Origin of the sequence: Streptomyces sp. NPDC053542, assembly GCF_044544685.1 — a bacterium.
In the GTDB taxonomy this organism is placed as follows: Bacteria; Actinomycetota; Actinomycetes; order Streptomycetales; family Streptomycetaceae; genus Streptomyces.
The window spans coordinates 231,322-288,992 of the sequence record NZ_JBITXL010000010.1 but is presented as its reverse complement, the minus strand read 5'-3'; the positions used below and the strand labels follow the sequence as shown (position 1 = coordinate 288,992).

Annotated in this window: 37 protein-coding genes (2 of these 37 only partly in view); 17 read left to right on the top strand and 20 right to left on the bottom strand. The window is 72.6% G+C overall.

From position 1 onward, the window contains the following. Together ACIGXO_RS27355 and ACIGXO_RS27350 are read right to left on the bottom strand one after the other, a co-directional pair. A protein-coding gene (locus tag ACIGXO_RS27355) for an RHS repeat-associated core domain-containing protein (protein WP_399792021.1) crosses the window boundary here: on the bottom strand, positions 1-2,542 show its 5' portion. 2,135 nt of this gene lie to the left of the window's left edge; only the first 2,542 of its 4,677 coding nucleotides appear in the window; its start codon is at positions 2,540-2,542; its stop codon lies off the left edge, out of view. A 148-nt stretch (positions 2,543-2,690) separates the two neighbouring features. Further along, entirely contained in the window at positions 2,691-3,329 is a 639-nt protein-coding gene (locus ACIGXO_RS27350) for a hypothetical protein (protein WP_399792019.1), read from the bottom strand. 161 nt (positions 3,330-3,490) lie between these two features. Between ACIGXO_RS27350 and ACIGXO_RS27345 the strand changes: the two genes are divergently transcribed. After that, entirely contained in the window at positions 3,491-3,808 is a 318-nt protein-coding gene (locus ACIGXO_RS27345; protein ID WP_399792017.1) for a hypothetical protein, read from the top strand. A gap of 81 nt (positions 3,809-3,889) precedes the next feature. Here ACIGXO_RS27345 and ACIGXO_RS27340 read toward each other — a convergent pair whose 3' ends face one another. Continuing rightward, entirely contained in the window at positions 3,890-4,735 is an 846-nt protein-coding gene (locus ACIGXO_RS27340; RefSeq protein WP_399792015.1) for a nitrilase-related carbon-nitrogen hydrolase, read from the bottom strand. A gap of 296 nt (positions 4,736-5,031) precedes the next feature. On the opposite strand from ACIGXO_RS27340, the gene ACIGXO_RS27335 reads away from it, so the two are divergent. Continuing rightward, a complete protein-coding gene (locus ACIGXO_RS27335) occupies positions 5,032-6,513 on the top strand; it encodes an NCS1 family nucleobase:cation symporter-1 (RefSeq protein WP_399792013.1) in 1,482 nt (493 codons plus the stop codon). A gap of 39 nt (positions 6,514-6,552) precedes the next feature. Beyond that, positions 6,553-7,743 carry an amidohydrolase gene (locus ACIGXO_RS27330; RefSeq protein ID WP_399792011.1) on the top strand — a complete coding sequence of 397 codons (1,191 nt, stop codon included), beginning with the start codon at positions 6,553-6,555 and terminating at the stop codon, positions 7,741-7,743. Positions 7,744-7,795: 52 nt separating this feature from the next. Here ACIGXO_RS27330 and ACIGXO_RS27325 read toward each other — a convergent pair whose 3' ends face one another. Beyond that, a complete protein-coding gene (locus ACIGXO_RS27325) occupies positions 7,796-8,524 on the bottom strand; it encodes a GntR family transcriptional regulator (RefSeq protein ID WP_399792009.1) in 729 nt (242 codons plus the stop codon). Between the two features lie 248 nt (positions 8,525-8,772). Next, positions 8,773-9,669 (bottom strand): zinc-binding dehydrogenase, encoded by an 897-nt coding sequence (locus ACIGXO_RS27320; RefSeq protein ID WP_399792007.1) that lies wholly within the window; start codon positions 9,667-9,669, stop codon positions 8,773-8,775. A gap of 115 nt (positions 9,670-9,784) precedes the next feature. Here ACIGXO_RS27320 and ACIGXO_RS27315 point away from each other — a divergent pair, with 115 nt between their 5' ends. From ACIGXO_RS27315 to ACIGXO_RS27290, 6 genes are all read left to right on the top strand, one after another. Next, a complete protein-coding gene (locus ACIGXO_RS27315) occupies positions 9,785-10,201 on the top strand; it encodes a winged helix-turn-helix transcriptional regulator (protein ID WP_399792171.1) in 417 nt (138 codons plus the stop codon). Between the two features lie 206 nt (positions 10,202-10,407). Then, entirely contained in the window at positions 10,408-11,961 is a 1,554-nt protein-coding gene (locus tag ACIGXO_RS27310; RefSeq protein WP_399792005.1) for an ABC transporter substrate-binding protein, read from the top strand. Positions 11,962-11,974: 13 nt separating this feature from the next. After that, positions 11,975-13,024: an ABC transporter permease gene (locus ACIGXO_RS27305; RefSeq protein ID WP_399792003.1), complete on the top strand. Its 1,050-nt coding sequence runs from the start codon at positions 11,975-11,977 to the stop codon at positions 13,022-13,024. A 6-nt stretch (positions 13,025-13,030) separates the two neighbouring features. Beyond that, positions 13,031-13,921 (top strand): ABC transporter permease, encoded by an 891-nt coding sequence (locus tag ACIGXO_RS27300; protein WP_399792001.1) that lies wholly within the window; start codon positions 13,031-13,033, stop codon positions 13,919-13,921. Positions 13,922-13,924: 3 nt separating this feature from the next. Further along, positions 13,925-14,770: an ABC transporter ATP-binding protein gene (locus tag ACIGXO_RS27295; protein WP_399791999.1), complete on the top strand. Its 846-nt coding sequence runs from the start codon at positions 13,925-13,927 to the stop codon at positions 14,768-14,770. 54 nt (positions 14,771-14,824) lie between these two features. After that, positions 14,825-15,571, top strand: a complete 747-nt coding sequence (locus ACIGXO_RS27290; protein ID WP_399791997.1) for an ABC transporter ATP-binding protein — start codon at positions 14,825-14,827, stop codon at positions 15,569-15,571. Between the two features lie 48 nt (positions 15,572-15,619). On the opposite strand, the gene ACIGXO_RS27285 is transcribed toward ACIGXO_RS27290, so the two are convergent. Continuing rightward, positions 15,620-18,040, bottom strand: a complete 2,421-nt coding sequence (locus ACIGXO_RS27285) for an SCO7613 C-terminal domain-containing membrane protein (protein WP_399791995.1) — start codon at positions 18,038-18,040, stop codon at positions 15,620-15,622. Positions 18,041-18,353: 313 nt separating this feature from the next. Between ACIGXO_RS27285 and ACIGXO_RS27280 the strand changes: the two genes are divergently transcribed. Beyond that, complete coding sequence (locus ACIGXO_RS27280) at positions 18,354-18,830, top strand: DUF6314 family protein (protein WP_399791993.1); 477 nt, start codon at positions 18,354-18,356, stop codon at positions 18,828-18,830. Between the two features lie 36 nt (positions 18,831-18,866). On the opposite strand, the gene ACIGXO_RS27275 is transcribed toward ACIGXO_RS27280, so the two are convergent. From ACIGXO_RS27275 to ACIGXO_RS27235, 9 genes are all read right to left on the bottom strand, one after another. Then, the gene (locus tag ACIGXO_RS27275) at positions 18,867-19,487 is read right to left on the bottom strand and encodes a hypothetical protein (RefSeq protein WP_399791991.1); all 621 of its coding nucleotides are present in this window, start codon (positions 19,485-19,487) and stop codon (positions 18,867-18,869) included. A 461-nt stretch (positions 19,488-19,948) separates the two neighbouring features. Then, the gene (locus ACIGXO_RS27270) at positions 19,949-20,974 is read right to left on the bottom strand and encodes a GlxA family transcriptional regulator (protein ID WP_399791989.1); all 1,026 of its coding nucleotides are present in this window, start codon (positions 20,972-20,974) and stop codon (positions 19,949-19,951) included. Then, a complete protein-coding gene (locus ACIGXO_RS27265) occupies positions 20,962-21,600 on the bottom strand; it encodes an HD domain-containing protein (RefSeq protein WP_399791987.1) in 639 nt (212 codons plus the stop codon). Before ACIGXO_RS27265 ends, ACIGXO_RS27270 begins: the two co-directional genes overlap by 13 nt. Before the next feature lie 176 nt (positions 21,601-21,776). After that, positions 21,777-22,238, bottom strand: coding sequence for a nuclear transport factor 2 family protein (locus tag ACIGXO_RS27260; protein ID WP_399791985.1), 462 nt, complete (start codon positions 22,236-22,238; stop codon positions 21,777-21,779). Positions 22,239-22,444: 206 nt separating this feature from the next. Next, a complete protein-coding gene (locus ACIGXO_RS27255; RefSeq protein WP_399791983.1) occupies positions 22,445-24,127 on the bottom strand; it encodes a hypothetical protein in 1,683 nt (560 codons plus the stop codon). A 5-nt stretch (positions 24,128-24,132) separates the two neighbouring features. Further along, a complete protein-coding gene (locus tag ACIGXO_RS27250) occupies positions 24,133-28,980 on the bottom strand; it encodes a hypothetical protein (RefSeq protein ID WP_399791981.1) in 4,848 nt (1,615 codons plus the stop codon). 82 nt (positions 28,981-29,062) lie between these two features. Continuing rightward, entirely contained in the window at positions 29,063-34,282 is a 5,220-nt protein-coding gene (locus ACIGXO_RS27245) for a hypothetical protein (protein ID WP_399791979.1), read from the bottom strand. Continuing rightward, on the bottom strand, positions 34,279-37,881 hold the full coding sequence (locus ACIGXO_RS27240) for a DUF6603 domain-containing protein (protein ID WP_399791977.1): 3,603 nt from the start codon (positions 37,879-37,881) through the stop codon (positions 34,279-34,281). The genes ACIGXO_RS27245 and ACIGXO_RS27240 overlap by 4 nt, the downstream gene beginning before the upstream one ends. Then, positions 37,878-42,446: a peptidoglycan-binding protein gene (locus ACIGXO_RS27235; protein WP_399791975.1), complete on the bottom strand. Its 4,569-nt coding sequence runs from the start codon at positions 42,444-42,446 to the stop codon at positions 37,878-37,880. The genes ACIGXO_RS27240 and ACIGXO_RS27235 overlap by 4 nt, the downstream gene beginning before the upstream one ends. Positions 42,447-42,749: 303 nt before the next feature. Here ACIGXO_RS27235 and ACIGXO_RS27230 point away from each other — a divergent pair, with 303 nt between their 5' ends. Continuing rightward, the gene (locus ACIGXO_RS27230; RefSeq protein WP_399791973.1) at positions 42,750-43,139 is read left to right on the top strand and encodes a RidA family protein; all 390 of its coding nucleotides are present in this window, start codon (positions 42,750-42,752) and stop codon (positions 43,137-43,139) included. Here ACIGXO_RS27230 and ACIGXO_RS27225 read toward each other — a convergent pair. Next, positions 43,136-44,536: an NAD-binding protein gene (locus ACIGXO_RS27225; RefSeq protein WP_399791971.1), complete on the bottom strand. Its 1,401-nt coding sequence runs from the start codon at positions 44,534-44,536 to the stop codon at positions 43,136-43,138. The genes ACIGXO_RS27230 and ACIGXO_RS27225 overlap by 4 nt on opposite strands. 720 nt (positions 44,537-45,256) lie before the next feature. Between ACIGXO_RS27225 and ACIGXO_RS27220 the strand changes: the two genes are divergently transcribed. From ACIGXO_RS27220 to ACIGXO_RS27200, 5 genes are all read left to right on the top strand, one after another. Next, the gene (locus ACIGXO_RS27220) at positions 45,257-46,855 is read left to right on the top strand and encodes a DUF1254 domain-containing protein (protein ID WP_399791969.1); all 1,599 of its coding nucleotides are present in this window, start codon (positions 45,257-45,259) and stop codon (positions 46,853-46,855) included. Positions 46,856-47,023: 168 nt separating this feature from the next. Then, positions 47,024-47,608 carry a hypothetical protein gene (locus ACIGXO_RS27215; RefSeq protein ID WP_399791967.1) on the top strand — a complete coding sequence of 195 codons (585 nt, stop codon included), beginning with the start codon at positions 47,024-47,026 and terminating at the stop codon, positions 47,606-47,608. A 49-nt stretch (positions 47,609-47,657) separates the two neighbouring features. Then, positions 47,658-52,358, top strand: coding sequence for an HAD-IC family P-type ATPase (locus tag ACIGXO_RS27210; protein ID WP_399791965.1), 4,701 nt, complete (start codon positions 47,658-47,660; stop codon positions 52,356-52,358). A gap of 143 nt (positions 52,359-52,501) precedes the next feature. Further along, positions 52,502-53,443, top strand: a complete 942-nt coding sequence (locus tag ACIGXO_RS27205) for a squalene/phytoene synthase family protein (RefSeq protein ID WP_399791963.1) — start codon at positions 52,502-52,504, stop codon at positions 53,441-53,443. After that, positions 53,440-54,348: an inositol monophosphatase family protein gene (locus ACIGXO_RS27200; RefSeq protein ID WP_399791961.1), complete on the top strand. Its 909-nt coding sequence runs from the start codon at positions 53,440-53,442 to the stop codon at positions 54,346-54,348. Before ACIGXO_RS27205 ends, ACIGXO_RS27200 begins: the two co-directional genes overlap by 4 nt. Here ACIGXO_RS27200 and ACIGXO_RS27195 read toward each other — a convergent pair. Beyond that, a complete protein-coding gene (locus ACIGXO_RS27195; protein ID WP_399791959.1) occupies positions 54,298-55,236 on the bottom strand; it encodes a LysR substrate-binding domain-containing protein in 939 nt (312 codons plus the stop codon). The genes ACIGXO_RS27200 and ACIGXO_RS27195 overlap by 51 nt on opposite strands. A 71-nt stretch (positions 55,237-55,307) precedes the next feature. Here ACIGXO_RS27195 and ACIGXO_RS27190 point away from each other — a divergent pair, with 71 nt between their 5' ends. Beyond that, positions 55,308-56,399, top strand: a complete 1,092-nt coding sequence (locus ACIGXO_RS27190) for a dihydrodipicolinate synthase family protein (RefSeq protein WP_399791957.1) — start codon at positions 55,308-55,310, stop codon at positions 56,397-56,399. On the opposite strand, the gene ACIGXO_RS27185 is transcribed toward ACIGXO_RS27190, so the two are convergent. The 3 genes from ACIGXO_RS27185 to ACIGXO_RS27175 all read right to left on the bottom strand — a co-directional run. Further along, the gene (locus tag ACIGXO_RS27185) at positions 56,308-56,964 is read right to left on the bottom strand and encodes a class I SAM-dependent methyltransferase (RefSeq protein ID WP_399791954.1); all 657 of its coding nucleotides are present in this window, start codon (positions 56,962-56,964) and stop codon (positions 56,308-56,310) included. The two genes, ACIGXO_RS27190 and ACIGXO_RS27185, sit on opposite strands and share 92 nt — an antisense overlap. 60 nt (positions 56,965-57,024) lie before the next feature. After that, positions 57,025-57,501, bottom strand: a complete 477-nt coding sequence (locus ACIGXO_RS27180) for a carboxymuconolactone decarboxylase family protein (protein ID WP_399791952.1) — start codon at positions 57,499-57,501, stop codon at positions 57,025-57,027. Between the two features lie 107 nt (positions 57,502-57,608). After that, on the bottom strand, positions 57,609-57,671 hold the final stretch of the coding sequence (locus ACIGXO_RS27175; RefSeq protein WP_399791950.1) for a polysaccharide deacetylase. It continues 843 nt past the right edge of the window; the window shows 63 of its 906 coding nt (coding positions 844-906); its start codon lies off the right edge, out of view; the stop codon is at positions 57,609-57,611.

Genomic DNA, 57,671 nt, shown 5'->3' with positions numbered 1-57,671 from the left:
ACCGGGACACATTGCCGGCCGGGTCCGTCTCCGCCGTCAGGTTGCCTTCGGCATCCCATTCCAAGGACTCCACGCGGCCGTCCGGGTACCGACGCCACGACATCCTGCCCTCGACGGTCCAGGCCGTCTCCGTCGTCCGGCCCTGCGCGTCGGTGAACTCGGTCACGCGGCCGAAGGCGTCGCGGACCAGTCGGCTGCCGGCCCCGTGCACGTCGATGAACTCCACCGGAAGCCCGGCGGCGTTGCACCGGGCGCGGCTGGTGTTGCCGGCCGCGTCGGTCACCGCGACGAGGGCGCCGTTGGCGTCGTACTCGTACTGGACCGCTGCGCCCGAGGGGTCGACGGTGGCGGTGTGGTTGCCGCGCTCGTCGTAGGCGTGCTCCCAGACCTGGCCGCCGGGGGTGACGGCGTGCACGAGCTGGTGCAGTTCGTTGTAACTGGCCTCGGCGGTGCTGCCGTCGGCGCGGGTGATGCGCGTGATGTTGCCCGCGGCGTCGTAGGTGTAGCTGGTCGTGTTGCCGAGGGCGTCGGTCTGGGACAGCAGCCGGTCGTTCTCGTCCCACTCGTTGGTCAGCGACGCACCGAGTGCGTTGGTGCTGGAGACGAGCTGCAGCCGGTCGTTGTAGCGGTAGGTGATCGTGTGGCCGAGGGAGTTCCGGTACCGGGTGACCCTGTTGTCGGTGTCGAAGGTGAGCGCGCAGCTCAGGATCCCGTTGATGCCCTCACCGCGGATGCAGCGGTCCTCGTTGTCGTAGGTGAAGCGGTACCAGGAGCCGTTGCGGTCGGTCCAGGAGGTGATGCGGGTGTCTTCGTCGTAGGTGAGGTGGAACGGCCGGCCGGAGGAGTTGTAGATCTCGGCGAGGTTGCCGTCGCGGTCGTAGGCGTACCGCAGGATCTGGGTGCCGTCGGTGCTGTCGGTGCCGCCGGTGCCGTCAGGTCCTTCGTCCGCGCTGAGCAGGCGGAGGCCGGTTATTCGGCCGTCGGCGGTGTCGACGGCGATGTGGTAGCCGCCGGTGTGCCGGATCGCGGTCGGCAGGCCGGCGTCGTCGTACTCGAAGGTGACCTCGTTGCCGTTCCGGTCGGTGACCGAATGCAGGGGCAGCACCAGGTGCTCGGGGGAGCGCCGCGCACTCGCCGTGGGCGGGGCGAAGCGGCGGGTGAGGCCGGAGCGGGGGTCGGAGATTGTGATCAGGCTGTTGGCGGTCCCGTCCCACTCCAGCGGCCAGCGCGGGCCTGCCGCGGGCATGACGGGTTGGCCCGGCCGGGGCACGGGATAGGCCAGGAGCATTCCGTCCTCGGTGGCGAAGACGGCGCCCTCTCCGTCGAGTTCCAGGCGCTGGTCGAGCGTGGAGGCCCAGGATGCGCCGAAGCCGCGGCCCCAGCGGTAGGTCGAGAGGTGGGTGCGCCGCAGGACGAGCGGCAGTACGCCCGGCAGTGCGACATCGGTCTGCTCCATGAGCATTTCGCCGGAGACCATGTCGATCGGGTCGCCGTTCTTGCACCGGCCCGCGGCCGGCTTGGCCTTGCCGACAAGGTTCTTGCCACCCACGCGCACGGCATTGCGCAGCTCACCGGAGCGCAGCGTCTTGGCCGTGGCCTTGATGCCCTTGGCGGCTCCGGCGACGGTGGTCAGACCCTTCATGCCGGGGATGCAATCGAGGGCGGCCAGGCCGACGTCGAGGAGACTGGCTTTCCCGTTCGCGAATTTCGAGATGGTGTCGGCGAGTACGACCACCGCCGCGACGACCACGATGGCGGCGAGGATCGGACCACCGACGATCATCGCGATGATGCCCACGACGGCGACGATGACCTTGCAGACGGAGACGATCGCGTCCCAGCTGTCGGTGACGAACTTGACGATCTCCTCCCACCAGCTGCGGTTCTGGATGCCGGCGTCGGAGGCTTCGTCGAGTTTGTTCTGGCATTCCCGGGCGGCGTCTTCGCGCAGCTCCTTGGCCTCGGCGGCCATGGCCTTGGCGGCGTCCAGGGCGGACTGGGCGGTGTCGACGGCGCCTTGGGCGTCGCTGCGGGCGGAGTTGGCCTGCTGGGCGTTGCGGGTGGCGGCGCGGACCTTGGACTCGTCCGGCGCCTCGGGGCCCTTGGCGTGGCCGTATGCCTTGGTCTGGGAGGTGGCGGTCTTGACCCAGTCGGTGGCCGAGTCCAGCCGCCCCTGGGCGGCGTTGAGGTCGGCGCGGGCTTCGCGGCCCTTTTTCAGGGCCCGGTCGGCCAGGGACTGGGCCCGTTCGAGCTTGGGCCAGTACGCGGCGATGGCATCGCCCGCCAGGTCGTAGGAGGTCCGCAGCTTGCGCAGGTTGCCGGGGACGCCGTCGAACTCCTCCTTGAACTTCTTCGCGGAGCGGCCGGACCACTTCAGGACCGCGTCCTCGGAGGCCATGCTGGTGACCTGCCGCAGCGCGGTACCGACATCCTCGGCGAACTCATGCAGTTCGCGGGCGAGTTGGCGTACCCGGTCCGGATCACCGGGGGTCGGGTCCTCGTCCAGGTCCAGCACATGCCAGTCCGTCGGCCGGTGGCCCACGTCAACTCCCCCGTAACACAATCAACTGCAGTCCGTGCGATCTCGCGGAACCACCCTAACTCGCATCACTCACACGCATGAAGGGCGGCTCGACGTCACGGAAGGATCCCCGTTACAAAGGGAGTTGCCGTCCCAAAGTGAGTCAGCGTCACACAAAACGGAACGTCGAGGTGATGGCGTCGAACATGTCGAAGAAGGAGTCCGCCAGGTCCAGTACCTGGCTGCTGCCGGACACCAGCGCCACCGTGCCCTGCTGCTCGGGGACGGGAATGAAGGTCTGCATCAGCACCGCCCGCATGGTGCGCTCGTCGCCCGGGACGGTGATGTCCTCGATCCCGCGCGTCCGCGCCACGGGTCCCACCTGCGGGATCTCCACGGTGGTGACCTCGCGCCACGCGTCGCCGTCGCGCTTCGCCTTCCGGGGGCTGATCTGCTGGGCGATGAGCTGAGGGTCGGTGGGCAGGATCTCGCCGTCGTCGGTCTGCGCGCCGATCACCGACACGGTCACCGAGGCGGTGACGGGCGCCGAGCCGCCGTAGGACTCCGCCATGCAGCCGCAGTACAGCGCGCCGGACTGCCAGGCGTCGCGGGCGGACTTCCGGAGGAACGAGGTGAAGGTGTCCCGGTACTCGGCCAACTCCGGGCGCTGCCGCACGCGTTCGTTGACCAGCTGCCGGATGGTGTCGTCCCGCGACGCGGGTCGGATGTCGAACTCCCACCAGGACTTCGGCACCTTGATGTGGAATCCACTGCGCTCGATGGTCTGTGCTTCGCTGCTACGGCTCATTGCCCGCTCCCTCCCGTGACCCGATCTTGTACCGGGGGCCGCCGCCCACCTTACGGCTGGTCAGAACCGCGGTGGCGCGGTGGTGGGGGCATGCGCATAGGCTGGCTGTTCGCGTGACAGCGTGAGGGCAATGATGGCACTGCTGGTAGGGGAGGCTCTGGATGAGCAACGATGAGGGCCGGCTGGCGATCCCGCTGAGCGAACTCGAAGGCTTCGGTGGCCGGCTGCGGTCCATCAAGGGCCGGATGAACGGCACCAAGAAGATGTTCGACTCCTACGCGGACGACATCGGCGACGACGGCGTCGTGGAGAAGATGGAGAGCTTCGAGTCGAACTGGGAGGACGGCCGCGGCGACATCGACAAGCAGCTGTCCGGACTGGCGGACATGGCCGACAACGTGTACCGCGAAGCGACGAAGGCCGACTTGGACCTCGCGAAGCAACTGGAGAAGGGGACGAAGGGAGCCAAGAACTCCTGACGCACCGTCGCGCGGTACGGCGCTGCCGAACACCACAAGCGGCCGGTGGGCGGCCCTGGCGGCGTCCGGCAGCCGGCGTTGTCAGCTGTCGCCCCCCTCGTCGATGAGGCGCTGGACCTCGCGGGCGATGAGGCCGAGGCGGGCTTCGGCGACGAGGGGTACGGCACGGCGCTGGCGGCGGGCCTCGGAGAGGTCGATGTCGACCGTGACCAGGGACGGTTCCCACTTCGGGGCCTGCGCCACGACCGTGCCGCGCGGGTCCACCACGCGTGAGCCGCCCCAGAACGAAGCACCGTTCTCGTTGCCGACGCGGTTGACGAAGACCACCCAGCACTGGAGCATCCGCGCTGTATAGGAGAGCAGGGTGTCCCAGTAGAGCGTGGTGTCCATGGCCTCGGGGTCCAGGCTCGCCGCGCTGTTCGTCGGTACGAAGAGGACCTCGGCGCCGTCCTGGACGGCGAGCCAGGGCAGCGCGGGCTGCCAGGCGTCATTGCAGACCAGCGTCGCGCCGCGGCCTCCGGTGGGGGATTTGGTGAGGTCGTACGCGCGCAGTGACTGGCCGGGGCTGACGTGCTTGCGCTCCTCCCAGGCAAGGTAGTTGGGGAGATACAGCTTGCGGTGCGTGTGCGTGAGCGCGCCGTCGGCGAAGTGCGCGGAGGTGTTGTACGCGCGCAGGCTGGTGTGCTCGTGGAAGCCGACGAGGACGTCCGGCCCGAACGTGCTCAGCTCCAGCAGCCGTGGATCGCGCACCTCCATGGAGGTGTCCCGTCTCAGCGCGCCCAAGTGGTAGCCGTTCAGGCTCAGTTCAGGAAACACAACGAGGTTCGCGCCCTGTTCCGCGGCCAGTTGGGTCTGCTCGCGTGCCACGGCGAGGTTCGCGTCCACGTCACCCAGTACGCAGTCCGTCTGGGCCAGCGCCACCCTCATGTGGTCCGCTCCTCACTTCGCCCGGCAGATCTCTCCAGTCTGGCGTGTGGTGCGGGGGCGGGCGAGCCGAACGGGGCAGGTGATCCGGGGGAGTGACTACGGAGCGTAGTGGTCGCGGGTGGCGGGGCGGTGAACGGCGTCATGACTGTTCTTTGCGAGCAACCTGACAGACCTTGACTCCCGTCCTGGTCAACCCTTGACTCCGTCTATCGGTGGAATCTACGTTCTGCGGAACGAAAATCAGCTTTCGCTTTGTGGAATCTGTTGCTTCCCATCCCCTGATCCCAGGAGCCCCGATGACTGCCCTGGATGACCGGTCGTCCGTGGAGACCGGCACCGCCGTCAGCCCCGGTCTCTACACGTACGACCTCGCCCCGACGAAGCGGGAAGGGCGCCGCTGGGGCGCCTACAACGTCTTCACGCTCTGGGCCAATGACGTGCACAGCCTCGGCAACTACGCCTTCGCCCTCGGACTCTTCGCGCTCGGGCTGAGCGTATGGGGCATCCTCGCGGCCTTCGCCATCGCCTCTGTCCTGCTGTTTCTCCTGCTGACCCTGTCCGGGTTCATGGGGCACAAGACGGGCGTCCCCTTCCCGGTCATGAGCCGCATCGCGTTCGGCATCAACGGGGCCAAGATCCCGGCCGCGGTACGTGGCGCGGTCGCCATCGCCTGGTTCGGTATCCAGACCTACCTCGCCGCCGTGGTCCTCAGCGCCCTTCTGATCGCGATGTTCCCCGGCCTGCGCGCTCTTGATCACAACTCCGTGCTCGGTCAGTCGACGCTCGGCTGGATCACCTTCCTCGTGCTGTGGGCCCTGCAGGTGGTGATCGCGAGTTACGGGATGCAGATGATCCGCCGGTACATGGCGTTCGCTGCGCCCACGACGCTGATCACGATGTGTGCCCTCGCGCTGTGGATGTTCCTCCGCGCGGACGGCTCGATCTCCCTGTCGATCGACGCGCCGCTCACCGGTGGCTCGATGTGGCTGCAGGTGCTGCAGGCCGCCGCCCTGTGGGTGGTGATCTACGGGACGTTCGTCCTGAACTTCTGCGACTTCACCAGGTCCGCCAGGAGCCGCACCTCCATCGTGCGCGGAAACGTGATCGGCATCCCGGTGAACATGCTCTTCTTCGCCGTGATCGTGGCCGTCCTCAGCGGGGCCCAGTTCAAGCTCGACGGGCACGTCATCACCAGCCCCACCGACATCGTCCGGACCATTCCGAACATGTTCCTGCTGGCCACGGCGTCCCTCGCGCTCATCGCCCTGACGGTGGCGGTGAACCTGCTGGCCAACTTCGTCGCGCCCATCTACGCGCTGGTGAACCTCTTCCCGCGCCGGCTGAACTTCCGCCGCGCCGCGGTCGTGAGCGCCGTCCTGGGCCTGGTGATCACGCCCTGGAACCTCTACAACAACCCGATCGTGGTCAACTACTTCCTCGGCGGGCTCGGCGCCCTGCTCGGACCGCTCTTCGGCGTGATCATGGCGGACTACTGGCTGCTGCGTAAGGCCCGGGTGAACGTACCCGACCTGTACACCGAGGACGCCCAGGGCGAATACCACTACCGTCGCGGCTACAACCCGCGTGCCGTCGCCGCCTTCGTCCCCAGCGCCGCGATCGCCGTGGTCGTCGCCCTGGTGCCGGTGTTCCACGCGGCCGCCGGGTTCTCCTGGTTCCTCGGAGCCGTCCTCGCCGCCGGGCTGTACGCGGTCATCGCGGACCGCTCCGCCGTGGTCCGTGATGTCGACGGCGAGGCCATCGCGGTCGACGCCGAGTAGTCACCGCCGGGCCGGGCAAAATGGTATACCGTTTGTCTCATGGCTGTGACGACGGTGACGAACGTGCGCCCCTGGGGAGGCGCCGCCGCGGACGTGATCATTGACGGGGCGCACATCAAGGAGGTGCGCCCGTCGTCCGCCGTCGATGTGCCCGAGGGCGGGCACATCGCCGGCGGCGGTCTGCTGGCCCTGCCCGGCTTCGTCAACGCGCACGCGCACGTGGACAAGAGCTGGTGGGGGCAGCCCTGGGTGTCGTACGGCGGTGAGTCCACGACGCAGGGGCGCATCGCGCACGAACGGGCCGAGCGGGACCGGTACGGGCTGCCCAGTGTCGACGGCGCCACCGCGGTGCTGCGGGAGTTCGTCCGGCACGGCACCACGGCGACCCGCACGCACGTGGATGTCGACCTCGGCGTCGGCCTGCGTGGCATCGAGGTGGTGCGCGAGGCCACGGACCGCCTCGACGGTGCCATTGAGGTGGAGATCGTCGCCTTCCCCCAGGACGGTGTGATGCGCCGCCCGGGCGTGCTCGCACTGCTCGACAAGGCAGCGGCAGCCGGGGCGACCAGCATCGGCGGTCTCGACCCGGCCGGCATCGACCGCGATCCCGTCGCACAGCTCGACGCGCTCTTCGGCATCGCCGAGCGGCGTGGTGTCGGGCTGGACATCCACCTGCACGACGGCGGCGAGCTCGGCGCCTTCCAGTACGAGCTCATCATCGACCGCACCGTGCGGACGGGGCTGCAGGGCCGGGTCACGATCTCGCACGGCTTCGCGCTCGGCGAGCTGCCCGCCGAGCGCCAACTCGGCCTGCTGGAAGGTCTCGAGGAGGCCGGGATCTCCTGGGCGACGGTCGCTCCCGTGGGGACCGCACCGCTGCCGTGGCGACAGATGACCGAGCGCGGTATCGGCATCGGACTCGGCACCGATGGCATCCGCGACCTGTGGTCGCCGTTCGGCGACGGCGACATGCTCGCGATCGCGCTCGGCTTCGCCCGCCTGCACGGCCTGCGCACCGATGAGGACCTGGCGGCCGCGGTCCGGCTGGCAACGTCGGAGGGCAGGCGCTTCGTCCACCGGGACCGCCACGACCTGGTCGCGGGCGCCCCGGCCGACCTGGTGCTCGTCGACGCGGAGAACGTCCAGGACGCGCTGGTCCGCGTGGCCGGGCGCAAGCTCGTGATGGCCGGCGGCCGGGTCGTCGCGCGCGACGGTGACCTCCTGCTGTGAGCCGGATGCCCCCGCGCGAGCGCGGCCTGCGCGCCGCACTGGCGTCACTGCTTCAGCGGACGTTCTCCCGCGTAACAGCGCTCTCCCGGGTACTGGACCGGGGCTCGGACGCGGCATCCTCGCCCCGGTGCGCGTCCTGGAGGCGCCGGCCGGTTTCCAGGTGTCGCAGGACGAGTTCCTCGACCCCGGCGACATCGCGCCGCGCGAGCGCGTCGTACAGCCGCTGATGCTCCTCGGCGACCCGCAGCAGGTCGTCGTGCTGGCCCAGCAGCCAGCGCATACGGCTGCGCAGGGTGAGCTGCAACTCGTCGAGCAGGTGATTGCCCGCCAGCTCGATGACGCACTCGTGGAAGTCGGCGGCGGCCCGGCGCGCGGCCACGGCGTCCCCGGCACGCGCCGCGTCGAACTCGGCGTTCAGCGTGGCGCGCAGCCGCGCCAGCCCCGCACGGTGGTACCGCTGCGCCGCCAGCTTGAAGGTGAGGACCTCCAGCGCCGAGCGCACCTCGTTGAGGTCGGCGATGTCGCTCGGCGTGAACTCCCGCACCACGGCCCAGGTGCGGGGGCGCGGGGTGACCAGCCCCTCGGCGACGAGTGTCTTGAGCGCGTCGCGCACCGGCACCCTGCTGACCCCGAGCTCGTTCGCGAGGTCCCGCTCGACGAGCTTGCTCCCCGGGAGGCGGACACCGTCGAGGATGTCGTCCCGGATTTGCCGTGCGACCCGCACCGACTCGGACTCGCCGCCATCTGCTCCTGCCAACGGAGATTCTCCCCTCACGACCATGACACACGTTTGGTATGCCAACGGTGCTTCGACAGGCCATTCTACGGGCGTCAACCGGGGTGTCCTGGTGGACCCGGTTGCCCCGGTGGGCCTGGCCGGAGCGGCGCTACTCGGCGGGCAGGACGCCGCTGAGCCTCCGCAGGGTGGATCCCCGGCGGATGTCGATGTGGGCGTAGGCGAGGGCTTCGGCGAGTTGTGGTCGACCGGCGGGAGCCCGTACGGAGGCTGACCCCCGGTGTTGGGGAGCCTCAGGGCACGAGGACGATGCGTCCGCGCAGGCCGCCTTCGGCCAGCCGCGCGTGGGCCGTGGCCGCGGCGTCGAGCGGGTAGGTCTGTGCGACGCGGGGCAACAGCGCACCCGTGTCGGCGAGGCGGGCCAGTACCGCCAGCTGTGCACTGTCGGCCCGTACGTCCAGGGCGTCGATCCGGATGCCGCGCTCGGGCGCGGGCTCCTGGCCGGGCCACACGCCGAGGTAGCCACCGCCGTCGCGGACCGGGGCGAGCGCGTCGCGCCCCAGCACCGCGGCATCGAGCACACCGTCGAAGCCGGCAGGAGTGGGCGTCTGTCCACGGGCCACGAAGTGGTCGGCGCCCCGGGAGTGGACGAACTCCTCGTCGCGTGCGGAGGAGAGTGCCGTGACCTTCAGCCCTCGGTGGTGCGCGAGTTCCACCGCGTGTGCCCCGACCCCGCCGGCGGCCCCCGTGACCAGCAGGTTCTGCCCCGGGCGCAGTGCCAGCAGCTCCAGTGCCTGGAGCGCGGAGAGTGTGTTGAGGGGGAGGGCCGCGGCGTGGCTGTCGTCCAGAGTGGCGGGTGCGGCCGCGATGGCGTCCGCATCGAGCACGGCGTACTCGGCGTGGGTGCCCAGCGGAGTGCGGTGGCCGGTGGCCAGGCCGAAGACACGGTCACCGACCGACCAGTCAGCCCCCTCGCCGACGGCATCGACGGTGCCGGCGACGTCCCAGCCCAGCCCGATGCGCTCACCGTCGCCACCGAAGACACCGGAACGCATCGCGGCATCCACCGGGTTCACAGCGGCCGCCGCGACCTTGACCCGTACCTGTCCCGGGCCCGCCACGGGCACCGGGAGCTCGGTGATCTCGACGGCCTCTGGGCCGCCGAAGCGGGAGACTGTCGCGGCGCGCATGAGCATGATCTTCCTCCGACGTCGTTTCTTACGTTCCGTGCGTAACCGCATGGTGGGTGAGAATGGAAGGCGATACAAAAGGCACACCCGTGTGCGCAACGGAACGGAGGCCGGGATGGAAGCCGAGCCGCGGACCGACCGGCCGGTGGTTCCCCCCGGGCCCTGCTCACGCTGGCCGGCGGAGCAGGGGGAGACCATCCGGCAGATCGTCGAGCGGGCCGGCGACAAGTGGGCCGTGCTCGTGATCGGCACGCTGGAGAACGGCCCCCTTCGCTACACCGACCTGCAGCGCTCCATCCCCGGCATCTCCCAGCGCATGCTCACCCACACCCTGCGCCAGCTGCGGCGCGACGGTCTGGTGACCCGGACCGCCTACCCCGAGGTCCCGCCGCGGGTGGAGTACGCACTGACCGAGCTGGGTGCCACCCTGCTCGTCGCCGTCACCGCGCTGATCGACTGGGCCGGCACCCACCACGACGAGATCTCCCGGAACCGCTCCCACTTCGACGAGCAGGCCGCCAGGAAGTCCTGAAGCCGCCCGCACCCCGCTCCCGGAACGGCTTGGAGCACGCCTGCCGGTCAAGTGCGCCGCGTGCCATGCTGGCGCCACGGCAGGACCGGCGCTGAGTACCTGACAGTACTGTTCCGGGAGGCTCGATCATGGCGTTGCGGCCCCTCCTCGCTCTCCGCCCCGCGCACCGCCGCCCACGGGTGCGATTACAGCCCTACGCCACGGGAGTGGCCGTCGCCGTGGCACTGTCGCTCGCGGCGGCCGGCTGCTCCGGCGGGGGCGACAGGGCCGAGGACGACGACACCTTCGTGTACCTCTCCAGCAGGGGCCTCGTCACTGAATGGGACCCGGCCCGCTCGTACTCGGACGAAGTAGTGGTCCTGTCGAACGTGTACGAGACCCTCACCCGCTACAACGCCAAAACCGGCCGAACGGAGGGGGTGCTCGCGACCGGGTGGAAGTCGTCCAAGGACCGCAAGACCTGGACGTTCACCCTGCGGGACGACGTCCGGTTCCACTCCGGGCGCCCGCTCACCGCCGATTCGGTGAAGGCGGCCATCGAACGCACCATGAAACTGAAGGCCAGCGCCTCCTACGTGTGGGACCCGGTCAAGAAGATCGTCCCGCTCGGGACCCGGAAGGTCCGCTTCGAGCTGTCCCGCCCGGCGCCGCTGGACGTCATCGCCTCCGCCACGTACACGGCCTACATCTACGAAGTCAGGAAGGACGCCGCGGACTACCGGGCCACGGGCCGGGGCACCGGCCCGTACACCATCAGCGCGTGGCGGCCCGGCGGTGAGTACGAGGTGGAGCTGACTGCTTTCAAGGACTACTGGGGCGGCTGGCGCGGCAACCGCTACACGAAGGTGCTCTTCCAGGCGGTGCCGCAGTCGTCCACGGCGGCGCAGCTCATGCGCTCGGGGGAGGGCGACTACGCCGGCGGGCTGCCGCCGCAGCTGATCGACACGCTGCGCGGCCGGCCGGGCGTCACCGTACGGGAACGGCCCTCGTGGCAGACCCTCATCGGCCTGCTGAACACCGAGAAGAAACCGCTCGACGACATACGGGTGCGCCGGGCCGTCGTGAACGCGCTCGACTACGAGAAGCTGATCACCGCGAGCAGGGGGGCGCTCGTGCCCTCCGACGGCATCATCCCGCCGGGCCTGCTCGGCCACACCACCGACCCCGACCTGCCCGGTGACCGCCCCGGTGACCGCAGCCGTGCGCGGAAGCTGCTGGCAGCGGCCGGATACGGCCCGGGCAGCGGCCGGACCGTCGAACTGGAGATGACCTATCCGGCGGGCGACGACACCATCCGCACCCTCGGCGACCTGATGGCGGCTCAGCTGCGCCCGCTGGGCATAGATCTGCGGGTCAAGGGCCTGGAGTGGTCATCGGCCCAGTGGCCGCTCGCCAAGCGGAAGGACCCCGACGAGCGCCAGGACATCTTCGTCATGTACTGGTGGCCGGACGACCCCGAGTCGCTGTCGTTCTACCGCAACGTCTTCCGCACCGAGAAGGAGATCTCCTACAACCTCGCCTACTACTCCAACCCCCGGCTCGACCGGCTCATCGACAGTGTCAGCGCACTCACCGCCACCGACCCGGACCGGGCCGTGCGGACCTACCGCACCATGCAGGACATCGTCATCGACGACGCGCTCGTCCTCTTCCTCGGCACCACGGTCTATCAGCGGGTACTGAACAGCGACGTCAAGGGATTCACCGACAATCCGGCCTACGCCAACGTCGTGTTCGTCCACGACCTCACCCACCGTTAGGCCGGAGGCGGACATGGTGCGCACCGGGAACGGCCGGGCAATGCCGGTGCTGCGCTACACCGCCCGCCGTACGGGGCTGGCGGTCCTGGTCGCCCTCGGTGTGGTGGTGCTGACGTACTTGATGGCACGCGTGGTGCCCAGCGACCCGGCCGGTGTGTGGGCGGGTCCCCACGCCTCGGCCGCCGAGCGGGCCCGCGTCCGCGCCGAACTGGGCCTCGACCGCCCGGTCCACGAGCAGATCATCACCTACGTGGCAGGTGTGTGGCGCGGCGACTGGGGGATTTCGGTGCACACCCACCGCCCCGTCCGGAGCGACCTGTTCGGGCTGCTGCCGGGCACCTTGCAACTGGTGCTCGCCGGGCTGCTCATCGGGCTCGTCGTGGGGGTGCCCGCGGGGCTGGCCGCAGCACGGTGGTACGGGCGGTTCCCCGACGCGCTGGTGCGGACCGGCGCACTGCTGAGCGCTTCGATGCCGGTGTTCTGGCTGGCGCTGCTGCTGCAGATGTTCTTCGCCGGCCGGCTCGGGCTGCTGCCCATCGCGGGCAGCTACGACCGCACGGTGCTCGCCGCACACCCGGTGACCGCCGTCACCGGGCTGCCGTTGCTCGACGCCGTACTCACCGGCAACGGGGCGGCGGCCGCCAGTCTGCTCAGCCATCTGATCCTGCCCGCCCTCGTGGTGGCCAGCTATCCGGCCGCCGTCGCCGCCCGCCTGGTGCGGGCCGGTGTCCTGGACGCCCTCGGCGAGCCGCACATCCAGATGGTGCGCTCCCTCGGCTTTCCCGAGCGCGCCGTACTCGGCCGCTTCGCGCTGCGGCTCGCCTGGAACCCCGTACTGCAGCTCAGTGCGCTGGTCTTCGGGTACTCGCTGGTCAACACCTTCCTGGTGGAAGCGGTGTTCGACTGTCCGGGGCTCGGGCTGTACGCGGTCGACGCGGTGAAGTCGCTCGACGCACCGGCCGTCGTCGGCGTGACCCTCCTGGTGGCGTTGCTCTACCTCGCCGCCAACCTGGCCGTCGACCTGGCACAGGCCGCCCTAGACCCGCGAATCCGGCTGTGGTGACCGCGTATGACGGCATTGCCTTCCCTCTCGCGCTTCTTCCGTACCCACTGGACCCACTGGGCGCCCGGTGCGCTGCGCGGCCGGTGGACTCTGATACTGACCCTCGGCGGCCTGGTGCTCATCGCGGCGCTGGCGCTGTTCGCCCCCCTGCTGGTCCCGTACCCGCAGCACGCGACCGGCGCCACCGACACCGCGCAGGCACTGCGTCCGCCCTCGTCCGCCCATTGGTTCGGCACCGACGAGCTGGGCCGCGACGTGTTCTCCCGCGTGGTGTACGGCGCGCGGATCGGCCCGGTGGTCGCGGTGGCGGTCGTGGGGGTCTCCTTGCTGGTCGGGACCGCGATCGGGCTGGTCGCCGGGGTCTCCGGCGGATGGCTCGACGAGCTGCTGATGCGCCTCACCGATGTCTTCCTGGCGGTGCCGGCGCTGTTACTGGCGCTCGCCCTGACCACGATGCTGACTCCCGGTCCGACCGGGCTGACGGTGGCGCTGGCGGTGACCTGGTGGCCGTGGTACGCCCGGCTGGTGCGCGGCGAGGCCGCCTCGGTGACCGGACGCGCGTACATCGAAGCGTGCCGCGCCCTCGGGCTCGGCCACCGGCGCATCCTGCTCCGCCACGTCCTGCCCAACGCCTCGACCCCATTGCTGGTCCAGGCGTCGACCGATGTCGGCGGGGTCCTCCTCGTCGCCTCCGGGCTGTCCTTCCTCGGCCTGGGCCCGCAGGCGCCGACGCCCGACTGGGGGCTGATGGTGGAACAGTCGCAGAACTACTTCACCACCCACTGGTGGCTCGGCACCTTCCCCGGCCTGGCCATCATGGTGGTCGCGGCGTTGTGCTTCCTGCTCGGCGACGCCCTGCGCGACCGCCTCGACCCCCGGCACACCACCCGGATCTGACCGATGACCACCGCTGACGACGCCCCGTTCCTCCAACTGCGCGACCTGCGCGTGCGGTACGGCACAGCCGACAGCGCGCCGGTGGTCCACATTGACCAACTGACCGTCAAGTGCGGTGAGTTCATCGGCATCGCCGGGGAGAGTGGGGCGGGCAAGACGACGGCCGGGCTGACGGTGCTGGGCCTGACCCGGCATGCGGGCGCCCGGGTGACCGGCAGCATCCGGCTGGCCGGCGAGGAGCTGGTGTCGGCACCGGAACGGCGGCTGCGGAGGCTGCGCGGCTCGACCATGGCGCTGATTCCGCAGAACCCGGCCGCCGCGTTCAGTCCGGTACTGCCGGTCGGGGCGACCGTACTGCGTGCGCTGCGGCTGCACGGGTGCACCCGCGCCGAAGCCCGGCGCCGCGCCACCACCGCACTGGAACGCGTGGGACTGCCCGCCGAACACCTCACCCGCTACCCGCACCAGCTCTCCGGCGGTCAGCTCCAGCGGGTCGCGATCGCCCTGGCGTCGGCCCTGCGGACGCGGCTGCTCATCGCCGACGAACCGACCAGCGCACTGGACGTGACGGTCCAGGCGGAGATCTGCGCACTGCTGGCGGAGCTGCGCGCCGCGCATGCCACCGCCGTCCTCTTCATCAGCCACGACCTCGCGTTGCTGGCCGGATTGTGCGACCGGATCGCGGTGCTGCACCAGGGGCGGGTGATCGAGGACCGCCCCGCCGCGAACCTGATCGCGGCGCCGCGGACCGACTGCACCAGGCGCCTGCTGGCGGCGGCACCCCGGCTGGGTGCCCCGGCGGCACCCGGGCCCGGCGAGGGGAGCGGCGAGGAGGCGGCCGGTGCTTGAGGCGCGTGACGAGGAGGCGGCCGGTGCTTGAGACGCGCGGCGAGGAGGCGGCTGGTGCTTGAGGCGCGCGACGTGACAGTGGTGTACGAGGGCACGGCCGTGGTGGACCGGGTGAACCTGACACTGCCCGAAGGCCCGTACGGCCTCGGGCTGATAGGCGAGAGCGGTTCGGGCAAAACAACGGTGGCCCGATGCCTCCTCGGACTGGTGACCCCGACACACGGCACGGTCCTCTTCCGCGGTGCCGACATCGGTGCGATGCGGCAGCCGGGCCCCTACCGCCGCGCCGTCCAGATCGTCGTGCAGGACACCGAGGGCGCCCTCGACCCGCGGATGCGGATAGGCACGGCGATCACCGAAGTGCTGCGGGCGCACCGGATGGTGCCACGCGGCACCGAACGCGGCCGCGTCGCCGAGCTGTTGTCCGACGTGGGCCTGAGCGCCGAGCACGCCGCGCGCTACCCGCACCAGCTCTCCGGCGGCCAGCGCCAGCGCGCGGCGATCGCCCGCGCCCTCGCGGTACGGCCGCGCTTCCTGGTCCTCGACGAACCGACCAGCGCCCTGGACACGGTCGTCCAGGCCCGCATCCTCGACCTCCTCCACACCCTCCGCACCGAACACCGCCTCTCCCTACTGCTGATCTCGCACGACCTCGCAGTAGTGGAACAACTCTGCCGCCACGTAGCCGTACTCCACCACGGCCGCATAGTGGACCAGGGCCCCCTCCCCGACGTACTACGAGAACCCCACCACCCGGCCACCCGGAGCCTGCGGGACGCGGTACCGCGCCTTCCTCCGTGAATCCGGGCTTCCCGATGCGTCTCGTGATTCTGTAGAAACGCGGGCGGGTCAGCCCATGTTGCGGACTGTGTCGCGCAGGCGGCGGGCTTCGGTGAGTCGCTTTTCGTAGGTGGCTCCGAGGAGTAGGAGGAGCAGGCCGGCTGCGGCCAGTGGTACCCAGCGGGGGAGGAGGCCGAGTACCTGGACCACGGTCGGGGCGAGTTCGTGCGCGCCGACCAGCAGGAGTACGCCGCTGCCGACGACCAGCGGTGCTTGCAGGCGGGTGCGTACGCCGACAACGGTGGCGAGCAGGGCCGCTGTGCCCAGGAGCAGCGGGCGCACCCAGTTCTCGTCGCTCCATGTGGCGGCGAGGCTGGGGAGCATGGTTGCGCTGAGCCCCGCACCGTAGGCGGCCCAGGAGCTCGTACCAGGGGTGCTCTTGCGGCGTCGGTGGCCGATGGCCAGGGCTACCGCCGTGACCGGGAGTGTGTACGCCTCGGGCGAGGTGACGTCCGCCAGGGCGAGACGTACCCAGGAGGAGGCGATGAGCAGGGCGGTTCCTACGAGTGCGGCGCGGCGGCGGTCCGGGCGCAGTGCGATGGCCAGGCCCGCGACCCCGGTCACGGCGAGCGCGAGGCTCAGTGCATCGGGGTGGAGGGCGGTCAGGGCGAGGGCGATGACGGCAAGGAGGTACCCGGTGCCCTCGACGGCCGTGGAGACCTGCCCGCGCCCCGGGATCCGGTGCCATGCCGCTGCCGCGCCGGCGGCGACGACGGCTGCCGCGAGGACCGCGAACGCGGTGACGTGCGCGGGCAATTGAGCGGTAATTCCGGCCGCGACCGCCTCGACGCCCAGGGCGAGGACGGCCGAGGCACCCGCGATGCGCGCCGTCGCGCGTTCGGCGGGCCGGGCGGCAGGAGCGGTCGGTGCGTTCGGTGTGTTCGATGCGTTCGGCGTCGCAAGGACGTGGGCGAGTACGGCGGCCGACGCGGCGAAGATGGCCCATACCGTGAGCACGGCGACCCGGTCGGCCGATGACCAGAGGAGGGCGAGTGCGTCGGTGGCGGACAGTACTGCAAGCCTCGGTACGAGTGTGGACTCCGGCGACCGGCGCATGACGACCGTCGTCCGTACGATCGTCAGCGTCAGGGCGACGGATGCCGCAGCGGCGATCGCCAGCACCCAGCCGTACGGCAGGCCCAGTGCCACCGGCAGCAGGAGCAGCGCGGGGACGGCCGCCAGTGCTGCGGCGTTGCGCAGTGCGTGTGCCAGTTGGTCCGTGGGCGTCAGTTGGTCCGTGTGACCGTCGCCGATGGTGCGGGCGCGCAGTACGGCCATGGTGGTCAGGACGGAGACGGCCAGCCAGAGGACGACCAGTGGCGCGGTCGCGAGCTGCCAGTTCCACTGCGTGGCGCGACCGTCGAGCCAGAGCGCCATTCCGGGGAGGGCGGGCCGGGCGAGGGCGTGGGCGAGTTCCGGCAGTGCCACAACACCGGTCAGCAGCAGCATGGCTGAGCCGGCGATCAGCTCTCCCACCGCGGCCGCGGCCTCGCGCGGCGGTGTGGACGGGCCGCTCTCCGCAGGCTTCGCCCACCGGCCGCGCCGCGCACAGCGCACCGCAGCCCACACCGCGACGAGCGCGGCCGGTGCCGCGTATCCGGCCACGGCCCACCCCGCGGGCGCGATGCATCGCAAGCCGGCTCCGACGGCCACGACCAACGCCACGACGGCCACGCCCTCGCTGCCGGAACGCCACGCGAACGGCAGCGCGCGGAAGCCGCGGCACAGTGCCGTACCCAGCAACGCCAGCAGAACCAACGGCACCCAGGCACGTACCACCTCGGCCGGCGACGGGACGCTCACCGCGTGCGCCACCGCGAGCGCCCCGCCCAGCAGCGCCCATCCACCGCCGACTGCCCGCAGCATCCCTGTGCCCAGAGTGGTGGAGACCGCGAAGTCCACCGCGGCCGTGGCAATCATCGCGGTCGCGTAGTCCTCGGGCCCGCCGCCCAGGGCCGCGACGCCCAGGAGGCCCGGCAGCCGGGCCAGCAGGACGGCGATGGGCAGCGGGAGCCGGAGCCGCTGCCACCAGCCGTAGACCGCCGCTCCCACCGCCGTCAGCGCGGTGACCACCGCCCAGTAGCCCGCCGTCCCCATGCGGTCCAGACCGCCGAGTCCGGCCTCCCGGGCGGCGTAGGCGTCCAGAAGTACCAGGGCGAGTCCCACCGCGGCCGAAGCCTCGGCGGTGGCCGTGAGCTTCCGCCGCCGCAGCGGACGGGGCAGGGCGAGCGCGCACGCGGTCACCGCGAGCAGTACGGCGGCCCGCCCGCCGATGCCCAGCCGGCCCCAGCTCACCACGGTGAACACCAACGCGGCCACGACCACCAGCACGCCACCGACGACCAGCAGCGCGGTCCGCGCGGAGGGCGCGGAGACCTCCCGCGCCGGACCACCCGCCGCGCCGCCTGCCGTGCCACTGCCTGCGGGCACGCCCCCAGACACCCCCGCAGGCGCGTCCCGGCGTCCCCGCAACGCGGCCAGCAGCTCGCCGTGCCGCTGCACCAGCCAGCGCCTGCGTGCGTCCAGCGTGTGCAACTCCTGTGTGACCTGCCACAACGCCTCGGCGTCCGGCCCGCTCAGGGGTAGCCGGCAACGGCCGCACCAAGCGGGCGGCGGTGACCCCAGCGGCATTCCGCAGTCCGGACAACCCGGCGATTCCCTGTGCATGGCGGCGAGTATCCGTGGGTCCAGCGGCCGCGGCATGAGTACCCGTACTCAAGGTCGGCAGTGCGAAACTGTGGTCATGTCGTCGTCCAGCACCACCGTGTACCCCGTATCCGACGCGCTCGCCTACCTCGCGGGCGGCTGGAGCGTGGAGCGTGAGCTGTGCGGCGGCGGGTATACCGGCCGTTTCACCGGGCGGGCGGAGTTCCGTGCCGGGGACGCGGACGAAGGGTGGCTGCATGTGGAGGAAGGCGTCGTGGAGTGGGGCGGTGTGACGCGCGACGCGGGCCGGACGCTGCGGATGCTGCCGCTCCCGGACGGCACCGCGGAGGTGTCCTTCGCGGACGGCCGCCCCTTCCACCTGCTGGATCTGCGCAGCGGCCGCTGGACGGCCGTGCATCAGTGTGCCGCCGACCGGTACGAAGGCACGTTCACCGTGCTGTCGCCGGACGAGTGGCACCTGCGCTGGGCGGTCAGCGGCCCCGCCAAGAACCAGCTTCTTACCTCGGTCTATCGCCGTGCCCGGCGGGGCGGAGGGCCCACCGGACCCGCGTGACGCGGGTGTCGTGGGTGTCGTGGGTGCGGTCGGGGCTTACGGGTGGTACTTCTCCTCGACCGTCTCGGCACCGCCGGACTTGGTGCTCATGGTGACGCGGACGGTCACACTGCTCGTCTTCGCGGCCTTCTCCAGCTGCTCGACGGTGCACTTCGCGGTGCCGTAGCCGTCGTCGCCGAGGGAGACGCCGTCGTCGGGGTCGGCGGAGCAGATCGCGGCCGCGCCGAGGATCCGCGTGGCGTTGGAGACCAGGAATGCCTGGTCCATGCCGCCGTCCTCGGGCTTGACGATCAGCTTGCCGGGCGCGAGGTACTCCAGCTTGCCGACGATGGTGCGGTGGTTGCCCGCGTTGGCGACACCGCCCCCGGCGGGGGCGGACTCGCTGCCGGTGCCGGCGGCGGACGGCGCCGTGGCGGACTTGCCGCCGTTCTCGCCCTGCGAGGCGGACTTGCCCGAGTTGGAGCTGTCCGAGGCGGAGTCGCTCGTGGGCTGGGTCGTGGCCGAGGCCGAGGAGCCGGCGGCGCCCGCCGCGCCTGAGCCCTCCCCGCAGGCCGTGACGCCCAGGCCCAGCGCCGCGGCGACGACGACGGCGGCGGTGATGCGACGGCCGGCGCGGCCGCGGAAGCGGCGGGTGGCGGTGGTGGTGGCGGTGTTCATCGGGTCTCCCGTTGCTCTGTTCTCTCGTCTCTCTCCGGACGAAGATCAGCTTCGGGGACCGTGTTGGTGTTCCACTAACGGACCGCTAATGCGAGGGTTCCGTTTCTTGCGTGGCCGCCCAGGAGACGGCTGCCCTGCCTCTTGCACGAGTCATGGTTCACTCCAGCTGACGGGGTGGGCCTGGACGCCGGCGGTGGCCAGTATCCGCCCGGGCGGACGGGCGCGTCCGGGCGCGTCCGGGCGGGGACTGCACGCCGGTGGCCGTCTGCACCACGGCAAAGACGGCACGGGACCGGTCGGGCGCGACGACGCGGTGCAGCCACAGGGCCGGATCGGGGTGGTCGGCATGTACGACGGTGCCCGTGTGCAGCAGGGAACGCAGTTCCTTGTACGCCGAAACCCACTCGGCCAGCCGCGCGCGTTCCTCGCCGGAGGCGAGAGTGTACGCCGCCGCCCGAACCTCAGCGGGGGAGTGAGGCAACGGGGGAGGCGGACGGAGGAGCCGTGGTGCGGAAGCGGGCGCGGTAGACGGTGGGGGACACGCCGAAGGCGTGCTGGAACGCGCGCCGCATCGTCTCCGATGACCCGAATCCGGCCTGCTGCGCGACCTCCTCCACCGAGGCGGTGTCGGAGGACAGCAGGGCCTGGGCTGCCTCCACCCGGACGGCGTCGATGTACTGTCCGGGCGTCATGCCCGTCTCCTGGCGGAAGAGGCGGGCCAGATGCCGGGCGCTGATGCCGAGCCCCGCGGAGAGCGCGTCGGTGCCGCGCGGCAGCGACGGGTCCGCGGTGATTTCGTCCATCGCCCGGCGGACCAGTGGATGCCGGGACTGCTGCGCGGTCATCCGCACGCTGAACTGCGACTGTCCGCCGGGGCGGGCCATGAAGACGACCAGCTGGCGAGCCACCTCCCGCGCGAGATCCGCTCCGTGGTCCTCCTCGACCAGCGCGAGGGCCAGGTCGATTCCCGCGGTGACACCGGCGGAGGTGGCCACACGGCCGTCGCGTACGAAGACCGGGTCCGGCTCCACTCGCACGCGCGGGTAGGCGGTCGCGAGTTGCGGCGCCAGCTCCCAGTGGGTGGTGGCCCGCCGGCCGTCCAGGATGCCGGCCTCGGCCAGGAGGAACGCGCCCGCGCAGACCGAGGTCACCCGCCGCGCCCGGCCGGCGAGACCGCTGACGAGTGACATCAGTTCGCGGTCGGCGGTGGCCCGCTGCCAGTCCCTGCGGCCGGGCACCAGCAGTGTGTGCACGTGTTGGGGCAGCTGCGCGAGGCGGGAGGTGGTCCCGATCCGCAATCCGCTGGAGGTGTGCACGTCGAGTCCCGTGGGGGACACGACGCGCACGTCATAGCTGGCGCCATAACGATTGGCCGTGGTGAAGACCTCCAACGGCCCGCTCACGTCCAGGAGTTGTACCTGATCGAAGGCCACGATCACCATGGACCGGCCGTCCGTACCCGGTGCGGCGCCTGCTACTCCGCCCACGGAGAATCCAGGATCGTGCGCACGAAGTCGCCGCGCTGGAATCCAGGCACGTAGTGCTGGAGCACATCGGCCTTGACGTTGCCGAAGGTCGTCTCCGGCTTGTGGCGGATGCCGTCGGTGAACGCACCGAGGATGCGCTTCTTGAAGTCCGGGCGCGGATGCAGGGCCACGATCTCCTCGCGCTGCGCGGCGGAGATGTCCGCATAGCCGAGGCCCAGGACGTCGTACTCCACCCCGGCGGTCACCAGCGCGACCTCCGGCTCCATGAACTCGGGGATGCCGGGGGTGGTGTGCAGGGCGATGGCCGTCCACACCCGCCGCACACTGTCCTCCGGCACCCCGCGCGCCTGAAGGAAGCGGCGCGCCTCATCGGCACCGTCCACCTCGAAACGGCGCCCACTGGTGTGGAACTCCTCGTTCAGCCCCAGGTCGTGGAACATCGCGCCGATGTACAGCAGCTCGGGGTCGAAGCTGAGATCACGGTTGCGGCCCTGGAGGCTGCCGAAGAAGTACACCCGCCGTGAGTGGTGGTAGATCAGCTCGCTGGTGCTCTCGCGGACCAGCTCGGTCGCCTCACGCGCCAGCTTGGTGTCCGGCACCCGCACCCCGGCTTCATCCTTAGCCATGGCCACTCACCTGTCCTTATGTCTCGGTCCTGCCCGATTCCCGGCAGGACCGAGTCTCGCCGCCCCGGCGCACCGGCCACCAGGTCTGCAGCGCCACCTGTCCCACAGATACGGACATCGTCCTGCCGGCCGATGGTGGGGAGCGGATGCAGCGGATGCAGCGGGTGCGGCGGGCGCTACCGGAGCGGGATGTCGACCCCGTACTCGTCCGGGTGCCGAGGGCCGTGGATACGCCTGTCGGCTTCGGCGATGGCAACGTCGTTGATGCTCGCCTCGCGGCGTCGCATGAGCCCGGCCGTGTCGAACTCCCACAGCTCGTTGCCGTAACTGCGCCACCACTGGCCTTGCGCGTCGTGCCACTCGTACTGGAACCGCACGGCGATCCGGTCCTCGTGGAACGCCCAGAGGCTTTTGCGCAGTGCGTAGTCCAGTTCGCGCTGCCACTTCCGCGTCAGGAAGGCGACGATCTCCTCGCGGCCGCTGAGGAACGTGTCCCGGTTCCGCCACTGCGAGTCCGGCGTGTAGGCCAGCGCCACGCGTTGGGGGTCGCGAGTGTTCCACGCGTCCTCAGCCGCCTGGACCTTCCGCAGGGCGGTCTCCTGCGTGAACGGAGGATAGGGCGGGCGGTCTTCCGGCACTGCGATCTCCTCAGATGGGCAACGGCCGTTCTCTCTCGACTCGGCTACGGTACTTCGCGCAAACGAACATGATTGCCGCGCCCCGTCACGGCGTCCGGCAAGGAGGGCTCATGCGACAACGGCTCTACCGGAGCCGTCCTTCTCGCCGTCTACGACATCGGCTTCGAACCGGGCCAGGTCCTCCTCCCCCGCAGCAAGTCCGGGCGCTACTCCTCCAGGTGGTCGAAGCGGAGGGCGGAGGAGGTTTCGCCGCGGCCCGGGCGGGCGCGGCGGGTGGTCCACAGGACGCTGCCGCCGTCGCGGGTGCGGGCGTACTGGTGGGACCGGGTGAGGGTGACGCCCTCGCGCGGTACCTCCTCGGAGAACAGGTCGTAGGCGTTGGGGAGGCCCGGTGCGAGCAGCCGGCCCAGGGGGAGGAGTGGTTCGCCGTCCGGGCCGTTCAGTTGGCCCAGGCGCAGGACGTACGCGCCGGGGCGCGGCTCGCGTGGCAGCAGGGGGAACCAGTGTGCGGGTACGTCGGTCGCGAGTCGGTAGACGGCGGTTCCGCCGGGTGCGGCGGGCGCGGGGTGCGATGCCGGTTCCGTACGCGTGCGGTCCAGGGAGCCGCCCGCCGGGGTGGGGACCCGGCGCTCCACGGCCCAGGCTTGGTTGGCGCCCTCGTCCCGGGCGAGCAGTACCTCCTCGACCGGTTCCCCCTCCAGGGCGCCGGTGGTCACGGGCGGTACGAACAGGCCGGTGCGGCGGCCACCGTCCTCGGTGCTGAGCCGGTGCACCGACCAGTGCGCGTCACCCGCGGCCGCGCCGGGCGCGGGCAGCAGCGTCGGGCCTCCGAGCGCCGAGCTGAAGGTGTCCCCGACCACGACCGAGGTGAGGGTGGTGAGGCTGCCGACCGGCACGTCCAGCGGTACCAGGTACCAGTCGTTGCCGTACACCGTGGCGAACTCGGCGACCAGCATCCGCGCCAGGTCCGAGGGCGCGGCCTCGACACCGCCCAGGTCCACCCGTGCGTCCTCGAACTCCCAGTAGCGGCGGGCCGGCATGCCCGGGAACCGTACGGGCGCGGGGAAGGCCGTGGCGAGCAGCGGCTCGCGGTCGGCGGGCGCCTCCAGCCCGGTGTCCCCGCCTGCCGTGAAGTCGGTCCAGTCCAGGGTGCCGCCCTGATAGGCGGGTGCGGTGAGGGTGGTCTGCGTCCCGGACTCCGACAGGCCCACCGAGAAGCGGTGTTCCAGGCGGCGGGCGTCCCAGGACGGGTCGCCCTCGGCGGCGGTGAGGTGGCGGGCGTCGTACCAGTCGAGCCAGGAACGCAACACCGGGTACGCGGCGGGCGGCAGCCCCCAGCCCGGCTCCTCCGGGACCGGCGGGGCGGCGTGCAGGGTGAACGCGAGGGCGTGCCCGTCCGGTACGCGACCGCGCAGCACGCCGAGGTAGCGGGTGGTGGCGGCGTCGACGGTGCCTTCCTCGCCGGTGAGGGTGAGCGGGAAGTCGTCGAGGAGCATCCCGACGGCCTCGGCCACCGCATCGGCGGGCAGGTCCGCCGAGCGCAGCAGCCGCAGCAGGTGCTGGCCGGCCTCGGCGCCCGAGCGGAGGTCGGACGAGGTGGCGCGCGGCCCGTCCGGCTCGGCCTCCACCAGCGCCTCCAGGGGCGTGACGCCGTCGTAGTCGGTGCCGGTGCCCGCGGCGCGGCCCGGCCGGTAGCGGGTGATCCGGTCGGCGTGGCCGCGCACCCGTACCCACACGGGCGTCCCGGCGTCATCGCCCAGGAACTCGCCGAGCTGCCACTGCCGGGCCAGCATCCAGGCGGGGTCGTGGACCTGGCCCTCCAGGGAGGGACGCAGGTCGCCGGTGCGGGCACGGGGTTCGAGCCGGGTCCAGCTGGTGATCGAAGGCATGGTGTCTACCTCGGGAAGCCGCGGGTGAAGTCGGTGGCGACCGCGTCCTCGGGCCGGGTGTTCATGGCGAGGAGCGCGGCGGGGGCGAGCTGGCCGATGTCGGCGACGGCCGTGGGGCTGTCGGGGTGCAGCGCCTCGTAGTCCACGGCTCGCAGCCGGGCCAGGTCGAGGGCCGCTCCGACGGTGGCGCCGAGCAGGTCCGGGGTCCAGACCGGGGACGCGTCCGGCGGGACGGCGAGCAGTACCGTCTGCGGCGCTGCCGCGTCCGGCGCGTCGATGTGCACCGCGACCCCGGTGGTCTGCCGGTCACGGGGTACCACCTCCGTCCACTCGTCCACGATCAGCCCGCGCAGCCGTCCGGAGAGGACGGCGGCCGGGTCGGCCGTGCCCGCGGGGGTGTGGAGGACGAGGGAGAGGCGCGGGCCGGGGCTCTGGCCGGTCGCCGTGGGCAGGGCCGCCCAGCGCTCGGCGCGGGCGGGGTCGGCGGAGACGGTGTACGGGGCCTGGGCGACGACGGCCGTCAGCGCGTCGCCGCTCTCCAGGGCCTCCGCGTAGCCGAGGGTGGTGACCAGTCGCTCGACCCCGCGCCGGACGCGGCCCAGCCGGGTGAGCCAGCCGGCCGGGGCGTGCGGATCGCCGTCGAGCAGGGTGTCGGCGTGGGCGAGGGAGTCGGTGAGCGGCCCGGGCGCCGGGGCGGCGAAAGCGGGCAGCAGTACCAGGTCGCTGCCGAGCAGCGCCATGAGCACCTCGCGCGCCCACGCGCCCGCGGGCAGTGTGCCGTCGGCGCGGGCCGTGTCCAGGGCGGTCAACTGGCCGATGCGGCGGGCGAGTTCGGGAGCGACGGCCGCCGCGAGCGAGGCGAGCAGTGCGCCGTGCTCGGCCAGTTCGGCCGTGGTGGCGCCGGGCCGGGGCGGCAGCGGCGGTGCTGCCGCGGGCACGCCGAGCAGGCTCGCGGTGGCGAGTCCCCGGTGCAGCCGCTCGACGCGAGTGGCGGCGGGCGCGTCGGCCGGGGTGGCGAGGTCGGCGACGGCCCGCGCTACGACCTCGCGGACGGCGGTGGCCCGCGGCTCCAGGGCGGCGTCGTCCGGCCCGCTTCCGGGCTCTTCGGAAGCGGCCCCGGCTCCGGTCGCGGCCCCGGCTCCGGTCTCGGTCACGGTCTCGGGCAGGGCGAGGTCCGCGGGCCGCAACGGGCGTGCCGTACGGACCAGTTCGCGCACCGCCCGGACCGCCTCCAGGAGCGTGCCGAGCTGCTCCGCGTCGGCCGGTACGGCGGTGGGACGGGCCGCGCCCGGCTCGTGCGCGGCCAACTGCCGGTCGGCGTGGAGCAGCAGGTGCCGCTCCAGGTCGGAGCCGGGCAGCGCCTCCGGGCCGAGGCCGAGCGCGAGCCAGTCCAGCGGCGACAGCGGGTTCCCGGCGAGCGGAACGGTCCGGAGCGTGCCGTCGGTGAGGCGCACGGGGTACGTGACGGTGGCGGGCGCCGGGAGCAGTGCGGTCAGCCAGGCGTCGAGCGCGGGCTCGGCGAGCGCACGGGTCTGGGTGAGCGGGTCGGGCGCCCAGCCACCCGTGTTAGTGCCGGGACCGGTGCCAGGGTCAGTACCGGGGCCGGTACCGGGGTCCGGTACCTCGTCGGTGGGCCCGTCCCCACCGGGCGGCCCGCCGGGGCCGTCGCCGCTGCCGTCGTCGGTGCCGTCGTCCGTCGGCGGCAGGACGACGATCGGCGGGGTGTCCCCGGCGCCGGGCCCCGGGCCGGCGAGCGCAAGCCCGGCCGAGGCAGCCGCACCGGACGCAGCCGCACCGGACGCGGTCGCGCCGGAAGAGGCCGTACCCGACGCGCCCCCCGGCTCCGGCAGCAGCACGATCACCCGGTGCGTGATCGCGTCACCGGTCCGCGGTGTGCGCAGCGACTCCAGCTCCGGCGGCGGCGCCTCCCCGTTCCCCATCGCGTCGAGCGTTGCCCCGGCGCGCAGCGGGTTGCCCTGCGCGGCCTGGTGCACCCCCTCGACGAGCAGCGCGTCGGCGACCGCGTCCACGGCGTCGTCCAGTTCGTCCAGTACGGAGGTGAGCGCGGCGAGTTCTTCCGTCGCCCCGGACGGCACCCCGACGTCGCGGACGAGGTCGAGCCGGCCCGCCGCGCGGAGCCGGTGCAGCCGCAGGCCGTCGGTCACGTCGTGCGCGGCGACGGTCTCGCTGACCGTGCCGTCGTGGTCGACATGGGTGGCGGTCGTGGGCGCGAGCGCGCGGAAGCGGTCGGTCCAGGAGGCCAGGGTGCGGATCGGGTGGTCCTGAAGGGCCCGCTCGAAGCGGTAGCCGAGGAGGGCGCCGAGCGGCTGCCCCTGCCGGACGCCGTCCAGGAGCCAGGTCGCCGTGCGGGCCCGTGCGGAGGGCAGGTCGATCGCCGTGGGCGCGTCCGGCAGGTCGCCGTGGGCCCGCTGCGCGGCGCGCAGCACGGCCGCGGTGGTGGCCTGGGCGAGCGAGGGCGCATGGATCGGACCGGCGGTCTCGGCCGCCTCGTACAGCTTCCACGGCGCGCCGGTGCCGGGCGGGGCCAGCGGGTCGGTCACCTCGCCCTCCGGACGCCGCTCCGGCGGCACCTCCACGGGCTGCTGCTGACGGGGCGTCACGTCGAGCAGCCAGCCGTAGCCGCCGAGGTGGCAGCCATACGGGTACGGGGACCCCGGGCGCCGCAGCCAGGCGAGCCGGCGTGTCGCGAGCGAGGTGATCCAGGCGTCGAGCCGGTGCGAGGTGGCGTCCAGGTTCTGCGCGAGCAGCCGCTCCAGGTCCTCGGCGGGCAGCGGCGCGAGGGCCTTGAGGGCGGCCACCGTCTGGTGCAGGGGCTGCAGTTCGGGGCGCGCCTTCGCCTCCGGCGTCCACAGGTAGGCGTCCACGGTGCCGGTGCCGCCCGGCCGGGGCCGCTTGGCGCGGCGCCATACGGTCGCGGTGGGGTCCTTCTCGTCGGCGTCGACCACCTCCGGCTCGCGCCGCTCGGCGGGTCCGGCGCCGAGTACCAGGTCCACGGCGCGCGCGTACTCGGCGAGCAGGGAGTGCCGGGCCAGCCGGTACAGCAGCGGCGTGGTCAGCGCCTGGGCCGCGGGGTCGCCGCCCGTCGCGCCGAGGTCGTGCCACCAGCGGGCCCAGGGCAGGTTCTCGCGCGCCCCGTCCGGCGGCACCCGTGCCCAGGCCGGCGGGGTCAGCGGCGCGGCGAGGGCAGCGAGGTACTGGGCGGGCGTGCCGCCGGGCGTGCCCTCGGGGGCGTGCGTCCACGGATGGTCCAGGGGCCAGGCCCGGTTGGCGTACAGGACCCGGCCCGGTCCGTAGTCCCACGCGGGCAGCGAGAGCCGGCGCGCCAGGTCGCGCATCTGCGCGGCCAGGCCGGTGCGCCACTCGTCGTTGAGGGAGAGCGGGCCGAACCGCCACAGCGCGGCCACGTATTCGGTGCCCAGCGCGCTGCGGGCGTGGATCCGGCGGGCGGTGGGGGCCATGCCGAGGATCTCGGCGACGGTGCTCTGCGCGGCGGCGCCCCGGGTGATGCGGGGCACCGATCCGGGGTCGTCGGCCGCAGGGGCCCAGATCCGGTCGCGCAGGGTCCGCAGGAAGCCGGGCACGGCCGGGTCGAGGCGCAGCGTGCCGAGGCCGGTGCCCTCCAGGTCGGTCCAGCGGTCCAGCGGCAGCACCGGCAGCACACCGTACGGCTGGCTCCCGATGCGCAGGGCGGGCAGCGGACCGCCGGGCCGCAGGAAGCGGCGGGCGTGTTCGCGCGCGCCGCGCACCTTCTCCTCGGGGAAGCGGTCCTCGCCGAACTGGCTCAGGAAGTAGCCCCAGGTGGCGCCCCACAGGGCGGTGGCCATGTCCCGCGCCGCGGCCTGGTCGCGGCGGAGCGCGTCCCGGGCCCGGGCCAGCGGAGCCGGTCCGCCGGTCGGTGCGGTCAGCGGCAGACCCAACGCCCGGGTCAGTACGACGGCGTTGGTGTCGGGGTCGATGGGCGCGCTCTCCAAGTGCCGGACCTGGTACGCCGCGCGGTGCCCGGGGTCCCGGCGGCTGTAGCGGGAGGTGGCGGTGGCCGTGTTGTTGGTCGGTGCACCGGGCGGCACGAAGCCCATGCCCCGCGTGTAGTACTGCGCTTCGAGGAGCGCGGTCAGTTCGGCGGTGGCCGCGGTGGGCTCGCCCTCCAGGACGCCGTACGCGAAGAGGCGGGCGTAGCCGGTGCCGCGGGGGAGCCGCACGGCCATCCCGATCGCCTCGGCCGCGGCGAAGTCCACCAGCCAGCGGGTGGCCTCGTCGGTGGGCGGTGCGGCGGGGTCGAGGTCTTCGAGGTCGGCGGTGGGCGCGGGACCGACCGGCAGGGGGCCGGGGGTGGCGCCGCCGACCGGCGCGGAGACCCGGGTGACGACGGGCGAGGCCGGGTCCTTGGGGTGCCCGACCACGTACCAGCGGGTGGGCAGGGCACGGGCGGCCGGCCGCTTCGTCCAGCTCGCGGTCCTGCCCTCGCCGAGCTCCGGGAAGCGCGGCGAGCCGTCGGCGCCGCCCATGCCCGGCTGGTCGAAGGGGTTGACCGGCTCCACGGAGCGGGCGATCCAGGCGGCCCGCTCGACACCGAACCGGTCCGCGAGCTCGTCCCAGGCGGCCCGCTCGGCCGGGCCGTCGCCGCGCGCGGCCCAGATCCCCTGCCAGTAACGGTGGCCGTACAGCTCCTCGTCGGCGGTGAGCGGGGCCTCGTGCGTGTCGATGTGGATCTCGTCCGGATAGACGCGGACGAGGAGTTCGGTGGCGGTGAACCGGGTCTCGAGCCGGACGGGCAGCAGGACCACGGGCAGTGTGGTGGGAAGGTTCCAGGCAGGGGGCGGTGGCGTGGTCATCTGCGTCGTCCGTCCAGGTGGCGTGCGGGGAGAAAGCGAAGGGGGCGCGGGAGCGCAACCGGCACTGCGTACGGCAGGGCTGTCATGGGGTCGCCCTCCCGGCCGGGTACGCGGGAGGTACTTCGTACGCCTCGGCCGGGATCGGCGGCAGGGACAGCAGGTTGTCGGCCGGGTCGGCGTTGGCCGCGGCCCGCAGGTAGCGGCCGCCGCTGCCGTCCGCGGTGGCGACCACCGGCACCCGGCTCCCGGGCGTCTGCTCGATGTAGAACGCCTGGCGGCCGTCGAGCGCGGCCAGGGCCTCGGCGCGGGTCATCCGCCACCAGCGGCCGTCCGGTCGCCGCCCGGCGATCTCGCGGACGAAGACCCGGTCGCTGCCGGGCATCCGCTTGCGGACATGGCTGATCCGCAGACCGGGGCCGTGCAGCGGCAGCAGCGCGGAGGCGTGGTGCGCGACCCGGACGGGCCGCTGGAGCGTGATGTGGGCGAGGGACGCCGCGTTACGGCTCCAGGACAGCCGGGGCGCCCCGGGGCTGGGATCCAGCGGACGCGGATCGGCCCCGAAGGCGGGCACGGTCCCGAGGTACGTGAGCGCGGCCAGCTCCTCGGCGCTGCGGACCGTCGCGGCCCAGTCGACGTCCCGCCAGGTGAAGGGCCGCGGCCCGTACACGGCGTCCTTGGCCGGCTCGTCCAGGCCGAAGGCCGGGGCGAGCGGATGCTCCTCGAAGACGAAGAACCAGCCCGGGTCCGTCTCCGAACCCAGCGCGGCCGCGACGGTGAGCGGGAAGCCGAGGAAGAGCACGTCGGCGCCGATCTCCCCGGAGAACACCGGCTCCACCCGCTCCTCGCCGAGCCGCCGCGGCCCGCCGGGGACCGCGGGCGGCAGCGCGCGCCGCGCGTGCAGCCCGAGCGACGGGAAACGCCGGACGACCTCGCCGCGCACCAGGAGTACGACGGCGTCGTCGCCGCCCGCCGGCCTGCGCACGTGCTCACCGAGCGCGCCGCTCCGGTCCCAGTCCCGCATCGGCGGCACGTCGGGCTGCTCCAGCCCGGCCGGTACGGTGCCGCGCGCGTCCCAGAAGTGGCGGAACGCGGTGGCCCGCCGGTCCGTGGGGAACTCCCGCCACAGCAGTTCACGGCCCAGCTCGTGGTTGGCCCCGGCGAGGAACGCCTCGACGAAGCGGCCGTTGGCGCGCAGCAGGGTGACCGTCTCCGGCGGCACGTGCTGCACCCCGGGCAGCAGGTGGTCGCTGCCCAGCTCGGTGAGGAGCTCGGCCATCGGCTGGGCGAAGGACGGCGGGGCGAGCAGCGGCCCCAGTGGGTCGGGCAACCCCGAGCCCGCGAGGTCGGCGCCGTCGATCCGGGCCGCCACCCGGGCGGTGACGGCCCGCTCGGGCACCGTGGCACTCCGTACCGCGTCGGCGAGCCCCGTCAGCGGTACGGCGGGCTCCGTCTCCTGGAGGGCGCGGGCCTGCGCCGCGAGGAGGGCGCGCTGATGGGCCATGGCCGCGTCCCGGAAGTCGGAGGTGATCTTCCGGCGCCGCTCGGCGACCGTGCCGGGCAGATCGGCCAGGGCGATCCCCGCGCCCTGGTTGACCCAGCCGTACCAGGCTCCCGCGTCGGCGGGGATCGGCGCGGACCAGGAGCGCGGCGTCCCGGCGCCCTCGATGTCCCAGCCGATGCGGTACGAGGCGGAGTTGGCCTGCGGGCCGTCCTCCAGGACCAGGACGGCGAGGTCGGGTTTCTCGGTGCCGCTGAAGTCGGCGACGGCGATGCCCGCGCCGGCCACCTGTGGGAAGACCCCGGGGACCGGCACGGTGGGGCCCCACTCGGCGACCCGCCCGCGCGCGTTGATGTTCCAGCCGACCCGGTACGAAGCCTGCGCCCCGGCCGGGGTCTGCTCCATCAGCATCACGATCAGCTCGGGCCGCAGGTCCCCGTTGAGGTCGGCGACGGCGACGTCCAGGCCGAAGACCGCGGGCGCGTAGTCGGACGGCCGCCCGGGCCAGGGGAGTTCCACCGAATCGGACCAGCCGCCGCGCGCCACGCCGTTCTCGGGCGAGATGTTCCAGCCGATACGGAGGAACAGGCGCCGGTTCCCCTTGAGGCCGCCCAGGTAGACGACGAGCAGCTCCTGATTGCCGTCGCCGTCGAGGTCGGCGAGCGTGCAGCTGCCGGCCTGTACGTACGCGGCCTCGGTCAGGCCGCCGCTGGAGGTGAGCGGGGTGGACATGGGGGTCGGCATGGCGACCGGGCCGATCCACGAGGCCGGGTCCGCGTTGCCGTCCAGGTTACGGGCGATCAGATAGCGGCCGAAGTTCCCGACGTGCCCGTTGTTGTTGTACTCCTCGATCCAGAAGATCACCGCGTCCGGGCCGGCCGACTCGGGCTGCAGCTTGCCGGTGGCGATGCCGAAGCCCTGGGTGAGGTCGGCCGCCATCCGTTCCGTCATGGCCGGCTTGAGCTGCCACCCGTCGCGCACCCCCGCGTCGAAGTCGGTCTCCCGGCCGAGCCGCAGATACGGGATGTTGGCCCCGGCCGGGGCGTCGACGTGCCCCACGAGCAGGTGGGAGAGGAAGCCCAGTTGAGGGCGCCAGCGGATGTCGGCCGGCGGGAGGGCCCGCGGGTCCCCCTTGCCGCCGAACTCCGGGCGGCCCAGCGGATACCAGACGTTGTCCCCGGCCCGGTCCACGACGAGCAGCTGCCCGTCGGCGACGACGTGGACGAGTGAGCCGTACGTGGCCCCGTGAATGCCCTGGTCGTATCCGGAGGGCACCCGGCCACCGCCGGGGAGGGTGCCGGTGGTCGGCATCACGAACACGGTGGACTGGGTGTGGGAGAGGACGGCGGTGCCGTCGTGGCCGAGGCCGAGCACCCGCGACATCGGCGGCAGCCCGTTCACCACCCCCCACAGGATGGTGCCGAAGAAGGACCAGCTCATATAGAGCGCGCCGTTGAGGTCGATGCCGTAGTACCGGCCGTCGGAGGCCCGCACGGGCACACCCCGGTCGGCGCTGAAGCCGGCCCCCGCGGCGCCGAGGTCCTTGTGGACCCAGCTGGTGCCGTTGTGGGTGAGCTGGAGCAGTTTGCCCACCCGGTTGACGAGCAGCAGCTCCCACGTGTTCTGCCTGCGCACGCCGGTGATCCAGAAACCGCCGGGCATGCCGAGCCGGACCCAGCTCCAGTAGTCCTCGCGGCCGCGCAGCTCCCAGAGGATGCCCCAGTCGTCGACGACATAGGCGGCCTGGTGGAGGTAGTTCGTCGAGCCCAGGCCGCTGGGGGGCTGGTACCGGACGGCGGTGGTGAGCCGCCCCTCGCCGGTCACCAGCGGGCGGCTGGTCGTGGTGGTGCTGTCGCTGGGCGTCCCGTGGTTCCGCCAGGCCCACTGGTCCCCGTCCCAACGCAGCTGGTACAGGCTGCCGTTGGCGCCGATCACGAAGACGTGCAGGTCCCGCACGGCCGACGGCGGCGAGGCACAGGTGGTCCCCGGCGGGTAGCCGTGGTCCACCCAGCCCGGCACGTTCTGCTGGGTGACCCGGGACATCAGCCGGCCGTCCTCGGTGACGACGAACACCCGGTTCGGCAGGGCCGCGCCGACCCAGCGGATGACGGGCACCGCCGGCGCCACGCCCTCCTTCGGCTCGGTCGGGTCCTTCTCCCACCAGCGGGTGGTGAGCCGGTCGGGGCGCAGGTTTCCGAAGCTCTCGTGGCCCGCGAGGTCCTCCACCCCGGCGAGCCCCGCGGGCGTCGGCAGCGGCGGCACCGCCTGCTCGGTACGCCGGGCCAGCGAGGCGGCCAGTCCGGTCGCCGCCGTGTCCGTGGCGGCGGGCTCCGCGCCCGGCGCGGCGGCCCGTCGGGCTACCGGGCCGCCCGGCCGCAGCAGGCGCCGGAACGCCGGGTCCATCGCGGCGGCGGCCTCCTCGTTGCGGGCCAGCTCACCGGCCGCCGTACTCCCGTCGTAGGCGACGGCGTCCCGTACGGCTGCGGTCATCTGGAGCATCCGGGCATCCAGCCGGTCGTTGTCCGCCGCGGTCCCGGGCAGCCTGCGGTGCAGGCTCGTGGCGACCGTACGGGCCAGCTGGCCCTGGCGCAGCACCTCGTTCGCCCGGCGCAGCTCCGCCGCCTGGTCCCAGGCCGCGGCCACCAGGTCCTCCTGGTTGCGGCGCACCACTTCGGCGCCGAGCGCGGCGGCGGCCCGGTGCCGCGGGTCGAGGTTCAGCTCGCGCAGCCAGCGGGGACCCGTCTGCGGCGAGGGCAGCCCCTCGGTACCGGCCTGCGCGGAGCCGTAGACGGGCGGGGTGAGCGTGGTGTTGAGCGGACCCGGGTCGAGGGCCGCCTTGTACGCGGTACGGAAGACGGTGGCCGTCTCCGCGTGCCACGGGCGCGGATCGGTACCGGCGGTGGGCAGCGCACCCTCCAGGTCGAGGGTGCGGCCGGGGTGGCCGGCCGGCAGTACGGGCAGCCCGCCGCCCGCCGCGCCGACGTCCATCGGGCGGGTGCCGACGTCGCCCGGCAGGGCACGCGGAGTGAGCGCCCTGACCAGGGACTCGAAGTCGCCGTCCAGGCCGGTGGTGAACCACCAGTGGTGGTAGAGCGGCAGCAGACACTCGGTCTCCGCCGGCCGTTCGCCCGGCGCGGGCCACGCGGGGAGCAGCTCCCCTTCGGGGACCGGCAGCCCGAGCCCGGCGAGCCGCCCGGCCTCGAAGGCGGGGACGACGGCCGCGAGATAGCGGGTGCGGGGGTGCAGCCGGCGGGGGCAGAGCAGCCGGGACAGGGTGCGGTCCGGCTCCTCCGCCAGGATGCGGTCGACCTCCGCCTCCCCGGCACCCTCGTCGGTGGCCACCTGGGCGTGTGCCCAGGCCCAGGACTCCGCCAGGTTGGGAAGTTCGGTACGGGGACAGCGCAGACGGGGCAGGGCACCGTCGGCGGGCAGCAGCTCGGCGTGCTCGGCCTCGACGACGACCAGGACCAGCCACGGCCGCAGCCGGCCCAGGTCGGTGGCGGCTGCGGGCGTGAACAGCCACGGCAGATCGGGCCGGTCGAACTCGACCGCAGGAAAGAGGTGCGGTGCCGCGTCCGGGGTCCCGTCGGCCGGGAAGACCCGCAGGACCTGCCCGGTGTCGAGCCCGGTGACATCACCGGGCCCGAGCAGCCGCGCCGGTACGGAGACGGCGTCCCGCCCGGTCAGGCGCGGGCGCAGCGTGACGTGCGTACGGGCGGGCATCGCGCCGGACGTGGGGTCGACGGCACCCCCGGCGGCCGCGAGGCCCTCGCGGACCCAGGACAGGAAGGTGAGGCCGCTCATCGGGTCCCCCCAGGAGTGAGGTCGGCGGTGGGATGGGTGCCCGGGTCTCCCGGTGCGGTCTCCGGCGCGAGGCGCAGGCCCGCCGTGGCCAGGTCGCGGCGGTACTCGGCGGCCTCCGTCCAGGTGGTGCCGCGCGGGGCGGCCGACCGCAGCAGGCCGGTCTCCCCGGGCTCGCCCGAGACGCGCCAGCGGGTGTCCCGTACGCCCAGGTCGCGCGGGGCCGCGGCGAACCGCTGCCGGCCGGTGCGGCGGGCGGCGGGCGCCGCGGCGGTACGCAGCCCGGCGGCCCCCAGTGCGGGCCCTTCAGCGGGGCCGGGGCCGGCGAAGGCCGCGGCCGCCCCGGCCGGAGCCGTGACGCGGTGGGCACCGTCCTGGACGATCTCCTCGTAACCGACCGAGGAGGCGAACACCCCGGCCCGCTCGCGTTTCCGGGCGACCGCGCCCTCCGCGCTCGCGCCCGCCGTGAGCAGCTCGAAGGAGGGCGCGGCGAGTTTCTGCTCGTCGGTCAGGTCCAGGAACTGCGCCGGCGCGAAGTACTCCCGGGTGGGGGTCATTCGCACGGTCACCGGAGCCGTCGCGGGATCGGCGTCCTCGACGGTGAGTACCGGATCCAGGTCGAGCCTGCGGTCGCCGTCGACAGGCGCGCTGCCGTAACGGTCGAGGGTGACGCCCAGCGGGGCGACCCGCTGGGTGCAGGCGAGACCGCCCAGCGGGTGGACGATCAACTGTCCCTCGGCATCCGGGAGTTCGCGCAGTGTGACGACGGTCCGGCCCGCGCCGGTGAGCTGTGCCGTCCAGTTGCGTGGATCGGCGAGCGCCTTCTCCACCTCCACGGCCACGTCCACGGCCGCCGGCAGGGCGGCGGGCGCGGCCCGCTCGCCGAAGGTGCGGTCGAAGCTGATCTCACCGCTGAAGAAGAGGATCTCGAACCGGGCCCGGCCGCGCACGTGCCAGGGAGCGGGCCCGGACAGCGCGACCTCGACGCCGACACCCATCAAGGTACGGCTGCCCCGCTTGAGCGCGAGGTGCCCGGCGATGTCCACTTCAAAGCCGAAAGGCTCGAACTGTACGAGGGCGTCGAAGGCCAGCAGTCCCTCGACGCTGAAGCCGAGCGCCGCCGCGTACAGCTCCAGCCGGGCACCGAACTGCGCGGTGTTGGACGTGAGCGCGAGGTACGCCTCCAGGCGCACCCGCGGGTTGTCGCCGTTGAGCAGCGACAGGTTCAGCCGCCGCAGCTCGGGGAAGCCCTCGGGGCGTTGGAAGCGGGGGTGGAAGCCGCCCGCCGACAGCGCGAATTGCGGCCGCCCCTTCCAGCGGGCCCGCATCGCCATGTCCCCGGTGAGGGCGAACGCGGCGATCCGCGAGTCGTACAGGGTGGCGTCCACCGACGCCTCGCCGCGCTCGAAGTCGATGACGCCGAGCACGTCCATATTGACGACGACGAGCGCGGTCTCCTCGGTCGGCAGCGCCATCCGCAGCCGGCCGAGCAGCACGAGCCGTACCGGCGTGGGCAGTTCGAGCAGCAGACCCAGATCCAGCGTGAGCAGCGTCGGGGTGCCCCAGCCGATCCTGGCCATCGGGCCGACGACGTGCCGCCCTGGTGTGGGCGGGAAGACGGCGCCGAGCGTGGCGACGATCTCCGGCGCACGGGCCAGCGGATCGCGCGGGAACAGCACCGAGTCCAGCGCCTTGGTACGCACACCGGCCCGCAGCGTGTCGACCGACACGGAGCGGTTGATGCCGATGAGCCCGCCGACGCCGGAGAGCGTGAAGCCGAAGCCGAGCTGTACCGGGGTGAACTCCGCCGAGACCAGGACGAGCAGCGAGAAGCCCTCGCTGCCGTCCGGCATCTTCGTGGTGAGCAGGCCGACGGCCTTGAGCGCGATGCTCTCCAGCTGGAGCGCGAGCACACCCGCGTACTCCTGCTTGTCCCGGTCGAAGAAGAGGTAGCCGCCGCCGGTCACCGGGCCGGCCGCCACCTCCAGCGCCGCGCCCTTGGGCGGTGCGAAGGCGGCACTGAGGCCGACCGGGCCGAGGTTGCCGTTGGAGGTGGTCAGTTCCGCACCGAGTCCGATGCGTTCCACCGTCGCGCGGACGGGGCCGAGTTCCAGGCGGGCGGTCGCGGCGACCGTCGCGCGCAGCTCGCCCTCGGTGGCGTCCGCGCCGAGCCCCAGGTGGATCGCCTGGAGCTCGATGGGGCCGAGCCGGGCGTTGACCGGCAGGGTGGCGTCGAGTCCGGCGGAGCCGGTGAAGCTCAGCCCCTTGCGGCGCGACCACTGCAGGCCGAGCGCGAACTCCGTACGCAGCCCTTCGGCGGGCAGGACGGAGGCGAGGAAGCCGTCCCCGTCGCCGCCCGCGACGACGAAGGCTGCCTTGTCGGCGGCGATGCCGAGCTCGATGTCGTTCCGGTCCTCGGCGCCCTCGGGCACGTCCTCCAGGACGGCCTTCAGCCAGGTACGGAACTGCCCGATCTCCAGTCGGGTGCCGGTGGCGCTGCCGAGCAGCAGCGCGGGCGCGTCCTTTTCACCGGCCTTGCGCAGTTCCAGGCCGAGTTCGATGCGGCCCGCGGTATGGGCGGTGAAGGACACCCCCTGCGGGCCGATGGCCACCGCGGGACCCGCGCCGGACAGGTCGGCGCGCAGCGCCCAGCCGCCGCCGAGGAGCTGGTCGACGGCGGCCTTGCCGCGCGGGACGACGACCACGCCGAGGTCCCCGGACGCGGGGGAGGACAGGGCGAGGGTCGCGCCGATCTCGCCCCCGATGCCCGGCGCGACGGCGACCGGGATTCCCAGCGTGAGCATCCGGCGGCCGAGCGCCACCGAGGCGTCGTCCAGGCCGGTGTCCGCGGTCTCGCCGAGGCCGACGAGGACGGAGACGCCCAGCTCGTGCAGGAGGCCGCCGAGCCGGGGCAGCAGGGTGGCGGCGAGCGCGTCGGCCGCGGCCTCGTCGACGAGGCCGTCCGGCAGATAGGCGGCGCGCAGCGCGGCGACCGGGTCGGTGACCAGCTCGACGAGCCGCTCCGGCCGCAGCCGGGCGCGGGCGGCGGCGGTCCGTACCTCCTCGCCGTCCTGGTTGACGACCGGCGTCTGCGGCCCGGCCTCCTCGGGCAGGACGAGCACCCCGAGGAGTACCAGCACGTGGTACAGCACGCTGTGGTGGCGCAGCAGCCAGTCGGTGACGAGGAAATGCACCACGTCCTCGGCGAACGCCTCGGCGTCGAAGTCGCCGAGCGCGGGCGGCACATCGCGTACCAGGTCGACGGCGCCGGCGACGACCTCCAGCAGCCGGCCGAGCCCTTCGAGGTCCTGCGGCGGATGCGCGACCAGCTCCTGGAGGACGCCGACGGCACCGGCGGCGTCCTCCAGCCAGTCCGCGACCTCGGCGGCGCCCTGTTCGCCGGCGGCGGCCGGGTTCCAGCCGATCCGGGCGAGCAGCCGGGCGAGCCGCAGCGGATTGGCGACGGCCTCGGTGACCGGCTCGATCAGCCGGAGGATCTCGGTGACCAGGGCACTCTGGCCGTCGGCGGGCCCTTGCGGCGTGTCGGGGCTCGCGGGCTCGCCGGGCTCTGCGGCGCCGCCGTCGGCGGGGATCTCGGTCATGTCGGCAGCCCTTCGGTGTCGAGCACGAAGTCCCGGGCGGTGCGCAGGGTGCGCTGGTCGGCGGGGAGATCGGCGAGGGGCAGGGCGTAGTGGCGGGGGTTGCTGCCGCCGGACCAGCTCGGCCACTGGTCGACGACCCGCAGGGTGTGGCCCGGGTCCTTGTAGCCGGCGTGGTTGCCGTGGGTCGCCGGGTGCGGCTCGGCGTTCTCCGCGGTGGGGCTCGGGCACGGGTTCTTGGCGAGGATCGCGGCGGCCAGGGCGGTCTCGTGCGCGGCGGTCCAGGTCGCCGTGTCCGGCCCGAAGGTGAGGCCGGAGTCGGCGGCCGCCCGGGCGACGACCTCCTGGAGCCTGGCGGAAGCGCGCGAGGGGTTGCCGCGCAGCAGGACGGCCGGCGAGAAGACGTGCCAGCGGTGGAGCAGCGCCGCGGTCTTCTCGGAGCGGAAGACGTCGCCGATGGTGGTGCCCGCCTGGAGCGGGAACGGGTTGGCCGCCGTGGGGTGGTTCCAGGGCGCGGCGCGCAGGTCGCGCAGCCGCATCCGCGCCATGTCCCACATGGCGCGCCGGAAGCCGTCGTCGGTGCGGCCCGCCATGACGAAGCGGTGGAACCAGTGCCACAGCTTGAAGTACTCGTGCTCGGCGTACTGGCCGTAGACCTGGGTGACGCCGGGGCCGGGCGCGGGGAAGCCGTGCAGCGGCGCGGTGCTGCCGTCCTGGCGGGTGAGCACGCCACGGGCGGCGTACTTGCGCTGGCCCGGCACCCACGGCGACGGGGAGCCGGTCTGTCCGTTGCCCGTCCACGTCCGGTCGGGCAGGACCCCGAAGAACCCGGCCACCTTCTGGAACGATGCCTCGCTGCGGGTGCGCAGGAAGGCGAGGAAGGCCCACAGCTCGCCGTCGTCCACCTCCCACAGGGCCCGCGCCGGCCGGGACGGCTGGGTGGCCGGGACCCACTTCCGGGCCCCGAAGGTCCAGTGGCACAGGCCGAGCGAGGCGAAGGCGTGGTCGTAACAGTTGACGGCGTCGAAGTAGCCGAGCGCTTCCACCTCGGCGACCGCCCGGATCACCTTGAACGTGGCCAGGGTGTTGGCATCCAGGTCGCGCAGCGGGGTGCCGATGAGGGCCTCGGGGGTCATCTCGGCCTCGGGAGCCCAGGTGTGACCGCGCTCCGGGTAGGCGACCGGCCCTGACATGGGACGGTACGGGTCGGTGGCGGCGGCCGAGGGGTCGTCGTAGGGCACGCGCTGGCCGAGGGGCGTGCGCCGGTCCGGCTCCCAGCCGTCCGCCGGCCGGGTGGCGGGCCGCGTCCAGTGGTCGGAGAAGTCCCGCGCGAACATCTTCGGCGAGGTCACGGTGTTGTTGACGGTCTCGTCCCAGCGCCAGACGTTGTCGGCGAGCCGGGCCGGGCGAGTGCCGGTGGCGGCGATGACGGCGACGGCCGAGGGCATCGACCCACTGGCGTTCCGCCATGCCTCGATCACCACCGGGCAGCGCAGGCCGTCCGCCTTCCAGCGGGCGATCACCTGGCGGGTGGCGGTGTCGACGACCCCGCTGACCTCACCGGCGAACCGCCGCGCCACGGGAACCTCGACGCTTTCCAGCGCGGAGGCCCAGCGGTGGTCGCGCAGGACGGTGACCGCGTCGCCCGCCGGGTGTGCGGCGGCCCCGGTGCCGTCGGCGGCGCGGGTGACCGTCCAGGAGGTGCCGGAGACGGCGGTGACGGTGAGGTTCTCGTCGCCGACGCGGGCCTTGAACGGCAGGTCCGGGAGGGTACCGGTGGCCGGCGCGAGCAGTGTGAGAGCGGTCGCCGCATCGCTGAGCGGCTGGGCGAGCCGCACGACGGCGGTGGCTACCCGCGCGACCCGCCCCATCTTCGCGTACGCCTGCAACTCCCTTACGGCCCACCGCACTTCGCGTCCGAAGCTGCCGTCGCGGGTGCCGACCACGCCGAAGCCCAGCTCCTGTAAGTCCCGCTGGAGGTCGGTGACATGCGTGCCCCCGGCGGCGGCGCCGCCCCCGGCGGAGGCGTCGGTGTCGCCCTCGCGCAGGGTGTTCCCGCCGTACAGGTCGGGGAGGGCCGAGGGCGGGGCGCCGGTGGTCTGGCCGACGTCGAGGGGGACGGCGAGGCGGGTGAGCGGCGCGCCGCCCACATTGCCGGGCAGATGCCACCACAGCGTCTGTACCACCGACTTGGCGTCCTGGCCGTCCCAGGTGAACTGCACCTCGCCGATGTTGTTGCGGCCCACGATCTCCCGGCCGCTGCCCGTGACGGCCATGTAGTCGAGATGGTTCTCGGCGGCCTGTACGTACTGGGCGAGGTCGGCCCGGCGGTCGCCGGTGGCCGGGAAGGACACCGGCGCAGGCCCGCCCGGGCGCGGCGCCGTGCCGTCGGGGTCCTCGTGCCGGACGTAGGTGAGCTCGTACTCCCACTCGGGCGCGGGGCTGTGCACGGACGTGTTCTCGGGTAATTCCATGAGCGCCGGGGTGTCGCGGACGACGACGGCGCCGGTGGGCAGCCCCGGGAGGGTGCTGGTGCGGACGAGGAACTGCTTGCCGTCGGGGTTGGCCCAGCCGGCCCGGCGGGTGTGCGGCGTGCGCAGCGGGTTGAAGCCCGCGTAGTGCAGCAGCATCGTGCCGGTCGCCTCGTTCTTGAGCGAACTGGCGGTCAACTGGGCCAATACGCCCCGCACTTGACCGGCCGGTGAGCTGAACGGGGCGGAGGCGCGGTAGGCCATCCGGGCGGCGAAGCCGTAGTGGACGTCGCCGCCGAGGGAGACCACGCGCCGCCGCCGCACCCCGTCGGCGCCCGGAGCGGCATGGCCGAGGACCCGGGCGATGAATTTCTCAAAAGCCCGCGGATCGTGGCTCCATGCCTCGTAGTCCTGATCCAGCTGGCCCGCGTAGCCCTGGAGGCGCCGGACGGCCGGCTGCGCGAACTCCTCGATGACCGGATCGCCCAGCACCGGGCACGGCGACAGCAGCACGGTCACCTTCTCCAGGCCCTGGTCCTCGGGCGCCTCCACCATCGCGGCGAAGGAGGCGTCGGAGAAGAACAGGGACGGCGGGTCGGTGTATCCGCCGCGGAAAACACGCTGGGTACGGGTGTCCACGGCCACGAGCTGGTGGGCCTGCCAGGTGATCGCGTAGTGCCACGTGAGGGACCCGGACTCGCGCACGATGCGCCCGGCGGAGTCGGCCCCGGTGGGCACCCCGGTCCGGCGGGCGATCACCGCGGCCGGACCGGCGGCAGTGTGATCGGGCGCGGCGAGCGCGGTGAGCAGCTCACGGCCCGCCTCACCCTGCGGGCCGTCGGCGAACTGCTCGGGCGTGTTGCCCCAGCCCTGGCAGACCGCGTACGCCGCCATCGCGTTGCCGAGGAACTGCCGCCCGTGGACGGTCTCGGACACCTCGTGCACCCAGCGCTTGGAGATGTACCAGTCGTCGGTGACCTCGTGGTCGTCGAACATCATGTACGTGGCGGTGTTGGCGAGGGCACGGCGGACCATGCCGAGGGTGCCCCGGAAGCCGTCCACCCGGTCGCACTCGGTCACGTACTCCATGAGCCGCTCGTGCGCCCGCTTGTACTCGGGCTTGGTGCGCAGACCGAAGTACTCGGTCGGGTGTGGATCGCCCAGCGCCTTGGACTCCCGCGGGAACAGCTCCGGGAAGAACTGCACCGGCGACACCACCGGCCACAGGGTGGGGGACCAGGCCATGAGGTACATGGCGAAGAACTCCGAGAGCCGCAGCAGATGACTGCGCCCCTTGGCCGTCGTCATCTTGAAATCGGTGACCACCATCTCCTGCCGCCACCCCGGCCGGAAGCTCCACTTCTGGTACGCGGGATGGACGGTGGCGAAGGTCTCCTCCCGGCCGAGCAGCGCCCGGCCGTAAGTGGAGCAGATGTGCAGCAGCCCGTCCGCGACGTCGTCCGCGTAGATCTGGTCGCCCGTCAGGATCAGCTGTTGCGGCCGCCGCTGCGGTGCGGCGACATCGGCCGCGAGGACCTCGTCCAGGATCGACAGCGCGTCGGTCCCCTCGGCATGCGGCTTGCGGCAGGAGGCGTGGAAGAGCCGCAGCCCGCCCGGCCGGTCCGGCGGTGTGACGAAGCTCGGCAGCGTGGGCGCACCCGACGTCCCCTGATACAGCAGGGCTTTGCGGGCCGCGCTCTCGTCCGCCGCGACGATGTCGGGGGAGAAGAGGCCCGGCGCCCCGGCCGCCACCGGGGTGGCCGGCGAGGTCACGTCCTCGCCGAACCGCAACGCGTACCGGTAAATGGTCCCGGGTCTGAGCGTGCCACCGGAAGCGGCCTTGGCGGTCACCGCGACGAGATGCAGATGCTCCCCGACCCGCGCGGTGACCCGGGTGCCCGAGAGGGCGGGCGTGGCAGGCAGCGCCCCCGAGGCCCCCTCGAACACATCGAGCGTCACCTTGCGCGGCGCCTTCAGCGCCAGCCATACGGTGACACTGCTCCGGTCGACCCGCCGCACGATCGGCCCGGCCAGTACCAGCGGTAATGCCGCGATGTTCAACGTCGGCAGGGCGGACACACCGGTCCCCCCGCTCATCCCCACAGTCCCCACGTTTGCCCCCCGTCGGGTGAGATGGAGGGAGAGTACCTTCACAGGAATTACATCTGATAGTCACGTGATGAAAGATTTGTGGGGAACCTGAGGTTCAGTTTGTGCCGGGAGTGTTCAGTGGATATATGACCCACCGTTGATGTCGTACGTGACGCCCGTGAGGTACCCGGATGCCGGGCGCGCTGTTCGGGCCGGTTCATACGCCTCACGCCTCATACGCCTGGAGACATCAGCCCGTCCTCGCAGCTGTATTAGACGTATCGATGCCGGTCACTTAGCGTTCGGCGCATGACAGAGCGACGTGCGATCCTCAGCGGCTCGACGTTCGAGGAGCAGATCGGCTATGCCCGGGCCGTGGTCGACGGTGACTGGGTGCATGTGTCCGGGACGACCGGGTTCGACTACGCCACCATGACGATCTCCGAGGACGTGGTGGAGCAGGCCGAGCAGTGCCTGCGCAACATCGAGGCGGCGCTGGCGGAGGCGAAGTGCACCCTCGCCGACGTGGTGCGGGTGCGGTACCTGCTGCCCGACCGGGCGGACTTCGAGCCCTGCTGGCCGGTACTGCGCCGCGCCTTCGGCGAGGTACGGCCGGCCGCCACGATGCTCGTGTGCGGTCTGGCCGACCCCCGTATGAAGATCGAGATCGAGGTGTACGCGCGGTCGGCTGCCGCTTAGCCGGTCACCGCGTCGACGCCGTCGATCCGCTGCTCGTCGTGGCGCGCGTCCGCGTCCCACGTGGCGAGGTCCACGACCCGGTCGTCCGGGAAGAGGGCGCAGGTCCGGCCGTCGGCCACGAACACACTGCGCGGTGCGGTGTCGAGCACGGACGCGGCGACGAACGTACCGACGATATGCGTGAAGTCGCAGACCGCGCCGATGCGGAACAGCGACCGGGATTCGGTGGTGACCTCGTCGCCCCCGGCCCGCAGGACGGTGCGCTGGTCGGGGGCGATGGCGCGGGTGGTGACAGCGACGGCGATGTTCTCCAGCCCGTCCGAGGCGACCGCGGCAAGTGCGCGGGCCCGCCGTACGGAGAGGCGCTCCAGCAGGAAGCGGTCGCCGCCGCGGCCGAGGATGACGGGTATGTCGCGGGCGCGGGCCAGCGGCAGGCAGGCGGCATGGGGGTTGCGTTCCACGGCGACGACCTTGATGCCGAGGTCCCGCAGCTGGGCGGAGAGGCGCAGGCCCACCTGGCCCAGGCCGACGACGATGACGTGGTCGCGGCGGGGGATGGAGCGGGCGCCGAGGATGCTGGTCATCCGGTGGCCGGTGAACCGGTCGACCACGCTCGCGGTGAAGACGGCGGCCAGTACCAGGACGCCGAGCATCGAGACGGCGGAGAAGATCTTGTACCAGCCCGGGCCGTGCTCCGCGTGCGGCGAGGATCCGACCGTGGTGAGCGTGCGGGCGGCGTTCCACGTGGCATCGGGCAAGGGCTCGTGGAGTACGAGGACGCCGAGTGTGATGTCCACGGCGAAGGCCAGCAGCAGCGCGGTGAAACTCGCGACGAGCACCTTGGCGGACGTGCCGAGGGAACGGAACCAGGACACGAGGGTGGAGCGTGGCCGGTGGTCCGCGTGGGAGGTGAGGGTGCGCTTGGGCAGGTGCTCGATGGCGGTGCTGACACCTTCGCGGCGGACGCCGACGACCTCGTTGCCGAGGGGCTGGAGGATGGCGTACTGAGGCGCGAGGCAACTGGCCAGCAGGCTGGGCACGATCGCATCGGTCATGCTCAGCACGGTGCAGTTGGGAATGGTCCGGCTGACCTCGTCGGCGACGGTGCGGTCGAAGAGCGTCACCACCAGCCGGACACCGGGCTTGAGGTGTTCGGCCAGCAGGGCGTAGCGCAGGGCGACGATGTCATCGCGGGAGACGACGGCGATCGCGTCGACGGGGTGCTGCAGTCGCCGGCGCAGGGCGTCGTCGTCGGGGCGGGGCAGCCGGTACGCGGTGCCGCCCCAGCGCTCGACGCAGGCGGCGGCCGAACGGCCCAGGGCCTCGTCGTCCTCGATGATCACAACGTGCTGCCCCGCGGTGGGGGCATGCGGGCGTGCGTCGGCATGGGATGGCATTGGCATGTTGTAACACGCCCCCACGGGCGGCCGGCTCCTCCGCATGCCACAAATCTCCCGCTGGGATTGGTACATATGTCGAATGCGCCTGGGGGCCGCATCCCATAGGCGGTGCTTGTGCAGGGCATCGATTTTTGGTCGTGGACCCCGCGTCGTGTGACCCGGCTCACTGAGGCTGCGAGTGTGCGTGGCGCTGATCGGGCTCGGCGTCACGTGGGTTACGGCCTCACGTGACGGGTGCGCCTTACGCGGCGCAGTCACGCGGCGAGCTCGGGCAACACGCCAGCGTCACCAAGGCCCTCATCGCCCATTTGGCCGACCAGGGGCCACAACCGGGCGACCAGCGGCCGCCTCCAGACGACTGCGGACGCGTTGCGTCCGGGCCAGGCGGCCTCGTAAGGCAGCCGCGGCCGGAGGAGATGAAAGCCGTACCGCTGCCGGGAGGCGACCGGACGGGCGAACAGAACGGCTGGTCGGAGAGGTGCGCACGGCCGGTTGCGGTGGCACGGCGGCGCAACCGGCCGCAATGCCTCGCCCGTGGCGGATACCTGTCGTACCCGCGTACCCGGCAATGGCGGGATGAGGTGCAGAAGGCGGGCCGCGCCTGGTGTTCAATGCGCGCTTAGGCCCAGTAAGCGGCCGCCCCTCACGGGCGGCCGCTCGGCCTTCGCCCGGGCCATCCACCATGGTGCCCGTGCCTCCCGTGTGAGGAGGAACCTCATGCACGTCACATCCCTCGTCCGTCACGGCAAGCAGCGACGGCGGCGCACCACTGCCACTGTCACCGCCGTGACAGCCCTCCTGCTGTGGGCCGGTGCCGGCCACGCGGACGCCACCCGGCAGGCGCCCGCGAAGGACCCCACCGGCCCCTCCCGCGCCGCCGACGCGGTGAACGCCTACATCTACGGCTACCCCCTGGTCCTGACGCAGGCCACGCGGCAGCTCTCCACCAACGTCACCCGCCCCGACGCCACCACCTACCAGGCGCCGCCGAATCAGTTCGTCACCGCGAGCAATGTCCCCGGCCCGGAATTCAAGACGGTCGTCTCGCCCAACGTGGACACCTTGTACTCCTCGGCCTGGCTGGACCTGAAGGCCGAGCCGGTGGTGCTGCACGTGCCCAACACCCAGGGCCGCTACTACCTGATGCCGATCCTCAGCGCCTGGACGGACGTCATCGCCTCGCCGGGCAAGCGGACCACAGGTACCAAGGCGGGGAACTTCGCGATCACCGGGCCCGATTGGCACGGCACCCTCCCCGCCGGCGTGAAGCAGATCAAGTCCCCCACCGACACTGCCTGGATCATCGGACGCACCCAGCTCAACGGCCCCGCGGACCTCCCCGCGGTACACGCCCTGACGGCGAAGTACACCCTCACACCGCTCAGCGCGTACGGCCGTGCCTACACCCCGCCCGCGGGCCGGGTCGACCGCAACGTACCCACCCTTTCGCCGCCGGACCGCGTCGCGCGGATGGACGCCCCGACGTTCTTCTCCCGGCTCGCCTCCGCCATGGCGGACAACCCGCCGAGCCGGGCGGACGCCCCCATGGTCGCCACGTTGAAACGGCTCGGCATCAGCCCGGGCAAGCCGTTCGACATCAACGCCGAGGGAACGGTCAACGCCCAGGCACTGCGCCAGGCCGTCACCACGGGCCAGCAGCGGATCCAGAAAGCGGTGTCCGGCCTCGGCAAGGATGTCAACGGCTGGCGGGTCGCGACCGACCTCGGCCGCTACGGCACCGACTACCTGCGCCGGGCCGCCACCGCCTGGCAGGGCCTCGGCGCCAACCTGCCCCAGGACGCGGTCTACCCCCTCGTGCTCACCGACCGCCAGGGCCGGCAACTGACCGGCGCACGCCGCTACACCATCCACTTCGCACCCGGCCAGACACCGCCGGCCCACGCCTTCTGGTCCCTCACCATGTACGACCGGAAGGGCTTCCTGGTACCCAACCCCATCAACCGCTACGAGATCGGCCACACAGCGAAACCCAGGCCCAACAGCGACGGTTCCGTGGACATCTACGTCCAGCACGACCCGCCCGCGTCTCACAAGCGGTCCAACTGGTTGCCCGCACCCACCGGGCAGTTCAACGTGATGCTCCGCATGTACTGGCCTGGGCCGACCGTACTCAACGGCACCTGGACCCCGCCTCCGGTCCTCGCCACCGGCGGCCCCGGCGCCTCGGACGAACTGGCCCGGACCGGTGACGACGGTCTGGAATTCCTCGCCGCCGGCGCGGCACTGTGCCTGATCGCCGGAAGTGCGTTGATCATCCTGACCCGCCGCCGCCACGGGACGGCTTTCCGCCCGTAAAAACAGCAACGAACAGCAACGAAGGCGTCACACCGCACGTGCCGGAGAACGGCAACCCGGCACGTGCGCGTGGCGCCGATTTTCGCCCTGATGGGTGAGATGTGTGATTAGCCGGTGAACTTTGGGGAACCAGGAGGCAGGCAGAGCCCGACAAGGTACGGAGGCGGTATGACCGAGGAGAAGTCGTCGTCATCAAGCAGGCTTCCGGGACCACTACGGGCGATCACGCCGGACCTGCGGCAGGTGCCCGGCGTCAAAGAGGTGACGAAGGCGGCGGAGGGCGCGCTGAACGCGGTGGGCATCGTGTCACCGCACGGGCGACGCGTCGCGGCGTACACCGGCGCGGGGCTGCTCGGCGTGGCCGGCCTCGTCGAATGGCCGATCGCGCTGGCCGGCGCGGCCGCCGTGTGGCTGACCCAGCCCCGCCCCGAAGAGGACGGACACCGCGGTACGCACGACGGCCAGGCGCAGCACAGGCCCGCTGCCAAGGCCCAGTCGAAGAGCCCCGCGAAAACAACGGCGAAGACCCCGGCGAAGACCGCGTCGAAGACCGCGTCGAAGACCCCGGCGAAGAGTCAGGCGAAAGCCCCGGCGAAGAGCCAGGCGAAGACCACGGCGAAGAGCCACTCCCCGAGCAAGGCCAAGGCGGCGGGGAAGTCGACGGGGAAGGCGACGACGAGCGGCGGACGCTCGCGCACCGCATCGGGTACGAAGGCGACGAAGCGGCAGCCGGCGCGCGCGACGGCTTCCTGACCGTGGCAGTCGATGGCTTCTTGACCGTGGATTTTGGTGAGGGTGGGACATGGTTCTGGGGCTGCTGACCCGCTTGCCCGCGGCCGGATGGGGCGCGGCCCTGTCCGCGCCCGGTTATGTCGCCCGGGGGCTGGAGGCAGCGCCCGGCTACGTCGCCCGTGGGCTGGAGGCGTGCGCCACGGTGGCCGGCGAGGCCGTTGACATCGGCTGGCGTGCCGCGTCGGACGGCGCGGCGGCGGTGGCGGACACCACGGTCCACGTGGCCCACGTGGCACGCAACGCGCTGCCGGGCGGGATGGAGGAATGGCGGGCCGGCAGCCGCGTGCACCTGGCGTTGCAGCCGTCCTCCGAAACCGACGACGCCCGGGTACGGCGTGCGGGCGGGGTGGAAGCGGTGGCCCAGAAGGTGGCCACCGCTCTCGCCGAACGTCCGGACGTACTGCTCGCCTACTGGGACGGCGGCCTGGCGCGGCTGGTGGTCACCGCCACCCAGGACGCGGCCACCGACCGGGTGGTGAAGAAGGCCACTGACCTGGCCGAACGGCATGGGCTGACGCATGCGCCGCTGCACGAGTTCGCGCACCCGGAGGGCACCACGGCGGTACGGGTCGCCGCGACCGCGCTGGCGCTGGACGCCGTCGGCGTGGCAGCGGCGACGGCAGCGCGCGCCTGGCGAGTACCGCGTTCGTCCCGGGTGGTGACGGCGGGTGTCACGCTGCTGCGGGAGAACCCGCGGTTCCGTGCGCTGCTGAAGAGCCGGCTCGGTGCGGCGGGCGCGGACCTGACGCTGGCCGCGGCGAACGCCGCGGTCCATGGCGCGGGGCAGTCTCCCACCTCGTTGGTCCTGGACGGCTTGCTGCGCGCGGGACAGCTCGTGGAGAGCGTGGCGCGGGCGGCCGTCTTCGACGCCACCCACGACCGGGTGTGCACGCCGGAACGGTGCAGCATGACGAAGCGGGAGGTCGCCCGGCCGCCGCTGCGGCCGACTCCCGCGCAGGAGTACGCGGCCCACGCCGCCACCGGCAGCATGCTGGGCGCCGCCGTGACACTGCTGCTCAGGCGGAATCTCAATGAGGCGGCGGAGGCGGTGCTGTCGGGCTCCCCGAAGGCCGCCCGGTACGGCCCGGTGGCCTTCTCCACGGCCCTGGGCAGCGCCCTCGCGCGCTCGGGGGTGCTGGTCCGCGACCCCGAGCGGCTGAAACAACTGCAACTGGTGGACACGGTGGTGCTGCACCCCAGCGCACTGCGCGGCAACAGGCGCGCGCTCTGCGAGGTGCATCCCAGCGCGGAGGACTGGGACCACGACCGGCTGTGGCGGGCCGCGGCCGCGGCCCTGAGCTCGCACGAGAGCGGCGACGCGACCGGGGTGGAGCTGCGTCCCGTACCGGGGCAGCCCTCGGCCGAGACGGGCATGATGATCGCCTCGGCCGGTGGACGGGACGTCGGTACGGTGACGATCGGCTGGGAACTCGACCCGCTGACCGAGGCCGTACTGGACGCGGCCCGGCAGGCGGACCAGTACACCATCGTGGTGGACGACCCGGCACTGGGCGACTTCGCGGCCCTGGCCGACGAGGTCGTCTCCGCCGAGCGCCCGCTTGCGGACCACGTACGGAGCCGCCAGGCCGACGGGCACGCGGTCCTGACCGTCGCGCGCGTACCGGCCCCGCAGCACGGTGCGTCCGATGCGCAGCCGCACGGTGCGGACCACCCGGTGGACCACTTGGCGTCGGAGGACGAAGAGCTGCTGGCCGGGCTGCTGGGCAGTGACGTGGCGGTGGCCCTCACCGACGACGACAGTGCCGTCGTGTGGGACGCGGACGTACTGGCCTTCGGCGGCCTGAAGGATGTGTGGCGGCTGCTGGTGGCCGTTCCCGCGGCACGGTCCGTGGGCCGGCAGTCGATGGTCCTCGCCCGGGCGGGCGCGGCGCTGTCCGGTCTGCTGGTCGCCACCGGCTCGCAACGGCGCGGGCTGGCCTTCCTCACCGGAACACAGCACGCCCCGGTCAACGCCGCGGCCATGGGAGCACTCCTGGCGGGGTGGCGGTCGGCCGTCGGCGTGGCCGCCGCATCGGCCCCGCAGCCCCGGCCCCGCGTACCGTGGCATGCCCTGGAACCGGACGAGGCGGTGGCCCGGCTGGAGAGCAGCCGCCCCGGACCGTCCACGCCCCTCTCCGATGCGGTGACGACGACCCGGGCCGTGGCCGCACGGGTGACGGGCCACCCCGTCCTCGCGCCCGCCCGCTGGTCGGTACGGCTCGCCAACGCGGTACGGGCCGAGCTGGACGACCCCCTCACCCCCGTTCTCGCCGTCGGCGCGGCGGCCTCCGCCATCGTGGGCTCGGCCGTGGACGCGACCCTCGTCGTCGGGGCGATGGGCATGAACGCACTCGTCGGCGGCGTGCAGCGGCAACGCGCCGAACAGGCCCTGACCGCGCTGGCCAAGGGCCAGAAGCGGAAGGCCCGCCGCGCCGAGAGCCGCGCCGGCGTTGCGCCGGGCACGGCTGACGATGCGTCAGCAACGGTTGACGTTGCGTCGGCCACGGTCGACGCGGCACGGCTGGTCCCGGGCGATGTGATCAAACTGGACGTGGGTGACGTCGTCCCCGCCGACGCGCGTCTGCTGGCGCTGACCGGCCTGGAGGTCGATGAGTCCTCGCTGACCGGCGAGTCCCTCCCCACGACCAAACAGCTCACCGCGACACCGCAGGCAGCCACCCCCGACCGCCGGTGCATGGTCTTCGAGGGCACCACCGTGGTCGCGGGCCAGGCCACCGCCGTAGTGGTGGACACGGGGGAGCACACCGAAGCCGGCCGGGCCGTCACGCTCGCCTCCCGCACCCCGCCGGCCACCGGCGTCCAGGGACGCCTGCAGGAACTCACCCGCAAGGCACTCCCGCTCACCTTCGCGGGCGGGGCCGCGGTCGCCGGGCTCTCCCTGCTCAGGGGGCGCCCGATCCGCCAGGCCATCGGGGGAGGCGTGGCCGTCGCGGTCGCCGCCGTTCCCGAGGGGCTGCCCCTGGTGGCCACGGTGGCGCAGCTGGCGGCCGCCCGCCGCCTGACCCGCCGCGGCATTCTCGTACGCACTCCCCGCGCCCTGGAGGCCCTCGGGCGGGTGGACACGGTGTGTTTCGACAAGACCGGCACACTGACCGAGAACCGGCTGCGCGCGGTCCGTGTCGCCACCGCCGACGGCACGGTCTGCCGGCCGGACGACGAGGAAGCCGTCGACGTGCTGCGGCTGGCGGGGCGCGCCTGCCCACAGGAGACCGAGGACACCGCGGGACGGCAGGCACACGCCACCGACGAGGCCGTACTGGCCGCGGCCCCCGCCGACCCCGAGTGGACCGCGACGGCCGGCCTGCCGTTCGAAGCCAGCCGCGGGTACACCGCCGCCATCGGCGCGGCCGGCAGCGGGAGTTGCCTGCTCGTGGTCAAGGGAGCGCCCGAAATCGTGCTGGACGCCTGCGAGGACCTCCCGGCGGAGGCGACGGAGTGGGCCCAGTCCCTCGCCGGTGAGGGACTGCGTGTACTCGCCGTCGCCGCCCGCCCGCTGACGACGGCCCAGGACGGCGACGCACTCGTCAACGCACCGCTGGAGAAGCTGGAGTTCAAGGGGTACGTCGCACTCGCCGACGCCCCGCGGCCGGGCTCGGCCCCCATGATTCAAGGGCTGCGGGAGGCCGGCGCGAGGCCGGTCATGCTGACCGGCGACCACCCCCATACCGCTCGCGCGGTCGCCCTGGCGCTGGGCTGGCCGGACGACACCAAGGTGGTCACCGGCGACGAGCTCGCCGCCTCGGACCGTGCGGGCAGTGCCCGCCTCCTGCGGGACGCCGGGGTCGTCGCCCGCGTCGCTCCCGAGCAGAAGCTCCAGGTGGTCGAGGCGTTGCGGGCCGCGGGCAAGGTGGTGGCGATGGTCGGGGACGGCGCCAACGATGCGGCGGCCATCCGGGCCGCCCACGTCGGCGTCGGTCTGGCCGCCCGTGGCTCGGCCGCCGCCCGTAACGCCGCCGACCTGGTCCTCACCGAACCGGACCTGTCCGTGCTGGTCGACGCCATCACGGAAGGCCGGGCGCTGTGGCGCAGCGTCGCGGACGCCATCAGCATCCTGATCGGAGGCAACGCCGGCGAGGTCGGTTTCACCGTGCTCGGCACCCTGTTCTCCGGAGTGTCGCCGCTGTCCACCCGGCAGCTGCTGCTCGTCAACCTGCTGACGGACATGTTCCCCGCGATGGCGGTGGCCGTCACACCGCCGGACGTCCCGACGGAGGAGTCCGAGGCCGCATCGGCAGGCGGGGCATCGGCCGGTACCAGCGCACCGGTCGGTACCAGCGCACTGGGCGCTCCGCTGTTGCGCCAGATCCGCCAGCGCGGCGTGGTGACCGCATTGGGCGCCACCGTCGCCTGGCTGATCGGCCGCTTCACCCCCGGCACCGCGCGCCGTACCAGCACCATGGCGCTGTGCGGGGTCGTCGGCGCCCAGCTCACCCAGACCCTCATCGGCCGCCACCGCAGCCCGCTGCTGTGGGCGACCACCGTGGGCTCCGCCGCCGCCCTGATGGCCATCGTGCAGACACCCGGCCTCAGCCACTTCTTCGGCTGCACACCGCTTGGGCCCGTGGCCCTGGCGGGCGTGGCCGCCGCCGTCGCGACCAGCCTCGCCGGCCCGCGCGTCATGCCGCCCATCGAACGGCTCCTCACCCGCCTCCAGAGCCAACTGCGCCCGACGGCCCCCGCACCGGCATAGCCCCTCCCGCACCCCAGCAGCCCCTGCACCGCGGCAGCTCTCGCACCCGCTGCGCCCCTGCCACGCTGCACGCCCGCCACGCGGCACCGGTAGTCTCGGCGTCTTGTCTGTTACTCATGGTGTTCTTGTTGCGGAGGGTATGCGTGCGAGTGTGGCGACGTTGTATGGACGCGGCCGAGGTGCGGGGGAGTGAAGCGCGCGCCGACTATGTGAAGGTCGCGCAGTTCATGCAGCGCCGGGAGCCGGCCGGCTACGCGGCGGTGCGGCTGCTGACCCCTCCGCACTTCCAGCCCCACGTGCTGGCCGGTTACGCCTTCGCGTCGTTCACCGACGACCTCTGCGACCACGGCCCGGTGCAGGAGCGGATACAGCGCTTCAACGCCTGGGCAGGCCAGATCCGGGCAGCACTGGACTCCGGTACCGCCCGGCACCCACTCCTGCGCGCGTTTCTCTACACCTCCGCACTGCGTGACCTGCCCCGCCACTGGATCGAGTCCTACCTGGAGGGCGCGCGCATCGACCTCGACTTCCCGGGGTTCGCCACGGAGGCCGACTACCAGGCGTACGTGGACCAGCTCACCTGGCCCTTCCTCATGATCACTGCGGGACTGGCGCAGGAGGGCGGCGGCAGCCCGGAATTCGCGCAGAGCTGCCGGCTGGTCGCCGACGCGGGCCAGCGCACCGACATCCTGACGGACCTGGCCGAGGACCTGCGGGAGGGGCGCCTCTACCTGCCCCTCGACGCACTCGAGCAGCACGGTGTGGACCGCGCCGACCTCGTCGCGGGGCGAGACGTCCCCGGTGTCCGCGAGCTGATCTCCGACGCCGCCGGCAAGGCGCACGGCACGCTCCGCGAGGCAACCCGGCTGCTGGACGAACTCCCCGATGAGTACGGCCCGTTGATGCGTTTCGTACTGGACCTGCACCACCAGCGCCTGGAGACGGTGGTGGCCATGGGCGCCGCCGTCACCCGCCGACCGGCCCGGGACAACCCGGTGACCTGCCTCCGCCTCGTGGCCAGGGCCCGTCGCCCACGCGGCGGCGGACGGCCCACCTCACAGCCGCCGATATCCTCCGTGCGGTGACCAACTCATACGCAAGCCTTGACGATGCCGAGGTGGCGATAGCCGCGGCCCGTGCCGGTGCGGACGTGGTCCGCACTCTGTACGGCCGGCGGCTCACCCGCATCGACAAAGGCGCCGGGGACTTCGCCACCGCCGCCGATGTGGACGCCGAGAAGGCCATCCTCGGCGTCCTCCGTGCCGCCCGGCCCGATGACGCCGTCCTCGGCGAAGAGGGCGGGCAGCAAGGTGCCACGGAGGCCACGCGCCAGTGGCTGGTGGATCCCCTGTGCGGCACGCTGAACTACGCCGTCGGCAACATGCTGGTGGCCGTCAACGTGGCGCTGCGCGACGGCGCGGCGGCGGTGGCCGACCCCTTCAGCGGCGAGGTCTTCTGCACCGACGGTACGACCGCCTGGGTACGGAACGACGGTGCGACCGCCTGGGTACGGAACGACGGTGAGACCACCGGGGTACGGAACGACGGTGCGACCGCCTGGGTACGGAACGACGGTGCCGATACCCGGCTGACGCCCACGCCCGCCACCCGGCTCGTGGACGTCAACCTGGACCCGCCGTTCCCCAGCGCGCCCGCCTTCCGGGCCGTGGACCTGCTGGCCCACCCCGGATTCGGGGCACGGTTCCGGCCCAGGGTCGTGTCCACGACCCTGGCGCTGGCCTGGGTCGCGGCCGGCAAGCGCGCCGCGTACGTCACGGACGGCGGCGACCTCTCCGGCAGCGTGCATTTCGCCGCCGGCATCGCCCTGTGCCGGGCCGCCGGCTGCGTGGTCACCGGCATCGACGGCACCCCGATCGGGAACGCGGGCGCCCGCGGACTCGTCGCGGCCGCCGACGCCGAAACCCACCAGTCGCTGATGTCACTGCTCCCGAGCCAGAGGAACGAGTTCCGCGGGTACAGCTGCCCGTAGGGCGCGGACGACCGCGGCAACGGCCGGATGCCCGCCCGCGCCACTGCGGTGGGCGAGCGTGGTGCGTCGTCGGATCGGCAGTCGGGTCAGCGTCACTGTGGCCGGCGGAGCCACGAGGCCCAGATGTGGTACGACGGCGACCCCCTGGCCCGCTGCCACCAGGGCCAGTACGGTGGCGAACTCATCCGCACGGTGCCGGACGTGCGGAGTGAACCCCGCGGCCTGGCACGCCCTGATCGTCATGGCATGGCAGAGCGTCCCGGGCGTCGCGGTGATCCAGGGAGCTGCTCTCCAAGTCCCGAGCAATTCAAGGCCGTTGGCCTCGGAGGCTCCGTGGGAATCGCTGGGGGAGGCGGACGCCGGAGACGCCAGATACAGCGGTTCGCTGCACAGCGGTTCGGCAGTCAGGCCCGGCTCGGCTTGCGCGGGCACGAAGTCGTACTCATGCAGCAGCGCTACGTCCAGGTCGCCCGCCCGAAGCGCGTGCCCCACGCCGGCCGGGTCGATTTCCGACAGCATCGGCTCCAGGCCGGGATGGCTCCGGCCGAGCTCGGCCAGCGCTGCCGGCAGAATGGTCCGGCTCGCGGTGGGGAACGCGCCGATCCGCAACGGGCCCGACGGCCCGTGCCGCGCGTCGACCAGCTCGGCCGCCGCCTGCTCCAGCCTTTCGAGCACCGCCTCCGCGTGGCGGACCAGACGGTGCCCCGCGGGAGTGAGCGCGACGCTGCGCCCCGTGCGCTCCAGCAGGGGTACACCCGCTTCCCGCTCCAGCACGCTGAGCTGCTGAGAGACGGCGGACGGAGTGAACGACAGCGCGTCCGCCACCGCGGCGATGGTGCCGCGGTGGGCCAGTTCGCGCAGCAGCCGCAGCCGCCGGACATCGAGCATCAGTACAGCTTACGGTCCGGGCCAGAAATGCGAACTGGACCTGTCGCAACGAGCCGGGCACGCTCATGCGCATGACCCCGCACACACCGCTCCACGGGATCCACGTTCCCCTCATCACTCCGTTCACCGCCCGGGGCGACGTGGCCTACGACGCCCTGGAAGCCCTCGCCCATTCCGTACTCACCGCAGGGGCGACGGGGATCGTCGCACTCGGCACCACCGCGGAGGCGGCCGCGCTCGACCCCGTGGAGAAGCGGACGATCACGGAGGTGTGCGCCCGCGTGTGCCGCGAGCACGGTGCGCCGTTGACGGTGGGGGCCGGCACCAACGACACCCGCGTCAGTGAGTCCGCCCTGGCGGAGCTCGCCCGGCGGCCGGAGGTCACCGCGGCACTGGTCACCGTGCCGGCGTTCACCCGCCCCTCCGAAGAAGGGGTCATCGCCCACTTCACCCGGCTGGCAGCCGCTGCCCCCGTTCCGCTGATCATCTACCACGTCCCGTACCGCACCGCACGGCCGCTGAGCGTGAGCACACTGCGCACGCTCGCGCGGGTGCCGGGCATCGCGGGAATCAAGTACGCCGCAGGCGGCATCAGCCAGGAAACGATCGAACTCATGGGCTCCGCTTGCCCAACTGATTCCGGCAGCAGTGATTCCGGCTCCACTGCTTTCGGTGCCACTGATTCCGGCTCCACTGATTCCGGCACCACTGATTTCGGTACCACTGATTTCGCCGTCCTGGCAGGCGACGATGTGTTCGTTTCACCGATGCTCGGGCTCGGCGCCGCGGGCGGGATCCTGGCCTCCGCCCATCTGGCGACCCGCCGATTCGCCGACCTGGCCCTTGCCTGGCAGGAGGGCGACGTCGCGTACGCGCGCGACCTCGGGCACGCGCTGGCCCGCCTGTCGGCCGCCCTGTTCCACGAACCCAACCCCACCGTCATCAAGGGCGTCCTGCACGCACAGGGCCTGATCCCCACAGCCGACGTACGCCTGCCCCTGCTGCCGGCCCACGACGAAACCGTGGCGATGGCGCTGCGACGACTCCGCGACCGCACAGCCCCGGGCGGTGTCAGGCGCGGCCGCGGCGAGCCAGGAGATACGCACGTCGGGTCTCGGCCTCGTGGGCGTAGTGGGTGCGCTCCATGCGCATCTCCACGGTGAACCCGGCCGCTTCGAGCAGTGCGCTGACACGTGCCGGATCGAGAAAGCGGAAGTCGACGTCCACGTCGTACCCCCACCACTCGTCCAGGTGCCGGACCTCCTCGCCGACGTGGAAGGCGAGGAGAAGAAGCCCGGAGGGGCGCAGTACCCGCGCCGCCTCCTTGAAGGCGCGGCGCACGTCACCGGGGTCGAGGTGGATGATCGTGTAGAAGGCGACCGCGGACCCGAACTCGCCGTCTCCGGCCGGGAGACCGAGCAAGTCGCCTTCTCGGTACTCCACCTGCGGAAACCTGCGACGGCCGGTCTCGACCATGCCGGCGGACAGGTCGATCCCGACCGTACGCGCGCCCTTCTCGGCGAGCCACGCTGCCACGTGCCCGGGCCCGCAGCCGAGGTCGGCGATCGCGGTGCCCGGTTCCGTCTGTTCCAGGAGAGAGGCGAGGAGCGCCCGGTCGAGCGGTTTGCCGTCGAGCTCGTTGTGCAACCGGTCCGCGTACTCCTCGGCCACGGTGTCGTAGCTGCGCCGTACGGAGTGATGTGAATGGTGCCGCACGTGATCCCCCATACGGCCAGCATGCCACGGAGCCCGCGATCACCTGCCGGCCGGGCCTCCTCCCCTCCCTCGTCAGTGTTGGTACTGGCCGACCTGGTAGTCGCCGGCGGGCTGCTGGGTGATGACGTTCGCGCGGTTGAAGGCGTTGATGATGGCGATGACGCACACCAGGGCGCCGAGTTCGTCCTCGTCGTAGTGCTTGGCGGCGTTCGCCCACACCTCGTCCGGGACCCCACCGGCCGCGTCGGCGATGCGGGTGCCCTCCTCCGTCAGCTCCAGTGCGGCGCGCTCCGCGTCGGTGAAGACCGTCGCCTCGCGCCAGGCCGCGACCAGGTTGAGACGTACCGCGGTCTCACCAGCGGCGGCGGCATCCTTGGTGTGCATGTCGATGCAGCCGGCGCACCCGTTGATCTGGCTGGCACGCAGCATCACCAGTTGCTGCGTCGCGGCCGGCAGCGACGACTCGCCGAGCACCTTGGCCGCGGCGACGATGTGCTTCATGGCCTTGACCGCGACCGGGCTGGCCATCAGGTTCAACCGAGCGTTCATGGTGTACTCCTGTGTCGCTGTGACTGGTTACACCCCTTGGACGGATCGGCCCGGCGAGATGTGACATGGGCGAGTGTGACGCCCGTCACTTTGCGGCGGGGGTGATGTCACCGCATGTCGGCCGGGCGTTCCGTGCCCTCGAAGGGGAAGCGGCGGCGGAAGTCGTCGGC

What these genes read in the sequence shown, in the direction of transcription:
- ACIGXO_RS27350 (WP_399792019.1), bottom strand. Translation starts at nt 3,329, where the DNA reads ATGAGCCGTAGCAGCGAAGCACAGACCATCGAGCGCAGTGGATTCCAC.
- ACIGXO_RS27345 (WP_399792017.1), top strand. Translation starts at nt 3,491, where the DNA reads ATGAGCAACGATGAGGGCCGGCTGGCGATCCCGCTGAGCGAACTCGAA.
- ACIGXO_RS27340 (WP_399792015.1), bottom strand. Translation starts at nt 4,735, where the DNA reads ATGAGGGTGGCGCTGGCCCAGACGGACTGCGTACTGGGTGACGTGGAC.
- ACIGXO_RS27335 (WP_399792013.1), top strand. Translation starts at nt 5,032, where the DNA reads ATGACTGCCCTGGATGACCGGTCGTCCGTGGAGACCGGCACCGCCGTC.
- ACIGXO_RS27330 (WP_399792011.1), top strand. Translation starts at nt 6,553, where the DNA reads ATGGCTGTGACGACGGTGACGAACGTGCGCCCCTGGGGAGGCGCCGCC.
- ACIGXO_RS27325 (WP_399792009.1), bottom strand. Translation starts at nt 8,524, where the DNA reads ATGGTCGTGAGGGGAGAATCTCCGTTGGCAGGAGCAGATGGCGGCGAG.
- ACIGXO_RS27320 (WP_399792007.1), bottom strand. Translation starts at nt 9,669, where the DNA reads ATGCGCGCCGCGACAGTCTCCCGCTTCGGCGGCCCAGAGGCCGTCGAG.
- ACIGXO_RS27315 (WP_399792171.1), top strand. Translation starts at nt 9,785, where the DNA reads ATGGAAGCCGAGCCGCGGACCGACCGGCCGGTGGTTCCCCCCGGGCCC.
- ACIGXO_RS27305 (WP_399792003.1), top strand. Translation starts at nt 11,975, where the DNA reads ATGGTGCGCACCGGGAACGGCCGGGCAATGCCGGTGCTGCGCTACACC.
- ACIGXO_RS27300 (WP_399792001.1), top strand. Translation starts at nt 13,031, where the DNA reads ATGACGGCATTGCCTTCCCTCTCGCGCTTCTTCCGTACCCACTGGACC.
- ACIGXO_RS27295 (WP_399791999.1), top strand. Translation starts at nt 13,925, where the DNA reads ATGACCACCGCTGACGACGCCCCGTTCCTCCAACTGCGCGACCTGCGC.
- ACIGXO_RS27280 (WP_399791993.1), top strand. Translation starts at nt 18,354, where the DNA reads ATGTCGTCGTCCAGCACCACCGTGTACCCCGTATCCGACGCGCTCGCC.
- ACIGXO_RS27275 (WP_399791991.1), bottom strand. Translation starts at nt 19,487, where the DNA reads ATGAACACCGCCACCACCACCGCCACCCGCCGCTTCCGCGGCCGCGCC.
- ACIGXO_RS27265 (WP_399791987.1), bottom strand. Translation starts at nt 21,600, where the DNA reads ATGGCTAAGGATGAAGCCGGGGTGCGGGTGCCGGACACCAAGCTGGCG.
- ACIGXO_RS27255 (WP_399791983.1), bottom strand. Translation starts at nt 24,127, where the DNA reads ATGCCTTCGATCACCAGCTGGACCCGGCTCGAACCCCGTGCCCGCACC.
- ACIGXO_RS27250 (WP_399791981.1), bottom strand. Translation starts at nt 28,980, where the DNA reads ATGACCACGCCACCGCCCCCTGCCTGGAACCTTCCCACCACACTGCCC.
- ACIGXO_RS27245 (WP_399791979.1), bottom strand. Translation starts at nt 34,282, where the DNA reads ATGAGCGGCCTCACCTTCCTGTCCTGGGTCCGCGAGGGCCTCGCGGCC.
- ACIGXO_RS27240 (WP_399791977.1), bottom strand. Translation starts at nt 37,881, where the DNA reads ATGACCGAGATCCCCGCCGACGGCGGCGCCGCAGAGCCCGGCGAGCCC.
- ACIGXO_RS27235 (WP_399791975.1), bottom strand. Translation starts at nt 42,446, where the DNA reads ATGAGCGGGGGGACCGGTGTGTCCGCCCTGCCGACGTTGAACATCGCG.
- ACIGXO_RS27230 (WP_399791973.1), top strand. Translation starts at nt 42,750, where the DNA reads ATGACAGAGCGACGTGCGATCCTCAGCGGCTCGACGTTCGAGGAGCAG.
- ACIGXO_RS27225 (WP_399791971.1), bottom strand. Translation starts at nt 44,536, where the DNA reads ATGCCATCCCATGCCGACGCACGCCCGCATGCCCCCACCGCGGGGCAG.
- ACIGXO_RS27220 (WP_399791969.1), top strand. Translation starts at nt 45,257, where the DNA reads ATGCACGTCACATCCCTCGTCCGTCACGGCAAGCAGCGACGGCGGCGC.
- ACIGXO_RS27215 (WP_399791967.1), top strand. Translation starts at nt 47,024, where the DNA reads ATGACCGAGGAGAAGTCGTCGTCATCAAGCAGGCTTCCGGGACCACTA.
- ACIGXO_RS27210 (WP_399791965.1), top strand. Translation starts at nt 47,658, where the DNA reads ATGGTTCTGGGGCTGCTGACCCGCTTGCCCGCGGCCGGATGGGGCGCG.
- ACIGXO_RS27195 (WP_399791959.1), bottom strand. Translation starts at nt 55,236, where the DNA reads ATGCTCGATGTCCGGCGGCTGCGGCTGCTGCGCGAACTGGCCCACCGC.
- ACIGXO_RS27190 (WP_399791957.1), top strand. Translation starts at nt 55,308, where the DNA reads ATGACCCCGCACACACCGCTCCACGGGATCCACGTTCCCCTCATCACT.
- ACIGXO_RS27185 (WP_399791954.1), bottom strand. Translation starts at nt 56,964, where the DNA reads ATGGGGGATCACGTGCGGCACCATTCACATCACTCCGTACGGCGCAGC.
- ACIGXO_RS27180 (WP_399791952.1), bottom strand. Translation starts at nt 57,501, where the DNA reads ATGAACGCTCGGTTGAACCTGATGGCCAGCCCGGTCGCGGTCAAGGCC.